At 34.8% G+C, this 57671-nt stretch carries 49 protein-coding genes and 1 tRNA gene (2 of these 50 only partly in view); 26 read left to right on the top strand and 24 right to left on the bottom strand.

Annotation, left to right across the window (positions count from 1 at the left end):
- Both FLV_RS10775 and leuB read left to right on the top strand, forming a co-directional pair.
- A protein-coding gene (locus tag FLV_RS10775; protein WP_243233769.1) for an alpha-isopropylmalate synthase regulatory domain-containing protein crosses the window boundary here: on the top strand, positions 1-1363 show its 3' portion. The gene continues 158 nt to the left of window position 1, outside the view; the window shows 1363 of its 1521 coding nt (coding positions 159-1521); the start codon falls outside the window, past its left edge; the stop codon is at positions 1361-1363.
- 150 nt (positions 1364-1513) lie between these two features.
- Positions 1514-2569, top strand: a complete 1056-nt coding sequence (gene leuB / locus FLV_RS10780; RefSeq protein WP_243233770.1) for a 3-isopropylmalate dehydrogenase — start codon at positions 1514-1516, stop codon at positions 2567-2569.
- 139 nt (positions 2570-2708) lie between these two features.
- Here leuB and FLV_RS10785 read toward each other — a convergent pair whose 3' ends face one another.
- The gene (locus FLV_RS10785; protein WP_068844832.1) at positions 2709-3059 is read right to left on the bottom strand and encodes an RNA recognition motif domain-containing protein; all 351 of its coding nucleotides are present in this window, start codon (positions 3057-3059) and stop codon (positions 2709-2711) included.
- Positions 3060-3301: 242 nt separating this feature from the next.
- Here FLV_RS10785 and FLV_RS10790 point away from each other — a divergent pair, with 242 nt between their 5' ends.
- The 7 genes from FLV_RS10790 (at position 3302) to FLV_RS10820 (ending at position 8858) form a co-directional block, all read left to right on the top strand.
- Entirely contained in the window at positions 3302-3868 is a 567-nt protein-coding gene (locus tag FLV_RS10790) for a 30S ribosomal protein S16 (RefSeq protein ID WP_243233771.1), read from the top strand.
- A gap of 15 nt (positions 3869-3883) precedes the next feature.
- Complete coding sequence (gene rimM, locus FLV_RS10795; RefSeq protein ID WP_243233772.1) at positions 3884-4408, top strand: ribosome maturation factor RimM; 525 nt, start codon at positions 3884-3886, stop codon at positions 4406-4408.
- Positions 4409-4611: 203 nt separating this feature from the next.
- Complete coding sequence (locus FLV_RS10800) at positions 4612-4836, top strand: four helix bundle protein (protein WP_243233773.1); 225 nt, start codon at positions 4612-4614, stop codon at positions 4834-4836.
- Between the two features lie 267 nt (positions 4837-5103).
- Complete coding sequence (locus FLV_RS10805; protein ID WP_243233774.1) at positions 5104-5811, top strand: tRNA1(Val) (adenine(37)-N6)-methyltransferase; 708 nt, start codon at positions 5104-5106, stop codon at positions 5809-5811.
- 160 nt (positions 5812-5971) lie between these two features.
- Positions 5972-7153, top strand: a complete 1182-nt coding sequence (locus FLV_RS10810) for an acyl-CoA dehydrogenase family protein (RefSeq protein ID WP_243233775.1) — start codon at positions 5972-5974, stop codon at positions 7151-7153.
- Positions 7154-7238: 85 nt separating this feature from the next.
- Positions 7239-8021, top strand: a complete 783-nt coding sequence (locus FLV_RS10815; RefSeq protein ID WP_243233776.1) for a DUF3050 domain-containing protein — start codon at positions 7239-7241, stop codon at positions 8019-8021.
- A gap of 60 nt (positions 8022-8081) precedes the next feature.
- Positions 8082-8858 carry an SGNH/GDSL hydrolase family protein gene (locus FLV_RS10820; protein WP_243233777.1) on the top strand — a complete coding sequence of 259 codons (777 nt, stop codon included), beginning with the start codon at positions 8082-8084 and terminating at the stop codon, positions 8856-8858.
- A gap of 513 nt (positions 8859-9371) precedes the next feature.
- Here the strand turns inward: FLV_RS10820 and FLV_RS10825 are convergent.
- The 8 genes from FLV_RS10825 to FLV_RS10860 form a co-directional block, all read right to left on the bottom strand.
- A complete protein-coding gene (locus FLV_RS10825) occupies positions 9372-10394 on the bottom strand; it encodes a hypothetical protein (RefSeq protein WP_243233778.1) in 1023 nt (340 codons plus the stop codon).
- Entirely contained in the window at positions 10372-12000 is a 1629-nt protein-coding gene (locus FLV_RS10830) for an NAD(P)/FAD-dependent oxidoreductase (protein WP_243233779.1), read from the bottom strand. The genes FLV_RS10825 and FLV_RS10830 overlap by 23 nt, the downstream gene beginning before the upstream one ends.
- On the bottom strand, positions 11975-13495 hold the full coding sequence (locus tag FLV_RS10835) for a polyamine aminopropyltransferase (RefSeq protein WP_243233780.1): 1521 nt from the start codon (positions 13493-13495) through the stop codon (positions 11975-11977). Before FLV_RS10835 ends, FLV_RS10830 begins: the two co-directional genes overlap by 26 nt.
- Positions 13488-13703 carry a DUF350 domain-containing protein gene (locus tag FLV_RS10840; RefSeq protein WP_243233781.1) on the bottom strand — a complete coding sequence of 72 codons (216 nt, stop codon included), beginning with the start codon at positions 13701-13703 and terminating at the stop codon, positions 13488-13490. The genes FLV_RS10835 and FLV_RS10840 overlap by 8 nt, the downstream gene beginning before the upstream one ends.
- 11 nt (positions 13704-13714) lie before the next feature.
- Entirely contained in the window at positions 13715-13894 is a 180-nt protein-coding gene (locus tag FLV_RS10845) for a hypothetical protein (protein ID WP_243233782.1), read from the bottom strand.
- Positions 13895-13990: 96 nt separating this feature from the next.
- Entirely contained in the window at positions 13991-15220 is a 1230-nt protein-coding gene (locus tag FLV_RS10850) for a DUF4178 domain-containing protein (RefSeq protein WP_243233783.1), read from the bottom strand.
- A 3-nt stretch (positions 15221-15223) separates the two neighbouring features.
- Positions 15224-15586, bottom strand: a complete 363-nt coding sequence (locus FLV_RS10855; RefSeq protein ID WP_243233784.1) for an S-adenosylmethionine decarboxylase family protein — start codon at positions 15584-15586, stop codon at positions 15224-15226.
- A gap of 358 nt (positions 15587-15944) precedes the next feature.
- Positions 15945-16397, bottom strand: a complete 453-nt coding sequence (locus FLV_RS10860; protein WP_243233785.1) for a hypothetical protein — start codon at positions 16395-16397, stop codon at positions 15945-15947.
- A gap of 370 nt (positions 16398-16767) precedes the next feature.
- On the opposite strand from FLV_RS10860, the gene FLV_RS10865 reads away from it, so the two are divergent.
- Genes FLV_RS10865 through FLV_RS10875 form a run of 3 tightly spaced genes read left to right on the top strand, consistent with a single transcriptional unit; the run spans position 16768 to position 20741 of the window.
- Entirely contained in the window at positions 16768-17289 is a 522-nt protein-coding gene (locus FLV_RS10865) for an RNA polymerase sigma factor (protein WP_243233786.1), read from the top strand.
- A gap of 23 nt (positions 17290-17312) precedes the next feature.
- A complete protein-coding gene (locus FLV_RS10870) occupies positions 17313-18209 on the top strand; it encodes a FecR family protein (RefSeq protein ID WP_243233787.1) in 897 nt (298 codons plus the stop codon).
- Positions 18210-18212: 3 nt separating this feature from the next.
- Positions 18213-20741, top strand: coding sequence for a carboxypeptidase-like regulatory domain-containing protein (locus tag FLV_RS10875; RefSeq protein WP_243233788.1), 2529 nt, complete (start codon positions 18213-18215; stop codon positions 20739-20741).
- Positions 20742-20788: 47 nt separating this feature from the next.
- Here the strand turns inward: FLV_RS10875 and FLV_RS10880 are convergent, their stop codons facing one another.
- The 8 genes from FLV_RS10880 to FLV_RS10915 all read right to left on the bottom strand — a co-directional run bounded on the left by FLV_RS10880 (position 20789) and on the right by FLV_RS10915 (position 29944).
- Positions 20789-22318 carry a Fic family protein gene (locus tag FLV_RS10880; RefSeq protein WP_243233789.1) on the bottom strand — a complete coding sequence of 510 codons (1530 nt, stop codon included), beginning with the start codon at positions 22316-22318 and terminating at the stop codon, positions 20789-20791.
- A gap of 1074 nt (positions 22319-23392) precedes the next feature.
- A tRNA-Ser gene (locus FLV_RS10885) sits at positions 23393-23479 on the bottom strand.
- 96 nt (positions 23480-23575) lie between these two features.
- Positions 23576-24613, bottom strand: coding sequence for an asparaginase (locus FLV_RS10890; RefSeq protein WP_243233790.1), 1038 nt, complete (start codon positions 24611-24613; stop codon positions 23576-23578).
- Positions 24603-25739 (bottom strand): 1-acyl-sn-glycerol-3-phosphate acyltransferase, encoded by a 1137-nt coding sequence (locus FLV_RS10895; protein ID WP_243233791.1) that lies wholly within the window; start codon positions 25737-25739, stop codon positions 24603-24605. The genes FLV_RS10890 and FLV_RS10895 overlap by 11 nt, the downstream gene beginning before the upstream one ends.
- Positions 25740-25802: 63 nt before the next feature.
- Entirely contained in the window at positions 25803-26591 is a 789-nt protein-coding gene (locus tag FLV_RS10900) for a TatD family hydrolase (protein ID WP_243233792.1), read from the bottom strand.
- Positions 26592-26801: 210 nt separating this feature from the next.
- Entirely contained in the window at positions 26802-28448 is a 1647-nt protein-coding gene (locus FLV_RS10905; protein ID WP_243233794.1) for a S41 family peptidase, read from the bottom strand.
- 183 nt (positions 28449-28631) lie between these two features.
- Positions 28632-29357 (bottom strand): tetratricopeptide repeat protein, encoded by a 726-nt coding sequence (locus FLV_RS10910; protein ID WP_243233795.1) that lies wholly within the window; start codon positions 29355-29357, stop codon positions 28632-28634.
- A gap of 2 nt (positions 29358-29359) precedes the next feature.
- The gene (locus FLV_RS10915; protein ID WP_243233797.1) at positions 29360-29944 is read right to left on the bottom strand and encodes an RNA polymerase sigma factor; all 585 of its coding nucleotides are present in this window, start codon (positions 29942-29944) and stop codon (positions 29360-29362) included.
- Between the two features lie 273 nt (positions 29945-30217).
- Here FLV_RS10915 and FLV_RS10920 point away from each other — a divergent pair, with 273 nt between their 5' ends.
- The 6 genes from FLV_RS10920 (at position 30218) to FLV_RS10945 (ending at position 38636) form a co-directional block, all read left to right on the top strand.
- Positions 30218-30517 carry a hypothetical protein gene (locus FLV_RS10920; RefSeq protein ID WP_243233798.1) on the top strand — a complete coding sequence of 100 codons (300 nt, stop codon included), beginning with the start codon at positions 30218-30220 and terminating at the stop codon, positions 30515-30517.
- 205 nt (positions 30518-30722) lie between these two features.
- Entirely contained in the window at positions 30723-31706 is a 984-nt protein-coding gene (locus tag FLV_RS10925) for a hypothetical protein (RefSeq protein ID WP_243233799.1), read from the top strand.
- A gap of 205 nt (positions 31707-31911) precedes the next feature.
- Positions 31912-33864: a PKD domain-containing protein gene (locus tag FLV_RS10930; RefSeq protein ID WP_243233801.1), complete on the top strand. Its 1953-nt coding sequence runs from the start codon at positions 31912-31914 to the stop codon at positions 33862-33864.
- A gap of 174 nt (positions 33865-34038) precedes the next feature.
- On the top strand, positions 34039-36669 hold the full coding sequence (locus tag FLV_RS10935; RefSeq protein WP_243233802.1) for a CHAT domain-containing protein: 2631 nt from the start codon (positions 34039-34041) through the stop codon (positions 36667-36669).
- Positions 36621-37058 carry a retropepsin-like aspartic protease gene (locus FLV_RS10940; protein WP_243233803.1) on the top strand — a complete coding sequence of 146 codons (438 nt, stop codon included), beginning with the start codon at positions 36621-36623 and terminating at the stop codon, positions 37056-37058. Before FLV_RS10935 ends, FLV_RS10940 begins: the two co-directional genes overlap by 49 nt.
- A 54-nt stretch (positions 37059-37112) precedes the next feature.
- Positions 37113-38636: a T9SS type A sorting domain-containing protein gene (locus FLV_RS10945; RefSeq protein WP_243233804.1), complete on the top strand. Its 1524-nt coding sequence runs from the start codon at positions 37113-37115 to the stop codon at positions 38634-38636.
- Positions 38637-38736: 100 nt separating this feature from the next.
- Here the strand turns inward: FLV_RS10945 and FLV_RS10950 are convergent, their stop codons facing one another.
- From FLV_RS10950 to FLV_RS10965, 4 genes are all read right to left on the bottom strand, one after another.
- Positions 38737-39963, bottom strand: a complete 1227-nt coding sequence (locus FLV_RS10950; RefSeq protein WP_243233805.1) for a TCR/Tet family MFS transporter — start codon at positions 39961-39963, stop codon at positions 38737-38739.
- Between the two features lie 84 nt (positions 39964-40047).
- A complete protein-coding gene (odhB, locus tag FLV_RS10955) occupies positions 40048-41289 on the bottom strand; it encodes a 2-oxoglutarate dehydrogenase complex dihydrolipoyllysine-residue succinyltransferase (protein WP_243233807.1) in 1242 nt (413 codons plus the stop codon).
- 80 nt (positions 41290-41369) lie between these two features.
- Entirely contained in the window at positions 41370-41942 is a 573-nt protein-coding gene (locus FLV_RS10960) for a DUF2846 domain-containing protein (RefSeq protein ID WP_243233808.1), read from the bottom strand.
- 5 nt (positions 41943-41947) lie between these two features.
- Complete coding sequence (locus tag FLV_RS10965) at positions 41948-44725, bottom strand: 2-oxoglutarate dehydrogenase E1 component (protein WP_243233814.1); 2778 nt, start codon at positions 44723-44725, stop codon at positions 41948-41950.
- A 118-nt stretch (positions 44726-44843) separates the two neighbouring features.
- On the opposite strand from FLV_RS10965, the gene FLV_RS10970 reads away from it, so the two are divergent.
- Together FLV_RS10970 and FLV_RS10975 are read left to right on the top strand one after the other, a co-directional pair.
- Positions 44844-45398: a hypothetical protein gene (locus tag FLV_RS10970; protein ID WP_243233816.1), complete on the top strand. Its 555-nt coding sequence runs from the start codon at positions 44844-44846 to the stop codon at positions 45396-45398.
- A gap of 55 nt (positions 45399-45453) precedes the next feature.
- Entirely contained in the window at positions 45454-46035 is a 582-nt protein-coding gene (locus FLV_RS10975; protein ID WP_243233817.1) for a hypothetical protein, read from the top strand.
- Between the two features lie 13 nt (positions 46036-46048).
- On the opposite strand, the gene FLV_RS10980 is transcribed toward FLV_RS10975, so the two are convergent.
- From FLV_RS10980 to FLV_RS10990, 3 genes are all read right to left on the bottom strand, one after another.
- The gene (locus FLV_RS10980; protein WP_243233995.1) at positions 46049-46402 is read right to left on the bottom strand and encodes a hypothetical protein; all 354 of its coding nucleotides are present in this window, start codon (positions 46400-46402) and stop codon (positions 46049-46051) included.
- Positions 46403-46533: 131 nt separating this feature from the next.
- Complete coding sequence (locus tag FLV_RS10985; RefSeq protein ID WP_243233818.1) at positions 46534-47280, bottom strand: hypothetical protein; 747 nt, start codon at positions 47278-47280, stop codon at positions 46534-46536.
- A gap of 10 nt (positions 47281-47290) precedes the next feature.
- Entirely contained in the window at positions 47291-48265 is a 975-nt protein-coding gene (locus FLV_RS10990; protein WP_243233820.1) for a polyprenyl synthetase family protein, read from the bottom strand.
- Between the two features lie 271 nt (positions 48266-48536).
- Between FLV_RS10990 and FLV_RS10995 the strand changes: the two genes are divergently transcribed.
- The 6 genes from FLV_RS10995 to FLV_RS11020 form a co-directional block, all read left to right on the top strand.
- Positions 48537-49058, top strand: a complete 522-nt coding sequence (locus FLV_RS10995) for a YceI family protein (RefSeq protein ID WP_243233821.1) — start codon at positions 48537-48539, stop codon at positions 49056-49058.
- Between the two features lie 106 nt (positions 49059-49164).
- Positions 49165-49764, top strand: a complete 600-nt coding sequence (locus FLV_RS11000; RefSeq protein ID WP_243233822.1) for a TetR/AcrR family transcriptional regulator — start codon at positions 49165-49167, stop codon at positions 49762-49764.
- A 12-nt stretch (positions 49765-49776) separates the two neighbouring features.
- The gene (locus FLV_RS11005; RefSeq protein WP_243233823.1) at positions 49777-51111 is read left to right on the top strand and encodes a TolC family protein; all 1335 of its coding nucleotides are present in this window, start codon (positions 49777-49779) and stop codon (positions 51109-51111) included.
- Positions 51112-51119: 8 nt separating this feature from the next.
- Entirely contained in the window at positions 51120-52187 is a 1068-nt protein-coding gene (locus FLV_RS11010) for an efflux RND transporter periplasmic adaptor subunit (protein ID WP_243233824.1), read from the top strand.
- A 92-nt stretch (positions 52188-52279) separates the two neighbouring features.
- A complete protein-coding gene (locus FLV_RS11015) occupies positions 52280-55456 on the top strand; it encodes an efflux RND transporter permease subunit (RefSeq protein WP_243233825.1) in 3177 nt (1058 codons plus the stop codon).
- A gap of 228 nt (positions 55457-55684) precedes the next feature.
- Positions 55685-57671, top strand: partial view of a TonB-dependent receptor gene (locus tag FLV_RS11020; protein ID WP_243233826.1) — the 5' portion only. The gene runs 476 nt beyond the window's last position; 1987 of the gene's 2463 nt are visible here — the first part of the coding sequence; it begins with the start codon at positions 55685-55687; its stop codon lies beyond the right edge, outside the window.

A 57671-nucleotide genomic window follows, 5' to 3' on the forward strand; every position in this document is an offset into this window, starting at 1 on the left:
CGAAGGCGAATTTCAGGCCGTAAAAGGCATCACTTCATGGGCTGAAGAAAAAGGATATATTAACAGAATTGAAGTTCTTTCTTTTGTAGACGGTGGTATTTCAATTGAATGGATGAAAAAAGCAGGAGCCAAAGTGCAGAATTTATTGACCAAAGGCTCAATGAATCACTTAACGCATCAACTAAAAAAAACTCCGGAACAGCATTTTTCTGAAATTGCCCAAATTATCGCTTTAGCAAAAGAGAACAATATTGAAACCAATGTTTACCTGGAAGACTGGAGTAACGGAATGCGAAATTCTCCTGAATATGTTTTTGATTTCCTTGATTTTTTAGCAACCCAGCCAATTAAAAGAATATTACTTCCGGATACTTTAGGCGTATTAATCCCGTCTTTAGCTTTTGAATTTATTTCTAAAATAAAAGCCAAATATCCACAGATTCATTTCGATTTTCATGCACATAACGATTACGACTTGAGCGTTGCCAATGTAATGGAAGCTATAAAAGCCGGTATTAACGGGCTTCACGTAACCGTAAACGGAATGGGAGAACGTGCCGGAAACGCTCCGCTTGAAAGTACTGTTGCAGTAATAAACGATTATTTACCAGAAGTAAAAATCAACATCAAAGAAACCTCTTTATATACAGTTAGTAAATTAGTAGAAACTTTTACAGGCTACAGGATTCCGGCAAACAAACCTATTGTTGGAGATAATGTTTTTACACAAACCGCCGGAATTCACGCTGACGGAGACAACAAAAACAATTTATATTTTAATGATTTACTTCCGGAACGATTTGGAAGAAAACGAAAATATGCGCTGGGAAAAACTTCCGGAAAAGCCAATATCGAAAAAAATCTTCAGGAATTAGGTTTAAAATTAAATCAGGAAGATTTAAAATTGGTTACCCAAAGAATCATCGAACTGGGTGACAAAAAAGAAACTGTAACAAAAGAAGATCTTCCATACATTATTTCGGATGTTTTGGACAGTCATACCTACGAGGAAAAAATCACCATCGAATCCTACATATTAGTCCATTCTAAAGGAATGCGTCCTTCAACTACCTTATGCCTAAAAATTGACGGAGAAGTTATTGAAGAGCATGCTCAGGGAGACGGTCAGTTTGACGCTTTTATGAATGCGTTAACCAAAATTTACAAAAGCAAAAAACTAACACTTCCGAAATTAATTGACTATGCGGTAAGAATCCCACCAGGAAGTAGTTCTGATGCTTTATGCGAAACTATTATTACCTGGGTAAACAACGGAAAAGAATTCAAAACCCGCGGATTAGATTCGGATCAGACTGTTGCAGCCATTATTGCGACCCAAAAAATGCTGAATGTGATTACTTAAGTTGCTAAGATTCTAAGCTACTAAGTTTTTTTGCTTTGAACTTAGAATCTCATCAACTCAAACCTTTAAAAATAAAAAACTAAGCCACTAAGAATGAAAAAACTTAGAACCTTAGCAACTCAGAATCTTAAAACCTTAAAAAAATATAGAATGAAATTAAACATAGCCCTTTTAGCCGGAGACGGAATCGGACCAGAAGTAATTGATCAGGCAGTAAAAGTATCAGATGCTGTTGCACAAAAATTTGGACATGAAATCACATGGAAACCAGCTTTAACCGGTGCTGCTGCAATTGATGCAGTAGGTGAGCCTTATCCGGATTCTACACATGAAGTTTGTAAAAATGCTGATGCCGTTCTTTTTGGAGCGATTGGACACCCTAAATACGACAACGATCCTTCTGCACCTGTAAGACCAGAACAAGGTTTGTTAAAAATGCGTAAAGCATTAGGTTTGTTCGCAAACGTAAGACCAACTTTTACATTCCCTTCTTTATTAGATAAATCTCCATTAAAAAGAGAAAGAATTGAAGGAACTGACTTAGTTTTCTTAAGAGAATTAACAGGCGGTATTTACTTTGGCGAAAAAGGAAGAAAAGACAACGGAGATACTGCTTTTGATAACTGCGTTTACACCAGAGCTGAAGTACAGCGTTTAGCAAAAAAAGGTTTCGAATTGGCCATGACACGTTCTAAAAAACTATGTTGTGTTGACAAAGCAAACGTTTTAGAAACTTCACGTTTATGGAGAGAAACAGTTCAGGCAATGGAAAAAGATTATCCGGAAGTTGAAGTAAGCTACGAGTTTGTTGACGCAGTTGCAATGCGTTTGGTACAATGGCCAAACTCTTATGATGTATTGATTACTGAAAATTTATTTGGAGATATCTTAACAGATGAAGCTTCTGTAATTTCGGGCTCAATGGGATTAATGCCTTCTGCCTCTATGGGAGCTGAAGTATCTTTATTTGAACCTATTCACGGTTCTTACCCACAAGCTACAGGATTAAACATTGCCAATCCAATGGCTACTGTTTTATCTGCTGCTATGATGTTCGAAAACTTCGGATTGATGGAAGAAGGAAAAGCAATGAGAGATGCTGTAAACAAAGCTTTAGAAGCCGGAGTAGTTACTGAAGACTTGGCTGATGGAGGAAAAGCATACGGCACTAAAGAAGTAGGCGACTGGTTAGCCGCAAATATATAATTATTTTTATCGTAGAGGCGCACAGCAGTGCGTCTCCTCGGTATGTTAGACGCACTGCAGTGCGCCTCTACAGAAAAATTACCACACAAAAAAAGGGATCAACTTTCGTTGATCCCTTTTATATATTTAGAAAAAAATATTAATATCCTCCTCTGTTTCCACCACGGTCATTTCCACCACGGTTGTTACCGTAACCTCCGCGAGAATCTCCTCCGCGGTTGTTATTGAAGCTTCTTCTTTCACCTTCAGGTTTTGGCTCAGATTTATTAACTACAATTGCACGTCCCTGAACAGTCGCTCCGTTCAATTCGTCAATTGCTTTTTGAGCTTCAGCATCGTTTGGCATCTCTACGAAACCAAAACCTTTGCTTCTTCCTGTAAATTTATCAGTAATGATTTTAACTGAATCTACTGCTCCGTAAGCCTCGAAAGACTCTCTTAAATCTGCTTCCTCAATACTGAATGGAAGGCTTCCAACAAAAATGTTCATATATACTTATTTATAATAATGCAACAAATGTAGTCTTATTTTTCTCTAATCTACTATATATTAGTTTATTTATGTTTTTATTTTGATTTCGAAACATTGAATTCGAAAAAAAAACAAAAAATCGTATGAATTTTATCTCTTACAGATTTAATATGCTTTTAAATGTACAATTCAGAAAAAAATTATATCTTTGCGCCCTTAATTAACAGAGGTCGAGTACCTCACAATTTAATCATACGATTATGTCAGTAAAAATTAGATTACAAAGACACGGTAAAAAAGGAAAACCTTTTTACTGGGTTGTAGCTGCAGATGCACGCTCAAAAAGAGATGGTAAATACTTAGAGAAAATCGGTACTTACAATCCAAACACTAACCCTGCAACTATCGATTTAAACCTTGATAGCGCTGTAAAATGGTTACACAATGGTGCACAGCCAACTGATACTGCAAGAGCTATCCTTTCTTACAAAGGAGCTTTATTGAAACACCACCTTGATGGAGGTATTCGTAAAGGAGCTTTAACTCAAGAGCAGGCTGACGCAAAATTAGCTGCCTGGTTAGAAGCTAAAGCTGGAAAAGTTGATGCTAAAAAAGACGGTTTGACAAAAGCACAAGCTGATGTTAAAGCTAAAGCATTAAAAGCAGAACAAGAAGTTAACGCTAAACGTTTAGCTGCTGCAGCTCAGGCTGAAGCTGACGCTATCGCTGCTGCATCTGCTGCTGAGGCTACTGAAGAAGTTGCTGAAGTTGAAGCATCTACTGAAGAAGCTGCTGCTGAAGAGAATAACGAAACAACTGAAGCATAATTTTAGGTAGCGATAATGCGTAAAGAAGAATGTTTTTATTTAGGTAAAATCGCTAAAAAATTTAGTTTCAAAGGTGAAGTTCTGATCTATTTAGACACAGATGAACCTGAGTTATACGAAAATCTGGAATCAGTGTTTGTTGAACACAACAAACACCTGGTTCCTTTTTTTATTGAAACAAGTTCTTTACATAAAAACGACTTTCTTAGAGTTCGTTTTGAAGATGTAAACACAGAAGAAGATGCAGATGCCTTAGTTGGCAATGCTGTCTATCTTCCTTTAACTATGTTGCCAAAACTTTCAGGCAACAAATTTTATTTCCACGAAGTTATTGGTTTTGAAATCGAAGACCAACGTTTAGGCGTTTTCGGAAAAATAACTTCGATTAATGATTCTTCTGCGCAGCCTCTTTTTGAAGTTTTAAACGGCAATGTAGAGATCTTAATTCCAATGATTGATCATTTCCTTGTAAAAATTGATCGTGAAAATAAAAAAGTCATCATGAACCTTCCTGAAGGATTGGTAGAGATGTACCTTTAAAATTAAATTCCAATTTTTTTAAATTCCAAATTCCAAACCTGAAAAGGTTAAATTCCAATACAAAGAAATTCCAAATTCCAAAACTGGAGAGAGAAATTTCATTATAAAAATTCTTTCAAAACAAACATGAAAGAAAAAACTTATTTTTTTTGGTTGATTTCATTATTTCTAAACCCCAACAATTGGAATTTGGGATTTATACCATGAACAAACCATACGATTTAGAGGAACGAACATTTTTGTTTGCAAAAGAATGCAGGAATTACATTAAAAGCTTATCAAAAACAACATCAAATATTGAAGATGGTAAACAATTAATTAGATCGTCTGGTTCAGTTGGAGCTAACTATATTGAAGCAAATGAAAACTTGGAGACAAAGATTTGGTTTTTAGGCTCAAAATATCCAGAAAAGAAGCTAAGGAATTAAATACCGGCTAAAATTACTTCACGATTTAAATCCAGATCAAAGATCCGTTTCAGATTTACTATTATTCGAAATAGAAGAATTAAGAAAAATTCTATCAGCCATAATCACAAAAATAACTAAGTAATTAATTGATATTTTAATCATACTTTTGTAACTCAAAACTATATAATTTTAATCCTTTTTACAATTAGAATTTGGAATTTCATTTTTAAAATTTTCATTTTCAGAATTGGAATTTGGAATTTAAAAAATTGGAATTTAATCTTTATGTTTTCATTCAAACAATTCTCTGTTCAACAAGACAAAACCGCCATGAAAGTTGGCACAGATGGCGTTTTACTTGGCGCATGGACTCCCATAAATCACAGTCCGTTTAGTGTTTTGGATATTGGTGCAGGAACCGGAATTATTGCTTTGATGCTGGCACAGCGGACTCATGCTGAACAAATTGACGCACTTGAAATTGATGAAGACGCTTACGAACAAGCCGTTGAAAATTTTGAAAATTCACCATGGGGCGATCGATTATTCTGTTTTCATGCCGGTTTAGACGAATTTATTGAAGAACCCGAAGACGAATACGACTTAATCGTTTCTAATCCACCTTTTTATTCAGAAGATTATAAAACCGAAAACGATCAGCGCGATTTAGCCCGATTTCAGGATGCTATGCCTTTTGAAGAATTAGTTGAAGCTGCCGATTTATTACTTTCTGAAAACGGAATATTTGCTTTAATCCTTCCATTCAAAGAAGAAGAAAACTTTATAGCTTTAGCCAAAGAAGCTGAATTATATCCAACTAAAATTACTCGTGTAAAAGGAAATTTGACTTCTCCTGTTAAACGTAGTTTATTGGCTTTTAGCAGAAATCAAATTCAAGATATAGAAATCGATGAATTAATTATCGAAATAGACAGACACGTTTATACACCTGAATATATTGAGCTCACGAAAGATTTTTATTTGAAAATGTGAAATATCACTATTTTCTGCTCCTCTTAAAAACCCTTTTATTTAAATCTTTACTTTCTATTTCTCCATTGAACTATGTTATTTTTATTTTAAAATATAACAATTTAGTTTCGTTTTGTTATATTTTTATTATGTAAATTTGTTTTTAGTAAAAACTATAAAAATGAAACCAGACCTATTTCAAGCACCCGATTATTACAATTTAGATGATTTATTGACAGAAGAACACAAACTGGTTCGAGAATCGGCTCGTGCATGGGTAAAACGTGAAGTTTCTCCTATCATAGAAGAATATGCTCAAAAAGCCGAATTCCCTAAACAAATTATAAAAGGACTTGGAGAAATTGGAGGATTTGGCCCTTACATTCCGGTTGAATATGGAGGAGCAGGCTTAGACCAAATTTCATACGGACTGATTATGCAGGAAATTGAACGCGGAGATTCAGGCGTACGATCTACCTCATCTGTTCAGTCTTCTTTAGTTATGTACCCTATCTGGAAATACGGAAACGAAGAACAGCGCATGAAATATTTACCAAAACTGGCGACCGGAGAATTCATGGGCTGTTTTGGTTTAACAGAGCCTGACCACGGTTCTGATCCCGGAAGTATGATTACCAATTTCAAGGATATGGGAGATCATTATCTTTTAAATGGTGCCAAAATGTGGATTTCGAATGCACCTTTTGCAGATGTAGCAGTCGTTTGGGCAAAAAATGAAGAAGGACGCATTCACGGATTAATCGTAGAACGCGGCATGGAAGGTTTTACAACTCCTGAAACACACAATAAATGGTCACTTCGTGCATCATCTACAGGTGAATTGATTTTTGATAACGTGAAAGTGCCTAAAGAAAACTTATTACCCAACAAATCAGGATTAGGCGCTCCGCTTGGCTGTTTAGATTCGGCACGCTACGGAATTGCCTGGGGAGCAATCGGAGCGGCAATGGACTGTTACGACACCGCTTTGCGTTATGCTAAAGAAAGAATTCAGTTTGGAAAACCAATTGGCGGAACACAATTACAACAAAAAAAACTGGCTGAAATGATTACTGAAATCACAAAAGCACAATTATTAACCTGGCGTTTGGGCGTTTTAAGAAACGAAGGAAAAGCAACAACAGCCCAAATCTCAATGGCGAAACGCAATAATGTCGACATGGCGATTCACATTGCACGCGAAGCCAGACAAATGCTGGGCGGAATGGGAATTACCGGCGAATATTCAATCATGCGCCACATGATGAATCTCGAAAGTGTCATTACGTATGAAGGCACACATGATATTCATTTATTGATAACCGGAATGGATGTAACTGGCATTCCAGCTTTTAAATCATAAACATCTATTAAAATATATTTAAAATCAATACTAAAAGCTTCTTCTAACCAAGAAGCTTTTTTATATTTACCAAAAAATACCACCTATGAATATTAGTACCATCAACAACAACATTCAGCCTCAAAAAGATTTGCTGTTACAGCATTCTTTGTACAACAAAATCCAAAGCCTGGAGGACCTGCACAGTTTTGTAGAAAATCATGTTTTTGCTGTTTGGGATTTTATGTCATTACTAAAAGCTTTACAGGCCAAACTTACCTGTACAACCACACCATGGTTTGCTACCAAAAATCCTGAAACCAGATATTTAATCAACGAAATTGTCCTTGCCGAAGAAACAGATCTTAGTATCGATGGCAGAAGACAAAGTCACTACGAAATGTATCTTGAAGCCATGGAAGATTGTGGCGCCGACACAACACCAATCAACAAGTTTTTATCTGAAGTACATTCTCTTCACAATATTTTTGTTGCCATTAAACAAAGCTCATTACACCCAGATGTAAAATCGTTTTTAGACTTTACTTTCAGAGTTATCGAACAGGGAAAACCACATGAAATTGCCGCTGCATTTACTTTTGGAAGAGAAGATTTGATTCCGGCGATGTTTACCGAAATTTTAAAAAACTTCCAAAAAAATCTTCCGGAAGTTGATTTAACAAAACTGCTTTATTATTTCGAAAGACATATCGAACTGGATGCCGATGAACACGGACCAATGGCCATGCAGATGATTACCGATTTATGCGGAGATGATGCCCAAAAATGGAAAGAAGTTGAAGAAATATCAATTCTTGCCCTTGAAAAACGAATCGGCCTTTGGAACGCTATCGAAGAAGAAATTTCTATGAAAGCTGAAATGGTTTAAAACCATAATTACTTTTTTAACGTAACTATTTGTTTAAACGTAACGTAAATTAAACAAATTATGAAACCCCAATTTAAACAAATAGTTACTGTTATCATCTCCATATTCCTTTTGAGCTGCAGTACTGAAGAAACCCCTTCAGAAACGGCAGTGGCACCTGAACCCGTTACTCCTCCAACAACAGTCCCGAATCCGGAAATCCCAACCGGACCCAAGGCTAAATCCATAAATTATTTAGCCTTGGGAGACAGCTATACGATTGGTCAAAGCGTTTGCGAAACCTGTCGATTTCCGGAACAGCTCAAAACGAGCTTAAAAATGTTTTATACAAAAACCAATTTTTCACTAAAAGTAATTGCCACAACCGGATGGACAACCACCAATTTAATTTCGGCCATAAACCAGCAAAAAACCGAATCCAATTATGATTTGGTAACATTGTTAATTGGTGTCAACAACCAATATCAGGGAAAAGATTTCTCTGTTTATGAAAAAGAATTTCCGGAACTGGCAAACAAAGCCATTATATTGGCAAAAGGCGATAAAAAAAATGTAATTGTAGTTTCTATTCCCGACTATGCTTATACTCCTTTTGCAAAAAATTTAAGCGACAGTCAAAAAGCAAAAATCTCCACTGAAATAAATCAGCACAATACCTTTGCCGAAAATTATTGCAAAGCAAATAACATCGTTTTTGTAAACATTACTGACATTACCAGACAAAGACTAAGCAATCCAAATTTGGTTGCTTCAGATGGTTTGCATCCTTCAGAATCTGCTTATGCGGCGTTTGTTGAGCGACTTTTACCCAAAGCCAAAATAGCATTACAGGATTAGTTTATTAATTTTAGGAAGCAGAAAATCTGTTTTCAATAAGACATTTAGTCCCGCTATACATTTTATCTTTTGTGGCGAACCCCGCCACAAAAGGATATCATTTCTATCGGGGCTAGATTAGAGATTTATATTTTTTTAAGAACCTGAGAGCACAGAACTTGTTTACAAATAAATTATATCAGTTAATGTTCCTGCAAACCTGAGTTCGATTAATCCAATACAAAATTATTTACAAATTAATGATGTTGATTAATATTCCTGCAAGGTCTTTTTCGAGACTTCCTAGATATTCGATCATTAGTATTGATACCTACAAGGTTAAAAAAAAACCTTGCAGGATAAGCAATACAAGGTGTTTTTTTGAATAATCGAGCTCAGGTTACAAGGTCCTTTTAAGAATCTTGCAGCCATCTTATAATCAGTATGCATACCCACAAGGTTGAAAAAACCTTGCAGGATATCTAATAAATAACAAATTATTGAATAATCGAACACAGGTTAAGAACTTAAAACCTATACTTTCTTAGACTTCCAAATAAAACCATCGAGCAAATAATGTGTAAACTGAGGTACACTCAACAGCGGAACCAGCACAAACTGCCAGCCCGAGAAATCAAAATTACTGACGGAAATATTTTCATTCCACACAAAAAACTCCCAAAGAAATTCTTCTGAAAAAGCAATTATCAATAAAATCAGTCCATAAATAAATACGGCATTGTAATTTTTTAAGAAACCAAAAACTCCTGAACCGTTATCAACTTTGCTTTCAACTTCTCTAAAATAAACCAACGCCATATACGGAATTCCATGTGAGACTACATTCAGCAAAGTAAAAACAAGGTCATCATTAAAATAGACTATTCCGAAATACCACGACAATGCTGTTCCCAAAATAATACTGTTTTTCGGAACATTAAAAAAGTTGTTTTTAACTGAAATAATCGCAGTTCGAGCCATATACAACAACAAAATACCAATGTAAATCCAAAACAGGATTTCTAATAAAGTCTGATTCTCAAAATGAAAAAACTCATCTTCAACAAACCAGTTAAATTTTCTGTTGGGAGATAAAAACCAAAATAGCATTGGGTAAACGGTTGCCGCATAAATTGCCAGATTATCGATTGTAACAGAAACCTTTGTTTTTTCTTCGTTACGGGCATACAACCGCATAAAACCGTATTGCTGTCTGATGAAATGAAAGACGGCAACATAAGCCAGAAAAGACCAAAAAACCAGACTTCCAAAAGAAAACAAAATCATGCTTATCACAAAACAAACAATCGGCAGGAGAATTAGTAATTTCTTCTTTTTCTGAAATTCATCTGCAACAAAATACGTTTTAAACAAAGTCGCATAAACATGAGCTACATCGATAAAAACAATTAGAAAAAGCCAGGTATAAAAAGAATAATCATTTTCGATTTCAGTCATGTAATCCTGAAACATAAAAATGATTGCCAGCACAAAAAATGACGGCCCAATGATAAACAGTACATCTGTTTTGGCTCTATGAATCCAGGGCTGCATCATTTAAAATTTGGTTTACAGCATTAATTCCCTGATGAAAAGCTTCTTCAAAAATAGAGATTCCGGACAGGTCGGTGTGCGCAAAAAAGATTCGGTTTTCGATGTTTTTTGCGGCATTCTCTTTGGCTTTGCCAAAAATAAAATCAGGCACAGGTGAAATCATTCCATGACCTAAAATAAAAACTTCCATTTCTTCAGTATATTCTTCGATATCCGGATGTGCAATTTTCAGATCATCAAAAACAACCTGTTTCCAGTATTCTTTGTCTTTTTTATAGATTTCTTTTCGGGTTTTCTTCAAATCACCTGATGAAAAACTATAATAATAGGTAATTACCTTTTTCTCCTGAACCTGATTCAGCGTTTGGTGCTGTGCATACACATAACCCAAGCCTTTCGCATCATAAATCACATTATCCCACGAAAGCGGAAAACTGAAATTGTCCGGCAAATCATTTACGGTTAAAGTCGCCAAAAGCCAGGGCGTATAATGAAATGCTTTTGTAAATTCTTTACGGTTTTTTATCAAATACTGATTGACAAACTGCGGTGTTGCCATAATAACTTTCTCTGCGATTATTTCTATCGAAACTTTTTTAACATCATCAAATGCTTTGGCAACCACTTTATTGTTTTCGACTTTTACCTCATAAACCAAATGGTTTTTCAGGGTTTTCTTCTCAGTATATTTTTTAAGATGACTGGCTAATCTGGCATTACCTTCCGGCCATGTTAAAACGCTTTCATTTTTATCGGTAACCGAATCCTGTTTTCTTCCGGCGAAATAATGAATCCCGGCCCAGGCAGAAACGAATTCAATTCCTAATCCAAAATCATCTTTGCAGCAATAATCGATATAATTGAATAAAGGTTTTGATCTGAAATTATTGTTTTCAAACCATTTTTTCATCGTAATTTTATCTAAATCCCTTGTGCTTTTATCTGCCGAAGAGAGGCGAATCGGAAGATCAAATAAGTATTTCAGGTCTACTCCTTTCGCTGTTCTGAATGCATCCATTTCTTTAAAGAATCGTATAAATTCCTTATCATCTTCAACCGAATTTCCTTCTTTTGGAACCACGCCATCCTGCCAGTTATTTTTGTAAAATAGTCTTTCGTCAGGCGCAAAAGTCAATTGTAGTTCGTCGAAAACCGGAAGCCCTTTTTCGTTATAACCAAGAATTATTTTTTCTTCTTCCAGAAAATGCAGCAGTTCTTTATCTTCAAAGTTGGGAAGAGGCAAATAATGTGCTCCCAATGGATATTTTGAATATTTATTTTGACCGTTTGAGGAATTTCCTCCCAGATGATCTGCCATTTCAAGGAGCAAAAAATCTGAAATCCCTTTTTTATGAAACTGGCGGGCTGCACTCAAACCCGAAATACCTCCTCCAATAATCAAATATGGAATCTGAATTTGCGCTGTCGGCTTAGGGAAATCCTTAATCCATAGCCGATGCCCCAAAAGATGGTTGGTCCCTGATAACCGAATCATCAGAATAGCTATTTTATCGGAACAAAACTGCAAAAACGGAATTAAAAGCAATGAAGCTCCAATTCCTTTTACGAAATTTCGTCTTCCCTTATTGCAGTTTTCCCCATTCTTCATCAAAATAGCGCACTAAAATCTGGTTATCCAAACGATTGATTTCTATTTGGTTTGAAATCATATCGTTGGTAAAATAATTGAATCGGTCGAACTGATAATTGTAGAATTTCAGACCCTGAACTTGTCTTTTTACATCGTTAAAAGTGGTTCCGAAGCCGTTTATGGCAATCGTATACCCCCATTCTCCAAACGATGGCACATAGGCATGATACGCATCAACCTGCGGAAAAACCTGCATTACGGTTTTATTGATACACCAAAATGACTTTGGCGCAAAATATGGCGAAGTAGTCTGAATTACAACTGCAGCATCAGGCTGTAAAATGGTTTTTATAGTTTGATAAAAGTTCAAAGAATACAATTTCCCTAAACTGTAATTCGAAGGATCCGGAAAATCGATAATGACAACATCAAACTTTTCTTTACAGCTTTTTGCCCAAATATATGCATCTGTATTGATTACGGTAACCTTCGGATTATTCAATGCGTTTTTATTGAATCCTTTTAATACCGTATTGGTTTTAAAAAGTTTTGTCATTCCTTCATCCAAATCGACCAGAATCACTTTTTGAACCTCTTTGTATTTCAATATTTCACGAACGGCCAAACCATCTCCACCGCCTAAAACCAAAACGTTTTTTATATTTTTGGCAATCGACATGGCGGGATGCACCAAAGCTTCATGATAACGGTATTCATCAGCAGAACTAAACTGCAGATTGTTGTTTAAATATAATCTGTAATCGCTTTTGTTATGCGTTAAAACAATTCGCTGATACGGAGTTGTATTCGTATAAATAATATTTTCTCCATACAATTTGCCTTCAGAATAAGCCAGAATCGAATCTGAAAAAACAAAAACGGTCAATAAAACCAGAAATGAAAATAGGGCTTTTACCCTTAAGAAATAAGGCTTTTTTAGTTCGTTCTTCAAAAGAAAACATAAAACAATGGCGATACTGACATTGATCATTCCGAAGAAAAGCGACGTTCCCATGATGCCTAATTTTGGTACTAAAACCAACGGAAACAATATCGATGCCAGCAAGGCTCCAATATAATCAAACGTAAAAACATTCGAAACCAGATCTTTGAATTCGACCCGATCTTTTAAAATATTCATTAAAAGCGGAATCTCCAATCCGACCAGAAAACCGGTTACAAAAACAAATAAATACAAGATAAACTGAAAAGATGCGACGCTTTCGAACAGTAAAAACAAAACTACCGAACTCAATCCGCCGATCAGTCCCACCAATATTTCGATCTCAACAAAAGTGTTGAGCAGATTTTTATGGAAAAACTTTGAAAAAAAGGAACCAATACCCATCGAAAACAGGTAAACTCCAATAATAAATGAAAATTGTTTTACGGAATCGCCCAATAAATAACTCGCCAGTGTTCCGGCAACCAATTCGTAAATTAGTCCGCAGGTGGCGATTATAAATACGGCAAACAGTAAAAGAAATTCAAACCTAAGAAACTTTTTACCCATGAATTGCGGCACTAATAATCATTGAAAGTCCAATGATAAAAGCTGCCAGAACAATCGCTACAGCAACATTATTTTTTTCCACAACTTCTTTCCATGTGCTTTCCGGAGTCAGTTTTTCGATGATAAAATATCCTATTAATAAAATAACTATTCCTAAAAAAGAATAAATGATCGAATTAATTATGGGTTGTGCGTGAATATATTCCATATTGTTAAATTTTACTTGTGATAAAAACGGTTATAAGATGTACGGCTTCCTGTTGACTTGTAACTTTCAGTAGATTCGCAGTCGCAAATTCGGTTTCCGGCGACAGCAAAATAAATATAAACTCCAAAACAAAAAAATCCAATTGCCAATGGAGCCCAGTTATTGGTAAAGAAATCCGAAATTCTTTTCATATATTGATATTTATTGTTTTTTATCGGTCATATGTAATTCGCATATCATCATTGGTTTTTGCGACCAATTTTCGGTCATGCTCATTTCATATTAACTTATTCGTATGTGGAGTACGAGCTGTCTGCCCATCTCTCTTTTTCAAATTGATTTTTAAAAAAACGTATAATAAAGTAAATAACAATCATCCCGATAACCACTAACCATACATTTCGGCTCGATGGTTCGTTCCAGATCACATTTACGTGCATTTCATTATTATTAACATCTTCAGGAGCCTTCATTGGCGTTATCAAAAGATGGTATTTTCCAGCTTTTACCCCGCAAATATTAAACTCTTCAGAACTACTTCCTTCTGTCCAGGATTCCCCATCAGAATAGCCGTGATAATACTCTATGTCTTTATTGGCATAAATTTCATCATTGGTATCTTCATTCACTAATGCAACATTGAGATTGGCCCATGAATTATCAACGCTTGTTGAAACTTTGATTGTTAACGGAGCCGAACCGCCCTTTAAAACAAAAGCATCACTTGTAACCTCTTTGTTGTCGAATTCACTAAATTTTATTGTTTTCGAAAAAACATGCTGCTGAAACTGATCTTTATAAATATACCAGTTAGAAGTAATAATCAGTAAAGCAAAAAGGCAGAAAATAACAGCTGTATTTCTAAGATCAAAACGATATGGCTGAATCATATTTACGCCAGACTGATACGGCATTATGATATTCTTAAACGCTTTTTTTATCTCACTTTTTTTGATGTATTCTCCATAAAAAGCTGTTTCTACTTTGTTCATTCTTTCAACAGAAATCATAAAAGGCGGCTTTATGTATTCTACCAAATGAATCAGCTGATTCACCGGAAGCTCAAAATCAAAAAATCCCTGTGCATTTATAATTTCGGCATCTGAATATTCATAAATATCGTAATCTTCATTTTCATGTTCCAGCGCCAAAGGATGAGATTTTACGCCAAATGTTTCTTCCATTTCAGTCAGTAAAATCCAATGGCCGTTCGAAAGCGATAAATAAAGGAACTCTTTGGCTTCATTTTGCAGAATAAACTCTGTCCATCTATAATTTGGATGAACGTTTTTAACCAAAATACCGGTCACCTTATATGCACTGCCTTTCAAAAAACCAACATCTCCAATCGCCAATGGAAAGTCATTTTCTGAAACTTTATATTTAGATTTTCTCCGAAAACTGCCTTCATTATCACTAACGTATAAACTCTGACATTTCGGGCAGACAAAATTGAGCACTTCAAAACCAACTTCTAATTCGGTTTCTGTATTACAATCGTAACAAGGAATCTTCATATATTATCGGTTAATTTCAAAATCCTTACTAATTTTCGCTTCAAAATAAGTAATATAATCGGCCACTACGCTGCGAACCTTATGCGAATTATCCTGAAGATAATTACACAAATAAACGTCCAAAGTAAGCTGATTGTATTCTGGCCAGGTGTGGATACAAATATGCGATTCTTTCAGGCAGAACGAAATTGTAAAGCTGTTGTTTTCAAAATCATGCACCACTACTCCAACCTTCTCCAAACCGTACTTCTCTAAAATTAAATTGGTCACAGCAACAAACCCCTCACTATCAGTTAGCTTTGAAATTTTATCGACATGTAAAGTAACCAGTTTGTGAAGTCCCGGCGAATAAGGAGGTAAATCCATTCAATTATTTATATAACTCAGGCGCCAAATATATAATAATTTCTCTAATAAAATAATGTGAAAATGTATTTTCGAAATCATTTATCGATTCACAAATCGGGGCTAATAATTGAGTTTTTTTGAATTTTCAGGCAGCAGAAATTTAGTTTTCAAAACACCTTTAGTCCCGCTATCCATTTTATCTTTTGTGGTCTCGTTAAAAAAAACGAGACCACAAAAGGATATCATTCCTATCGGGGCTGATTTAGAAATTCTATTCATTAATTTTCAACTAATTGTTTATACTTTTAATGATATACCAAAAAAAACTCCCATCATCGACGGGAGTTTTTAGAATTAAAAATGAAATCGTTTGTAATTAGTTTCTTTCAAATACTAAATAGTCTGATGGGCCATCATCATCTATATCAGCAACTTCAACCTTTGTATCACTAATACTAATAATATCCCAATCTTCGTTAAGAATTCTAAAACTTTGTGGGTTAGCAAAATAAAGATTCAGATCCAGATCAGTATCCGGCGGCGTATCACGCTCATCATCTGATGTAACCGACCATGATCCTGAATAGCTTTGGTCATTTCCGTTTACAGCTAATACATTTCCATTGCTAAAAGTAAAGTTATAACCGGCAAAATCGGCAGTTTTGTTAACTCCGCGATCTTCAAATTTTGTAACTCTCCAGGTACCAACTGAAAGAACAGAAGTTGCAGGCGTAGGATCTGTATTAAGTGATTTGTCATCGTCATTGTCACAAGAAGTGGTTAAAACACTTACGGCTAAAAGGGCTAATGCAAAAATTTTTTTTGTCATGATAAAATAATTTAAATTTAATATTCTGTTTTTTTTTTAAATTCACAAAGGCTGTTTCATTGCCTTTGCATGCTTCTGTATCTATAACCCCTGGCTTATTCGCATCCCTACCAAAAAATATTATTTTTTTTTCATCGGTAATAAAAATCGTTACGAAAGCCTTTTAAATAGTGGAAATCTCTTTAGACTTATCAGGCAAATTAATTATTGAATTCGTTTTATTAAACAAAGCTATTCAGCGTTCCCTTATCTTTGCAGCTCAATTTAACACCCAATTTATACCAGCATCCCGACCCAGAAATATTTATTTTATTTTTCAGGTAGGGATTTTATCAGACCAGGGGTTACACCTATATCTAAGGTTACATTTATGTCTAAAAAAGAAATTTACAATACCTGCAGCGAAAATCATTTTTCCCTATTTTTTAAAAGCCACGAAAAAGCGCTCCGTAATTTTCTATACTATAAATTTGGCAACGAAGAACAGGCGTATGATACTGCGCAGGAAGCTTTCATCAAATTATGGCAAAACTGCAGCAGTGTTCCATGGGAAAAGGCAAAATCTTATCTCTACACGGTAGCATTTAACAAATCGCTAAAAGTAGTCGCCCATCAAAAAGTTGTTCTTAACTATGTGCAGCAATCACAGCCTGTTACAGCTACAAATGAAAGCCCTGAATTTGTACTGGAAGAAGAGCAATTCAGACAAAAACTGTTAAAAGCAATTGATGATCTTAACGAAACACAAAAAGTAGCGTTTTTAATGCACCGTATTGATAAGATTCCTCAAAAAGAAATTGCAGCCGCATTAGGAATTAGCGTAAAAGCAGTAGAAAAAAGGCTTCATCTGGCTATGCTTGCCTTAAAGAAAAACATAGAAAATTTCAGGTAACTGAAAACAAAAAATAGTACGTTATGAAAGAGGATCATTATTTATCACGTTTGCTCAGCAATGATTTGTCTGAAGAAGAAAAACAGGCTTTGGGCAAAGATATTGACTGGCAAATGTTTGAAAAAATAAAAGAACATTCTGCTCAGTTGAATGTATCGCAAAAAGAAGCCGGCAATATGCTGCAGACCGTTTTAGCGGCGCCTAAAAAGAAATCATTGTTCCAAACGCATTCTTTTCAATGGATGTCAGCAGCGGCAATGCTATTATTATTCACCGGAATTGGATTTTTATTCTTAAAAGATTCCAAAACATCCATTTATGCAGCCAGAGGAACAGAGAAAGCATTTTTATTGCCCGACGGATCTCAGGTCAGCCTGAATTCTGATTCGGAAATCAATTTTGACAAATCAGACTGGGAAGAAAACCGTACGCTTAGTCTAACGGGGGAAGCCTATTTTAAAGTTATAAAAGGGAGTAAATTCAGTGTCATAACACCAAACGGAATGGTTCAGGTTTTAGGGACACAATTTAATGTGCGGTCACGCAGCCAGAGAATGGATGTAGCCTGTTACGAAGGGAGAGTAAGGGTTAGCGAAGAAAATAAGGAAGAAATAGTAACCCCTGGCAAAATAGTTACCATAAATAAAGGCAGCTGGCTTGTAAACAAAGTAAATGTAAGCCAGCCTGAATGGACAGCCAATCAAATTGTTTTTCGTGCTGATTTGTTCAATGAAGTTACTGCTGAATTAGAACGCAAATATAATGTTACAATTAAAGCAAATAAAGTGCACACCAACAAAGAATATACTGGAACTGTACCCGCAGATAATTTAGATATAGCCCTCCAGATTATTGAAGAGACCTTTAACCTTAAGAGAACCCAACTCGCAGATGGCAGTTATGAATTAATGAATAAGTAAAAATTGTCTAAAAAAGCTTTATTATTATGTGTCTTATTTTTAACCTGTTGGATATCAAATGCCCAGCAGGACAGGACTCGCATATCTTTACGCGAAGCTTTACAATCTATTGAGTCCAGATACCATATAAAGTTTAATTATATTGAGCACGATATTGCAAATGCAACGGTTACTGCTATCCCTCAGGGCAGTACACAGGAAATCATTGCCAAACTTGCCTTAGAAACAGGCCTTGTTTTTAATCGCATTTCTGATCATTATATTGTTATCAAACCGGCAAAGGTCAAATCTTCACAATTGTGCGGCCTTTTATTAGATGCCGATACAAAAGAACCCATTCCCTTTGCTACGATAGCATTAGGGCCGAAACAATCCACACAATCAGATGCAGAGGGTCGTTTTTGTTTCTTTAGTTCCAATGACAAAAACCTGCACATCTCGCATGTAGGTTACAATGATAAAACCGTAGCGATAAGCAACTTTGCAAAAGAAGGAACAACTACAATTGAACTGTCTGTTCATATCGCCCAGCTCTCTGAAGTACAGATTATGCATTTATTAACACGCGGTATTAAAAAAGATGGAGATGGAAGCTACAAAATCGAATCTAAAAATACCGGGATACTTCCGGGCATGACAGAACCGGATGTGTTTCAGACCATTCAGCAATTACCCGGTGCCGTAAGCCTTGACGAAACCGTTTCCAACATCAGTTTCCGCGGAGGCACACACGACCAGAACCTGTTTCTTTGGAATGGTATACGATTGTACCAGACAGGACATTTTTTTGGTCTAATCTCTGCCTTAAATCCGAATCTTTCGCAGTCCTTTACTGTCTATAAAAATGCAAGTCCTGCTCAATACGGACAGGCAGTATCCGGCACCGTAATTATAGAAACACTGCCTGAATCAGGCGATTTCTACGAAAGTTCCTTAGGTATCAATATGCTGAATATCGATTTCAATACTTCATTTAAAACTTCCGAAAAGGCAGACTGGCAATTTAGCGCCCGAAGATCCATAACCGATTATTTTGCTTCGCCCACATATAAGAGTTATTTTAAACGTATTTTCCAGAATACTAAAATCACCAACTTGTTTATTGATGAGGATATCGATTATAAAAGTTCCGAGGATTTCTATTTCTATGACATTACCGGTCAGTACAGGCAAAAAATAGGCAAGCGTTCCGAACTTCGGATAAATTCCATCCTAATCTCCAACGAACTTAACGTTAACCAAAGTATTGCAGACAATAATGGGCCTATCAATGAAAAAAGCAAACTGGACCAGCAGACAATAGCCGGAAATGCCAGTTTTTCTACCAAATGGGAATCGGGCGATGCAACTGAATTAACATTGCATTACACCAATTACAGCATTGATTCACGTGATATGTTTATAGAAAGCAACCGAATTCTTAAACAGGAGAATAGAATACTGGATAAAGGTCTCGGAATACATCACAGCATTGCAGGAAGCAAAAATTTCTCACTTCAGCTGGGCTATCAGCTTAATCACACCAATATTGACAACACCAATAACGATAATACTTTTAAACTTCAAAACAGTAAGGAACATCTCCTCTCCCACGCTGTTTATGCTCAGGCTGATACCAACTATAAGCAATTTTTCCTGACTGCCGGGATCCGACAAAATTATTTTCAAACCCTTAATACCTTTCGCACAGAACCCCGTTTTTTAATACGTTACAATCTTACTGAAGATTTTGCATTGGAATTACAGGGCGAAATGAAAAGCCAGACGACACAACAGATTGTTGATTTTCAGGAAAACTTCTTTGGTCTGGAAAAAAGAAGATGGACACTTTCTAACGGCGATAATCTTCCGGTTACCAAAAGTTCACAGCTCTCCTTTGCAGCACACTTCCAAAAACGTAAATGGCTGTTTACTGCAGAACCGTTTATTAAAAAAGTAAGCGGAATCAATAGCATAAGCCAGGGATTTCAGGGAGAGTTTGAGTTTGCCAATACTTTGGGAAAATATACCGTTTATGGACTCGAAACGCTGGTACAAAAACAATGGCGCAATTTTACCGGATGGGTAACCTACCAGTACAACAATAATGAATATGAATTTGACCGCCTGCATGATCAGGATTTTACAAGCAATCAGGAAGTTCCACATGCGGTTAGAAGTGGATTTATTTACGACAACAAACGCTGGCAATTTGCCTTAGGAGGAAGCTGGATGTCAGGCAGATTCTACACTCAGCCTGCTTCCCGTGTTCCGGAATTTGATGAAAACCAAAATCCAATGATTGTATACCGAAACCCAAACAGCAGCCAGCTCAATGACTATTTACAGCTCAATGCCTCAATAAGTTTCACCAGTAAACTATCCGATAAAATGAAATACAAAGCTGGAATTTCTGTACAAAACCTTCTTGATTCATCAGAAACTATAAACCGAAGCTACCGAATCAATTCACAAAACTCAACCATTGAAGAGGTAAATATCAATGCTCTGGAAAATACATTTAATGCTTTTGTACGGGTTTACTTTTTGTAGTTTCGATGATTGACAAATTGTTTCATCTTTAAAAGCTGTTTGAAATTTTAAGTCATTACTGATTTATAATTTCGCTCAATCTCTTTTATTTCTTCTTCAGTCAAAACTGAAAATTCTTTTTCAATCGCTCTTTTAGAAAGTTTTCCATCATTTTGTTCTAAAAACCGAATCAGTAATGCAACTGTATTATCAGGCATTTGAAAAACATCATCCAGATAATTTTTCATTTCGTCATACTTTTGAAGATACGTTACTTCCTGTGGAATCACATTTTCAATCGTATCATTTACACAATCGTATAAAAACTCCGCTTGCTTTGTGGCATCAAAATAACGGTAGAAATCGATTGTTTCATTTAAAACTTCAACATTGTTCGATTTTGTCTTTTCCCACTCTATAAAATCAAGCAAAGGGTGAGAATAGGATTCTAACACTTTACGATAATCATCAATATGATTTAAGATAGAAGCCGAAACAGGAAAAATAATACCCTGATGTGTAAACTTCATTTTAGATAAAATATGATGAATTAAATAGCGATGAATTCTTCCGTTTCCATCGACATAAGGATGAATAAACACAAAACCAAAGGCGATTACTGAAGCAGACAAAACGGGATCAAAATTAGCCTCTTCCAGTTTTTTATACGCAGCAATCAGTCCGTCAATAAGTTTTTCTATATCTTCCTTTTTGGCTGAAATATGCTCCGGAATAGGTTCACCGGTTGTACGTTCGTGCTCGCCTACAAAACCGCCTTCTTTTCTAAAACCCATTTCTATAAAACGGCTGTTTTCGATTACGATTTGCTGTAACCGAATAAGTTCTTCCTTGTCTAAAGATTTTGAACCTGCCTGACCAATGGCTTTTCCCCAACGTACAGCACGATTTGTTGTTGGATTTTCGCCTTCGATTGTAAAAGAGGCTTTTGAATCTTTCAGCAATAAAAAAGCCGAAGCCCTTTGCAAAACATCTTTATGAAAAGCTTTTAAATAAGTATCTTTTTTTTGAGAAAGGTTCTCTTCGATGTAATTTTTGAGTTTGTCTGTTTTAAATACTAATGGACAAAAATCAACCGTTCCGGGTAAATTATTTTTAATTCGATGACGACTGGAATTAACAGAAATTGATACCCCAAACTGAATATCCTCATCTATTAATGGAATAAAGTTTTTTATCGTCAGGTCTGGAATATCCAGCTGTTCCTGCATAAGCCATTCATACAAAAACCAAATTTTTCGACTGTATTGTCCCGTTGGTTCGCTTTGGATGATACTTGTTATTTCTTCTTTTGAAATTTTTTCAAACAATTTTTTAAAGAACAACAGGTTTATCCCTTCATATTTCAAAGCAAAAACCAGATGATGAAATAATGTTTCTTTTGGATGGTGTCTTGGTGTAAAGATTAACCAGTTTTCTGTACTGTATCGTTTATGTTTTTTACTAATGATCGCCAATTTATCAGGTATTGGTATACTTAACTGCAATGCATTTATTATGGCACCGTATCCTGCTAATGTAGCGGGTTCCGGGGTTATTTTGCCATTAAACACCGTTATATCTTTAGAAAAAACTACCATATTTGTACAAACATTTTATAAATAATTTCTTCAAATATATGAAAAATAGGTTGTTTATTCGAAAAATAGGTTCTTTTTATCTTAAAACATGAAATATAGGTTTTTATTTTTTTAGAATTTCTGAATAATAGGTTAAAACTATGAATAACGGGTTTTATTACTGTCTTTAAGAGAAAAACAGGTTTTCGAGGTTTTATAAAAACAAGACGTATTTCATAAAAAATAAACGCAAAATACCATTTTACAATAAAACCACACGCTTTTTCGCGTTTAGAAATTTAATCAAACACTAAATTATCTTCCTGATTATTTTTAAGAAGCAGAAAATCCGTTTTCAAAATACGCTTAGTCCCGCTATCCATTTTATCTTTTGTAGCTTCCGATAGCTATCGGGACCGCCACAAAAGGATATCATTTCTATCGGGGCTGGGTTAGAGGTTTTTCAATTTACAAAATGTATTTTTTCTGGTTTTGGAGGTGGTGGCGGAGGTATAAGATATCCTAAATCTCCAAAATCCACAGCTTTCTTTGTTGGGAGAAATTTCAAATTAGCTTTTATTTTCCCTAATGAATCTATAAATGTTTTGAGTTCTTTTGGAATTACATTACCATATAAAAAAATCCTTTTATGCTTGTCTTCTCTAGAAATATTCAAAAGATAACCTGTACCATCACACAAATTTTCTTGTGCATACTCATTATCAAACTTTGTAAAAATTTATTCCATTAAATAATTTACTAAGCTTTTCTCTTTCTGTTGACTTAAGGATTGCATAAGAGTTTTCAATTGGTTCAGGATATCTTTTCTGAAAATAAATGGTATCACTTTTTGTAAATTTCAGAGAATTGATATGATGCAAACCAGCAGAAGAAATAACGAAATTATCAAAAGGAAATGACTTCACCTCTTCTTTTTTAGAGCAGGAAATTAATATTAACAGAAAACTTAAAAGTATAATTTGGTTTTTCATCATATTAAATTATAAAAATAATACGTATTCATTTTTTATAGGTTATAAAATTAAAACAAAAATCCCCCAATCTCAATAAATGAAATTGCGGGATTTTATTTTGCAGAGAGGAAGGGATTCGAACCCTCGATACAGTTACCCATATACTAGCTTTCCAGGCTAGCTCCTTCAACCACTCGGACACCTCTCTATTTTGGTTTGCAAATAACATGAAAAAAAATGAGTTAGAAAAGCATTTTTTATAAAATCCTCTCAATACTTGCAGTATTTTGGCTAATTAAATTGGCTAAAGCGAAATTTCGCCACGTAAAGCCGTTTCAAAAATATTTTTAAATTCATTTTGCGGAATCGTAACCGTGTGCCCCAATAAATACATCAATTTGGTGATGGCCGCTTCAGTCGTAATATCTTTACCGGAAATCACGCCCAAAGACTTCAAAGCCGTACTGGTTTCATATTGTCCCATATTCACGCTTCCGCCGGAACATTGCGTTACATTAACGATATGCAAGCCATTTTGAATCGCTTTTTCAATCAAATTTAAAAACCAGTCTTCGGTAGGTGCATTTCCGGAGCCATAGGTTTCCAGAACGATTCCTTTTAAATCTTTAGTTGCTAAAATTGAAGCCAGAACAGTCTCACTCATTCCGGGAAACATTTTGATGATGGCTACATGATTGTTCAGGTTTTTATGCACAATCAGTTTTGCATCTGTTTTTATAGGAAGAAATAAATGCCGGTTTAATTTAAGATGCACTCCTGATTCTACTAATTCCGGATAATTGGGTGCTGTAAAAGCCCTGAAATGTTCTGCATTTACTTTTGAAGTTCGGTTTCCTCGGTATAATTTGTATTCGAAATACAAACAAACTTCGTTGATTACCGGTTTTCCGTTTTCCTGAAGCGACGCAATCTGAATGGCCGTAATCAGGTTTTCTTTGGCATCAGTACGCAAATCCCCAATTGGCAATTGCGAGCCCGTAAACACAACAGGTTTGGCTAAATTTTCGAGCATGAAACTCAATGCCGACGCAGAATACGACATGGTATCTGAACCGTGAAGGACAACAAATCCGTCAAAAGCGTTATAATTTTCCTCGATAATAGTGGCAATTTTGGCCCACATTTGAGGATTCATATTCGAAGAATCAATTGGATGTTCAAACGAAACCGTTTCGATTTCGCAATCCAGCTGTTTTATTTCGGGGATATTTTTAAGCAGTTTTCCAAAATCAAAAGCTTTAAGCGCTCCTGTTTCAAAATCTTTGCTCATTCCGATGGTTCCACCGGTATAAATTAAAAGTATTTTAGCTTTAGATGACATTTTGGTATTTTAATTTACTCACCACAGGATTGGCATACATTGCTAAAAACCCTTGTCTGGCTACACCGTTGTCAGTTCCTATACGCATTTCTAAACGGCGCTCAAAAAGCTGTTTTTCACTTTCTTTGTACAAATGAGCATATTGACTGGTTTCATTTAAAATGTCGTAGGCAATAAAATTAGTTGGCCATAATTGGTAATTCTGCAAAATAGAATCATCAATCGTTTGTGCCAAAGCCTGAATCTGTTTGTTCGAATTATCGTTTTCCGCAACAATCTGATCAATTTCAGTATCTAAAACATCTCCTACCGAAATGTGTATTCTTTTTTTCGTTCCCATGATACCGCTTAAAATGGTCATGAAATCCTCATTTTTATCTTTTACGTAAACCTCGTTGTTAGCTTCAGCCATTAATTGTGGCATTTTTAAAACATCCGTCGGGTCGTATTCGTATGAAATGGATACCGGAACAATTTTTAATTTCTTAAAATAATCCATTAAATTGGCTTCATCAGAGCCCATTCCAATCATTTTTAAAACTCCCGGATTGGTTTCATCATTTCCGTCTTTGGTACGGCCTTCTCTTTGTGCAATCCAAACCGAACGGTTTTCGCGAAGCAGTAATTGCCCCATATATTCTGCCAGTAATTTAGAACTTTGCAGCATTTCTCTTGGCGTTAAGCCTCTCAAAACTAAAAAATTTCGATTCAGTTTTGCCAATGTATTCAAAAATGCTTTTTTAACCAGATTATCACCAATTGCGGATGCCGTCATAACCAAACCATGTTCGAAAAGACAAACATTCAGTAAAGTCGTATCCAGCAAAATATCACGGTGATTGGATATAAATAAATAAGGAGTATTTTTTTCTAACTTTTCAAAACCCGAAGTAGTAAGTCCTTCTGAACTTTTATCGAGTACTTTTTGAATAGTCTGATAAATAAAATTGCATTGAAAATCACGAATAGAGTGTGTTTTCTTTAATTGTTCTTTCCAAACTTCATCATTTAATTCCGGAAAAGTAAAATTCATCATGGTTTTCATCATGGGATGATTGGCAACTCCATGAAGAGCTTCATTTACTTCAGAATCATAAAATGGTCGAATAGCGTCAAATTTCTGCATTATAAATATCAATTTAGGTGGGCAAAAGAACAAAAAAAAAATTAAAGTATCGTAATCGGCATATTAAATCCCGAAAACGTCTTTGGAGTTTTGTGTTGTTACTTCTGCAATTTCTGCATTTGAAAGGTCGTAAATTTCGGCCAGTTTTGCAATTACATTCGTTAAATAACTGCTTTCGTTGCGTTTACCTCTATATGGAATTGGTGCCAGATAAGGTGAATCGGTTTCCAGAACAATGTGTTTTAAATCAATTTGGTGTAAGAATTGGTCGATTTTTCCGTTTTTAAAAGTCACTACTCCTCCGATTCCCAACTTCATATTATACGAAATCGCCTGAAGCGCCTGTTCGTACGTTCCGGTAAAACAATGAAAAATTCCGAACAAATCTGCTGATTTTTCTTCTTCCAGAATTTCAAAAATTTCATCAAAAGCTTCACGGCAATGGATTACGATAGGCAGTTTGTATTGCTTTGCCAGCTGAATTTGTCTCCTAAAAGCAATTTGCTGTTCCTTTAAATGTGTTTTATCCCAGTACAAATCGATTCCGATTTCTCCAACGGCATAAAATTTTCGTTTTGAAAGCTCATTTTCAACATGTTGCAACTCGTCCAGATAGTTATCTTTCACGTAAGTGGGATGAAGCCCCATCATCAGAAAAACATAATCCGGATAATTTTGTTCCAGATCGTACATAGATTGTGTGGCAGCAGCGTCAATAGCAGGAATAAAAAAACGTGTTACTCCGGCATTTATCGCTCTTTGCATCATTTCGTCACGATCCTGATCAAATTCTTCAGAATATAAATGGGTGTGTGTATCGGTGATAATGGGTGTTGAATTCAAGTGTATCATTTTAAAGGTGTCAAAATTACGACAATATTAAAAGAATAACAATTGTGTGGAATTGGAATGCAGATTTTACAGATCAAACGGATTTTTTTCATCATTCTTGTCATTTCGACCGAAGGGAGAAATCACACTAGAAACTCCATAAAGTATGGCTCCAATCTTTGTCGAATCCCGAGTGTGATTTCTCCCTTCGGTCGAAATGACAAACAGATACTACTTCCCCGTTTCAATAAAAGCTAAAGCTCTTTCTAAAACCTCATCTCTGCCTTCCTGAATTCCTTTACTGGTTGGTTTTACTTCAATATCAGGAACAATTCCGATTCTTTGGGTTTTGCGACGATCCGGATAATAAACCCCAATTCCTGAAAAACCGGTATGAAATCGTTTAAAATCAAATTCGAATACATTTCCATCTGCTCCCGCTGTCTGACTGCCAATAATGGTTGTATTTCCTGCCGTTTGAAAACACATAGCTGTCCATTCTGACTGACTTACAGAATCTTCGTTAAGCAATACAATCACTTTTCCTTTGTAATTATTTTTATTATGAAATCCCGCATTTGTTCCATTTGCCCAGAAATATTTTCCGGGATAATTCAAATAGGGATACGTATAAATGGCAAATTTCTTTTCTTCAGGATTTAAAAAATCTGAAATCTCTTTCCATGTATTTTGCGGATAATTTCTCATGTCAAAAACAATTGCCTTTGTTGATTTTAAAGCTTCAATCATATCCGGAATATTTTTTGGCTTGATAACTCCCATATTGACGTAGCCAATATTATTATCCAGAAGTTTGAATTTATCTTTCTTTTTCATAGCTCCCTTTTTATATTCATTTCGATGAGAATCATGATAGTTAAACCAAACCATTTCTTTTCTTTCTGATTTTCCATCTTTTAGAAACTCTACTTTTACATTTTCAAAATCAGAAGTAAGGATTGGATTTATAACTTTATTTAAAAGCGAAGCTTCATTTGAGGCACTTATTAAATCTCTATTTTCATCAATATATTCCTTAATCGTTTTGTTATTTATTTTAGTAATAACATCTCCTTTTTTAATGTTATAAGCTTCTGCAAGACTATCCCCTAAGATCTCGGTAACAACCAATTTATTATCAATTATTTTACCCGTAGCCGGAAAATAAACCGGATTTTTTACTGTGCCTTTTGCTGGATAGATATGAAACATAACATGGCCGTCATTTAGATTAGTTGACATTTTTTTCATTACTGATAAAAATTCAATATCATCTTTAGCCTCTAAAACAAGTGGCAAGGTTTGTTCTAAAATCCTATCCCATTTTTGATCCATTACATATTTATACGGAAAATAATATTCAATTACATTCCAATAAGCGAACAACATTAGGGTTCTCAAATCTCTATTATTGTAATCCAGATCGTAGTAATTTTTCAGATTTTTAAACCCATCAAAATTAGGATCAAATTCCTCATCACTTTGAAATCTGTTTTGCTCAATAAATTTCAGTTTCTTCGAAAGTTTTTTTGAAAACAGCTTATTATTAAACCAGTTTAAATCGAAATTCTTATCAAAAAATTCAATGTCTTTTGGTACAGCAATCGGAGCAACTTCTTTTACCGGTCCAAGTTCATCAATCCAGTTTTCTAAGATCAGGGAAAACTCTTCTTTGGTTTGTGCTCTTTCAATTTTAGGCAGTTTTTCCAAAAGCTGATTGTCCCAATTCAATTCTCCCCCGGCAACTTTCGGATGATAATATTTTAAAAATCCCCAGACTTTGCAGGTCGCAGACAGTTTTTCGGTTTCAGTAATTTTGGCATAGCTGAAGGTAATTTGTAAAAATATAACAAGAAGAATTAAAGTAGTTTTCTGCATTTAATGGAGGTTAAGGTTATAGATGGTTTCTGGTTAAATTTATAAAAATAAAAATCGAATATAGAACTAAAAATCCAAATTAGTTTTTATCTAACCTTTTTAGAAACAAAAAAAGATTCACAAAGTATTTTAAAAACTTTGCGAATCTCTGTGTAAAATTCTCCGTGTATCTCAGTGAAATATCTAATCTAAAGCATGCAAAAGCTCCTGAACCTCATCATAATCTTCATAATCCTGAGAAATAGTCTCCAGGATTTCTTTACAGCCATTATAATCTTTTTGTTTTAATTTTAGTAAAGCAAGATTCCAAAGTGCTTTTTCTTTGTAAACAGAACTTCCTGATTTCAACTCATTAAAAACCGCTTCTGATTCTTTATCTTGACCGGTTTGCAATAAAGAAACACCATAATAATATTGAATTTCCGAGGTTTTATTTTCTTTCAAAACTGCCTCCAAAAACGGAATCGCTTCTTTGAACTTTCTTTCATTAAACGTTTTTTCAGCCTGTATCAGGCTTTCATTTGTATTACTTCTTTCTGTAAAATGAGCTTGTCCGGGATGGTTATAATCATTAAAAGACGGATTTTGATTGTAGTCAAAAAAGAACAATCCGAATAAAATAGCCACTGATGCCGCCGCTGCATAATACCAAGGGCGCATCAATACCACTTTTGGCCTGTCTTTATTGAAATGTTTATCTGCAATATCGGATAGATTTTCTATAAACGCTTCTCTTTCCTGCTCATGCCCGAATTTATTCTCCAATTGTACCTGAACATTTTTGAATGTTATGAATTCAGCGGCAAATTCAGGATTTTCTGAAACCTCTTTTTCAAAGCTGTTTCTTTCCTCAACAGTCATTTCTCCCTGAAGATATTGATCAAATAATATGTAACGTTCTTCGTTCATGGCTAATTATTTTTAAGAGATTTAAAATTTTTTGCTTCCTGAATCCACTGAGTTAGCTGACCAACACATAACGATTTCTTTTTACGGACATATCCATAAGTCACGTTTAGTTTTTCTGCAACCTCCTCCATCGATTTAATGCTGAAACTCAGTTTTAAAACCTCCTGACATTTATCTCCTAATTTTTGGAACATCGTATCAAAAAGCTGCTGTTTTTCATCAAACTGTTCAGCTTCCTGAACCAATTCGAGAGCAGATTCATTTATAGATGCAAAATCTTCATTAATTGTTACCCCGTTATTCGAAGTTTTTTTCAATTCGTTAAGCCATTTCCTTTTACACAACAAAAAAAAGTAAGCATCAAACGGGCAAGTCAATAGCAATGTATTGGCTTTTGCCTGATTAAAAAGCAAAATCATGATTTCCTGGACCACATCCTGAGCCTGATCCTTGTCTCCGGAATTGTTCATGATATAAAATACCACTTTTGGAACAGAATTTTTATAAATAGACCGGATTATTGCCGAATCATTAGCAGCAATTCCTTCGATATATTTTTGGTCGGGATGAATTTTACTTTTTTCCATAATTTAAAATTATTAGCTAAAACCCGTTGTCCGTAATTAATTACATGTATTATTTCTATAAAACTTAATGTCATCCTGAGCGGAGTCGAAGGCTTATGAAACTTAAAGGGCTTCGACTCCGCTCAGGATGACACTTAAACTTTAATTACGCTCAACTGGTTAGCTAAAGTAAAAAAAAGAATCTGAAAAAAATTGCAGAAACAGGGGTAACAATCCTAAAAACAAAATGATATAGAGCAATAGAAGGTTATTTAGAATTAAAATCACATAAAAATGGGAAGCTATCAATTTACAACCGAGAAAGATTTTATCAAGTTCCAACAGATACTGTCGAACAAAATTCGCAACGGATTTGTCGTAGTTGAAAAAAACGATAAACTTCCCTATGTGGTTTTATACAAAGAAAAAAAACAAATCGATTCTTCTCTTCAGCTGATTTTGGTTTTTGTCACATTTGGGCTTTGGTCAATTGTCTGGTTGTATTTAATTATTCGTCTTTCAAAGAAAAAAGAAATACTGGTTGCTGTGGATGAAGACGGAAATGTTTTTGAAGAAAAATGCCTCTCTAAATAATTTTTCAAAAAAAATAAAAAACAGGGGTAACAATTTTTAAACCCCGTTGATATACTCATATAAAACGAATTAAAAAATAAATTTTGAAAACAAGGGTAACAATATCAAACCCGAATTGATATAAGAATATAAAAATTAAAATTAACAACCGAAATCTGAAAACCAACTGACAACGATCAGCTCAGATTTATAAAAATTAGAAATCATGAACACAAATTTTAAAAAAATCGGATTATTATTTTTAGCGTTAGCAACATTTGTAAGCTGTGATGACAGCAACAATGAAGATGAAAAAATTATACCGCCATCAGCAGCAGAATTTGCAGCGGTAAGAGATGAAGCCTTGGCAGGAAAAACACAACATTTTACCGCAACAGCAGGAGCAGGAGCAATTACGCTGACTTCTGCAAAAGGTGTAAAAATCACCATCAACGGAAACTGTCTTACTAAAGCAGGAAACGCAGTAACCGGAGCCATTAACATTGATTTTGTTGAGCTTTTTGACAAAGGAGACATGCTGGTAACCAACAAACCCACCATGGGCTTAATGGCTGACGGAAAGAAAAACTTATTAATTTCAGGAGGTGAATTTTTCATCAAAGCAACACAAGGCGGTGTAGATCTGGCAACTTCTTGTTCCATAAATCTGGTGGTACCCACTAATTTAACCGGAGGTTTAGACAACGTAATGACCCTTTGGATTGGAAATACCAATGATGAAGAAAATTTAGTGTGGAAAGAAGCGAGAGACGGTGCTGACGGAACTGGTGGAAAAGGCGGAGTTCAGGGTGAAGCAAACAACTATTATGTAACTTTTGGAAACTTCGGATGGACAAATGTTGATAAATTCTACAGCGACCCAAGACCTAAAACCACTATTTTGGTAGATGCTCCGGAAGGCTACGACAATGACAATTGTGCGATTTATTTATCTTATGATGGAGAAGGGCAAAATGCATTGGCTAAATTAGACACCTACACAGCTGCCGGATTATTCAGCGAACACTACGGACAAATTCCTGTTGGTTTAGCCTGTCACATCATTTTTGCAACGGAAGATAACGGTCAATGGCGTTATGCAATAAAAGGTGTAACAATTACTGCAAACCAAACTTACACTTTTACTTTAGCCGAAACAACAGTAGGCTCAGAAGCGCAACTGGTAGCAGCAATCAATGCTATTCAGTAACTTACAAAATACTTTTTTAAGAAAAAGTGATGATTTGCTCATCACTTTTTTTTACATTTAATGCTGTTTTAAACTAATTCTGATGATTTTCAGAAGCTAATCCTGCTGTCCGCTGTATTCCCGACAACAAAAACTACGGCTAAAAAGCCTTGTTTTTCTAAATCGGGAGATGCCGCTCCCATCAGGGCTAAAAACCTCCTCGACCATGAAAAAACTTTTATGCTGTTTCATTTTTCTGTCATCAGTAATGGTGTTGGCGCAAACCAAAGTAAAAGACACCATCACCCGAAGAGCCAATATTGTTTTTATACAAAACGGAAACGCTGTTACCTATAAACCCGAAACACCGCCTTTAATTCCGATTGCAGGTGCACCAAAACCTAGCTATTCCTATTTATGGGAAATGGGTGACGGTCATTACAGCAAACAGGCAGAACCCAAACACGTTTATAAAAATAAAGGTAATTATACTGCCCGATTAGCTGTTACCAACAATTACGATAATGGAAAACCTCCTGCTACACGTCCAAAAAAAGTTGCCGTAAATGAAATAGCAGATGATCCATATCAGGATATCGCCTCGATTGCTGACCAAAACGGATTCGCTATTCAAAAAAACTGTGATCCAATCCCTGACCAGGAAATGGTAGTCGTGGTCAGTTATCAAAATCTGGAGAATTATGTGGCCAATGGCAAGCTCTATCTTTTTTACAACGAAAAACAATTTAAAAACAATAATTTCGAACTGGTTGATTTCAGGACTTATGCAGGCGAGCATGAAGTAAAAGAAAACACAGTGGCTTCTGTTCATGATCTTGACGATACAAAATCATATCTGGCTTCTGCCGAAAAAATTGTGAAATTCAAAAAATATAAAAATACCACAACCGAAGAAGATTTGGATGCGAGTTTAAAAGAAGCAAACACACTCTATCATAATGTTTCGATTCTGGAATTTGACGATGCCAATCCAAGTGAAACCCGAAATGTTTTTTATACCTTCAAAACCACTCCCGAAATGATCAAAGATACCAGCGCAACGGTTACCATGCGAGGGATTTTTGTACCAAACCGCAGCTTTAAAAACCATAAAGTAAAAAACCTCGAAATGGAAATCGTAACCTCTCACGACCCGAATAAAATGGGTTCGAATGGAAGTTTTATGAATTACAGACTCGTCCGGTTTAAAAGAGTAAAATTCAAAACCCGTTTTCAAAACAACGGTGAAGGTCCGGCAAGAAAAATTCGCTTAGAAACCGATATTCCGGATATGTTCGACAAAAAAACATTCCAGATCGAAAGTATGTATCCTGAATGCCCGATTTGCCCAAAAGACGAAGAACCAACCGTGAGTTGTCTTGATACTATCATTACAAAAAAACAAATTATTTTTACTTTTAAAAACATTTATCTTCCGGGAACTGAGCAAAAAAACGTGAAGGAAAAAGACAGTACCAAAGGTTTTGTCCGTTATTCGATGAAATTCAGTGAAGACTTCCATAAAGTAAAAACAAGAAGCCGAACCTCTATTATTTTTGACAAAAACGAGCCAATTATAACCAACTACGCCGTAACCAGATTCCTGCCTGGAATTTCAATTGGAGCCAAAGCAGGGTACAACATTTACCCGGATCTTGAAAAATCGACCAGTTATTTTGTGGGAGCTACTATTTCGCCTTTCAAAGCTTATCGTTTTTACTGGCAGGCAGAATGGGTAAATGCCTTAAACCAATACAACAGCGCAGTAAATATTACAACCGCATTCGACACGAATGCAAACGGAACGAGGCGATTAATACGAACTACTACTACAACTGAAAATAAAAATGTCAACTGGGAAGTTCCAATTTTGATTCGGTATAACCTTAATAATTATATCGGAATCGGGGCCGGAATTCAGGCCAATATCAATGTTTTATCAGAACAGCATCAGGATATAAAAACAGAAATTTTTGAAAATGAGAAAGAAAATATCTTAATCGGTACAAAAACAGTAAACAACACGGTTAAAAACTCCTTTACTGATTTTAAAACGGGACTTTTATTTGATTTAACAGCAGGTTTCGCCAGAATCGGACCGAATTTAGGGGCACGTTATGTAATGAATTTTGAACAGGATTTTAATTATTTTCAGGTGTATGGGATTTGGAGGTTTTAAATATTTCCACCATATAAGTGATATAAGTAAATTTAAGTTTTAAAATTCAAGTGTCAGGCTGAGCGGAGTCGAAGCCTTTTCGGGTAAAAAGCCTTCGACTAAGTTTATCCTGAGCGAAGCCGAATGGACTCAGGGTGACATCATTTCTTGTAAAAAAAATACGCAACACATTATATGAACTTATACCGCTTATATAGTTTAATTTTCTTCTTCCTGAATCTAACTGTATTTGGGCAAACCCCCGAAGACAAAATTTACAATGCCATTGATATTTTTGTTGCCCAACCTTCTGCGAAAGCGCTTCAAAATTTAACCAATACTGAAACTGCTTTCTGGAAAAATCCAAAACCTAAAACCAAAGACGAATTATTGTCAATTGTAGTTTTAAACTGCAATAAAGCCTATTACCAGAATCAGTTTGGGCAGACACACCATGCAGTTTCAAGCTATGAAAAAGCGTGGCAAATCTATCAGAAACATAAACTCAACAATTACGATATCATCGAATATTGCCTGAAACCTTTGGGTAATTTATATACTGTTTTGGGCGATTATGACAGCGCCGAAAATATGATAAAGCAGTATTATTATTTAGCAGATACAGAAAAAAACGAATCGCAAAAGATAGCGGCAATTCTGAATTTATCGAATGTTTATCAAAACACCGGCAGAGTTACTGAAGCTATAGATTTAATTGAAAAAACCATTCAAACTGAAAAACCAACCACAACTCAAAAAGGTCTTTTATACAATAATTTAGGCGCAAATTATCTTTTTAGATCGATAAATGAAGATTCTTTTAATGCTGAAATGGCTTTTTTAAAAGCAATTCCCGCATTAAAAAAAGACAAATCCCAAACGGAATCTTTATACAATACCTATATCAATTTATACAAAATTTATACGGATTACAGAACAGAAAAGGCTTTGATCTATTTTGAAAAAGCCAAAAAAATATTTGAAAGTTCATCATCTACAGAACCCAGAAAGCGAGCCAAATTTTATTTGGAGTACATTCCTTTATTACTAAAAAAAGGAAGCTTAACAGAAGCCCAATCTATTTTGAAAAATATTTTTAAAATTTTAATCCCTAACTATAACAACCCAAAAAACATTTTACCAAAAGCAAATTCTCTTTATGCCGAAACAGCTTTACTAGATGCCTTAGACTTCCAGGCTGACATATTCACATTACAAAATCAGCCCCAAAAAGCACTTGAAAGTTACTCACTTTCTTTTTATATCGAAGAGTTGTTCCAATCCCTTATTTTGTATGAAAACTCTAAAATTATTACACAGATCAGAAATAGGAAACGCACTGAAAAATGCATTGACATTTATCAGTCACTTTTTAAAAAAGAAGGAAAATCCATTTACATCAAAAAAGCTTTTCTGCTTACCGAAAAATCTAAATCTGTTGTCTTAAAAGAACAATTAATTAAAAATAAATCAGGAAAGGAAAAAAGCATTCTGGAAGAACTACAAAAATGTAATACATTAATAATTAAAGAACAACAAAAAGAAGAACAGGCAGATATCATTAAAATAAATGAAGCTATAAAAAAGCAGAACGAATTAATGCTGCTCTTAAAAAAAATACAATCTGACACCAAAATACGATACAATTCAGCTATTAATTTTAATGAGTTATGCACAAAATTAGAAAAAGACAATGCAATTTTGACTGCTTATTTTTGGGGCACAAATACGGTCTACGTATTTACGATACAAAACAACCAAATCCTCATGAAATTCTTTTGTACAGGTCAAATGTGCGGAGAGCCAATACCTAGATTTGTTAGTCTTTTTCATAAAGCCAATACGATTACAAACGATATTGCTCACTATAAAAAAACAGCGTATCTAGCGTATAAAAATCTTCTGTTACCTGCTAAATCAAATTACAAAAATCTCATTATCATTCCCGATGGAATATTAAATTTATTGCCTTTTGAAGCTTTGATTACCAAAGAATCCAAAACTTCCAATTTTGCTAAAATGCATTATTTATTAAATGATTTTAAGATTGCGTACAACAATTCTGCTGCATTCTACCTAAAAGAAATACCTCATTCCAACAGCAAAAGAAATGTACTGGGAATTTTTCCAATATTCGAAAAAACCCCTTATGAATTGAAATTTTCTAAAGACGAAATGCAAGCGATAAAAAACAATTTTGACGGAAAGTTTTTCGAAAATAAAACTGCCTCTTACGATAATTTTAGAAAAAATGCCTCTAATTATTCCATTTTGCATTTGAGCACACATGCTTCTTCAGGAGATATCGAAACACCCGCGAGTATCAAATTTTATGATGAAGAAATATTGTATTCTCAATTGTATAATCTTCAATTAAATCCTGATTTAGTAGTCTTAAGTGCCTGTGAAACCGGAATCGGAAAATGGTATAAAGGCGAAGGTGCCATGAGTGTCGCAAGAGGTTTTCAATTTGCAGGAGCGCAAAATCTGTTATTTTCGTTATGGAAAGTAAATGACTATACGACTTCGGTTTTTATGTCTGACTTCTATGAAAACATCAAAAACAATCAAACTTATTTTGAAGCCAACACCAACGCTAAAATTGACTTTTTGAATAATTCTGAAATTTCAAACGATAAAAAATCACCTTACTATTGGAGCTCGTTTGTCTATTACGGTTCGATTTCTACAGAAACAAATTCAGCTAACTATATCTGGTACATCATTAGTTTATTGACTGTAATTGGTTTATTTTTGGTTTTCAATCATTATCGAAAATGGAAAATCTTCACGAGGTTCTCAAAAAAGAGAAATACAAAAAAATAAAATTCAAAGTTACCAAAACCCAGCATCTTGCCATTAAAGCAAAAATCAATGGCATTTCAGGGAATTTCATTTTAGACACCGGTGCATCCAATTCGTGTGTGGGTTTCGAAAGTATTGAAAAATTTGAATTAACTACAAAAAAATCCAAAACCAAAGCTGCAGGAGCCGGCGGAACCGGAATGAAAACGCAAATTTCGAAACACAATGCGCTTCAGTTGGGTTCCTGGAAAAATACTGATTTTAGTCTGGTAATTTTTGACCTATCGCACGTTAATGAAGCTTTACAGCAATACAAAGCAAAACCTGTTCATGGCATCATTGGTGCTGATGTTTTACTGGAAGGAAAAGGGATTATTGATTATTATAATCATTATTTGTATTTGAAATAAAAAGTAAGTTTTTTAGCTATATTTGCCATGCCTATTTTTAACAAATCTATACGTATGAAAAAAACGCTACTCAGTTTACTTTTTTTATTTACAAATTTCTTTTATGCTCAGGTTAGCGATATTGAGCAATGTTCAGGGAATACTTTTGACCTGACTTCAAAAAAAACACTTTTGATTGGCAATTTAAATCCTGCTGAAACAATTGTCACTTATCATTTAAGTCTTGAGGACGCAACAAATAATACGAATGCTATCTCAAACCCAACTAACTATTCAAGCAATTCAGATTCTAAAACTATCTATGCCCGAATTGATAATAAGGGAGCAATTACTACAAATTATTTTAATTTGATTTTAAAAAAAAGTTCACCTTTCATTTTAGTAGCTGATATCACACCTACGTCTTGTATGAATAATAAAGGTACTATTACTGTTCAAGGTAATGGCGGTAAAGCACCTTATATTTATTCAATTAATGGTGGAACATTTTCTACTAATAATGTCTTTAAAGATTTAGTTCCTGGAATTCACACAATATACGCCAAAGATGCTTCAGGATGTAGTATAAGTACAGTTTCTGTGAGTATAACAGCATATACTCCTATAAAAATTATTCCATTAACCGTATCTCCTAATTGTAATGGCGATTCTACTGGTCAAATACATCTACCAAACACAACTGGCGGAAATGCTCCTTACACTTACACCCTTAGAAATTATACTACCGGAGAACTTACCAAAAATCCATTTTATGGAAATATTTTTTATAACGTAGCTGCGGGTCGTTACATTGTAGAAGCTACTGATGCAACCGGATGTAAAGAAATTACCTTTGTAGAAATGACACAACCAGCTCCTTTATTTGCTGCTGTAGCTATAGAAAATACAAATTCAGTAAAAATAACAGCTACAGGTGGTAGTGGTTCTTACACTTATGCTATTTCTCCCAAATTGAATCAATTCTTTTCGTATGGCACATTTACAAATTTAGAACCAGGATATTACACATCCATTATTCAAGACCTTACCGGCTGTTTTTTATATTATGCATTTGTAATAAACCCACCATCACCACTAATAAACGGTAAAAACGCAATAAACTTTGATTTCACTCCAGGACAAACCTTAGAAGATATTGTTGTTGATGGTCAAAATATAAAATGGTACAGTTCTCAAAATTCAACAAGAAAAACAAGTAAAGCTGCTGAGACAACTTTGCCTTTAATAACAGTTTTGGTTGATGGTGTTACTTATTATGCCTCTCAAACCATTAACAATGTTGAAAGTACCCAGCGCCTTGCAGTTACTGCAAAATCAAACGGAGCACTTTCAAATGAGGATTTTGTTTTACCAAATTTTAAATTTTACCCAAATCCTGTAAAAAACAAATTAGCACTAAGCAACACTGCTAATATTGATGAAGTCGAACTATTAGCCGTTTCAGGAAAGTCTGTTTTAGTTAAAAAAATAAACGACATTCATTCTGAAATTGATTTATCAAATATCTCAACAGGTATATATTTCCTAAAAGTAAAATCTGAAGAAAAAACCAAAACCATCAAAATTGTAAAAGAATAAAGGGTTGAAATTCCAAATCTGAAATTCCAAATTCCAAAATTTAATTTTGGTAAAAATAAAAATCCCAAACTCCTTAACTGGAATTTGGGATTTTCAACATTTATAGATTATTATTCGAATGTTTTTTCAATGAAAGGTAAGAAACAATACCACTACTCATCATCAATATTCCTCCAAGTATAAAAGGCATTCCCGGAAACTCAAATGGTGCGTCCTGATGTGTGAAATAATAAAAAAGACCCGACATTACCGGCGGACCGATAATCGTTGCTGCACTCATTAAACTCGCAATGGTTCCCTGAATTTCTCCTTGTTCTGTTGGTAAAACACGCCCGGCAATTATAGCGCGCAATGAAGGCCCTGCTATTCCCGCAAGACAATACGGAATCAAAAAGAGAAACATCATCCAGCTTTCTGAAACAAAGGCAAACAAAAACATCGCAAGGGTATATAAAGACATTCCAATATAGATACTTTTTTTGTTTCCTAATTTTTTACTTGTCCATCGTATCAAACCACCCTGAACGAGACTTACTAAAACTCCGACAACGCCAAGCGAAATTCCGACCATCTTTTCGTTCCAGTTAAATTTATACATCGTAAAATAACTCCAGTTACTTTCCACGGCATGTGCCGCTATGTAAATCAAAAATAAGGCAATCAGCAATCCATAAAGCGAAGGATATTTCCTTAAGTTCAAAAAGGCACCAATTGGATTGGCTCTTTTTAAATTAACCTGTCTTCTGTTTTCTTTTGATAAGGATTCCGGCAGAATAAAATAACCGTACAGAAAATTCAGCATGCACAAAACTGCTGCTGCATAAAACGGAATTCTCGATCCGTAATGTCCTAAAATACCACCGAGCACAGGTCCAATTATAAATCCGAGTCCAAAAGCGACTCCGATCATTCCGAAATTTTTGGCTCTGTTTTCAGGTGTACTCACATCGGCAATATAAGCAGAAGCGGTTGAAATACTGGCCCCTGTTAATCCGGCAATTATTCTCCCAATAAAAAGCCATGTAATCGTTGGTGCAAATGCCAGTAAAATATAATCCAGCGCAAAAGCAAAAAGGGAAATTAAAATTATAGGTCTTCTCCCAAATTTATCACTCAGATTACCAATCAAAGGAGCAAACAAAAATTGCGTCATCGCATAAGCAAATGTCAGCCAGCCGCCATATTTAGCTGCTTCACTCACATCACCGTGTATTAATTCTTTAATCAGCTTTGGAATAACCGGAATAATGATTCCCCATCCGGTAATATCGATTAACATGGTGATGAAAATAAAACCTATTGCAGCTTGTTTTTTGTTGGAAGACATAAATAAGTGATTAGTTAGACAAATAAACAAAAAATCCGTTTAGAGCTTCTAAACGGATTTTTTTATTTCTCAGAATTTATTTGATTACAACTCCAATGCTCTTTTAGCATCTCCGTTCATCAATAATTCTAACGGGTTTTCCAAAGCTTCTTTAACGGCAACCAAGAAACCAACAGATTCACGTCCGTCGATGATTCTGTGATCGTAAGAAAGTGCTACGTACATCATTGGGTGAATTTCAACTTTACCGTTTACAGCGATTGGACGCTCGATAATGTTGTGCATTCCTAAGATTCCTGACTGAGGAGGGTTGATGATTGGCGTAGATAACATACTTCCGAAAACACCACCGTTAGTGATTGTGAAAGTTCCTCCAGTCATATCATCAACTGTAATTTGCCCGTCACGTGCTCTTAAAGCTAATCTTTTGATTTCAGCTTCGATTCCACGGAAAGTTAAAAGTTCAGCGTTACGAACTACAGGAACCATTAATCCTTTTGGTCCTGAAACTGCGATAGAGATATCAGCAAAATCATAAGCTATTTTATAATCACCATCCATCATTGAGTTCACATCCGGATATAATTGCAAAGCTCTTGTAACTGCTTTTGTAAAGAATGACATGAATCCTAAACCAAGACCACCATGTTTTGCTTTGAAAGCATCTTTGTATTCGTTACGAATTTGATTGATTGGCGTCATGTTTACTTCGTTAAAAGTAGTAAGCATAGCTGTTTCGTTCTTAGCCGAAACTAATCTTTCTGCTACTTTACGACGTAACATTGATAATTTTGTGCGCTCAGTTCCACGGCTTCCACCAGTTGGAGTTCCCATAGAAGGCACTGCATTTACAGCATCATCTTTAGTGATTCTTCCACCTTTACCAGTTCCTGAAACTGTTGCCGGAGCGATATTTTTCTCATCTAATATTTTTCTTGCTGCAGGAGATGGAGTTCCGGCTGCATAACTTGTTGCTGCAGGAGCCTGAACCGGAGCTGCTTTTGGAGCCTCAGCTTTTACTTCTGCTTTTGGAGCTTCAGCCTTAGGAGCCTCTGCCGCTGGTGCAGCTGCTGAACCTGCTGGTTTTGCTGCATCAGTATCAATTAAACAAACTACAGCACCTACTGCTACTGTATCACCTTCTTCAGCTTTTAGTGTAATTACACCGCTCATTTCAGCAGGCAATTCAAGAGTAGCTTTGTCTGAATCAACTTCAGCAATTGCCTGATCTTTTTCTACATAATCTCCGTCTTTTACTAACCAAGTTGCAATTTCAACTTCTTTTATTGATTCCCCTGGTGATGGGACTTTCATTTCTAAAATCATCTTTGTTTTTGTTTAAGGTTTTTATGGTTTCAAGTTTCAAGTTGTTAAACCTGAAACTTGAAACTTGAAACATTTTTTATCTAATTGTTGTATGACATTTCAGGAAGTACTTTTGCAAATTCTTCACTTTTTTCTTTTAATTTATTATATTTTTCTGTAGATTTTTTAATGATACTTGCATATTCTTCAGCACCTTCTTTTAAATCTGAATCAGTTGCAACATATTCTTTATTTTCTGAAATCGATTTCAAAATAGCTGCTTTCTTTTTTTCAAATTTCTTAGGCGTTTTATAGCTTTCCGGATTAGGATTAAAAGGAACTAATTCTACACCAGCTTTTATAGCACCCATTTGCGCTTCAGAATCAACTATATAAATTTTTCCAGCTTCAAGATCCGCCTCAATAAAATCGGTATTTTCTGATCGGGACCAAAAAACATGTTTACCTGGCTCACATTCATAAACTAAATATTTACCATAATTGAATTTACCTAAATACTTTTCTCCATCAAAATATTTAAAATTTATTAAAGCGCCCATTCCTGAAGATCTCACAAAATAAACTATAGCTTTTCCTTCACTTGGTTTTCTTAATTCCTGAGAATAACCTACAATTGATAATATTGCAAAAGCAAGAATAAGTATCTTTTTCATAAATTTTATCTGAATAAATTTTTATCAAATACCATTCTGATTGCATCGGCGTGACGACGTTTTGCACGTGTGTAGCTTCCTGCAGCCGGAGCAGAATATGCTTTTAATGAAGCCAGTCTCCATTTTACAAGATCAAAGTTCATTAACATAAAACTGTAAGCTCCCATGTTTTTAGGCTCTTCCTGTGCCCAAACATAATCATCAGCATTTGGATATTGTGCGATGATTTCTTTGATTTGCTCAACCGGCAAAGGGAATAATTGCTCAATACGAACAACTGCAACATCATTTCTTCCGTTGTTTTCTCTTTCCGCAACAATATCATAATAGAATTTACCAGTTACAAAGACCAAAGTTTTTACACCTTTTTTATCTACTGTAGTATCGTCGATAGTTTCCTGGAAAGTTCCTGTTGCTAATTCTTCAACTGAAGACACACATCTTGGATCACGCAATAAACTTTTTGGAGAGAAAACTACTAAAGGTTTACGGAAATCCGTTTTCATTTGTCTTCTTAACAAGTGAAAGAAGTTCGCCGGCGTTGTACAATCAGCTACATACATATTGTGTCTTGCGCAAAGCTGTAAGTAACGCTCCATTCTTGCTGAAGAGTGCTCAGCTCCCTGACCTTCATATCCGTGTGGCAATAATAAAACAATACCGTTTTGGTTGTTCCATTTATCTTCACCACAAGAAATATACTGGTCAATCATAATTTGTGCACCATTAGAGAAATCTCCAAATTGTGCTTCCCAGATCGTTAAAGCATTTGGATTTGCCAATGCATAACCATAATCAAATCCTAAAACTCCGTACTCTGATAAAAGCGAATTGAATACGCCAAAGTTTCCTTTTTTGTTTTCGATGTTGTTCAGTAAGATTACTTCCTCTTCAGAATCTTCCACTTTAACTACCGCATGACGGTGAGAGAAAGTTCCGCGCTCTACATCCTGACCAGAAATTCTAATATCAAATCCTTCTGTTAAAAGCGAACCGTAAGCTAAAGCCTCAGCAGTTCCCCAATCTAACGTATTATTGTTGTATCCGGTTTTTCTGTCTGATACAATTTTGGTGATTTTATTGATGAATTTCTTATCTGATGGTAAAGTTGAAATTGTATTGATAATAGAATCCAATCCTTCTTTTGAAAAAGTTGTATCTACTTTTTTCAGCATCACATCATCAGAAACCTGCTGGAATCCTTTCCACTCATTTTGCATGAATGGGGTGATGATTGTCAACGCTTTTTTACGGGATGCTTCTAAGTTTTCTTCTAAACCTGTTTTGTATTCCTTTTCAAGACCATTTACATAAGAGGCATCAATTACGCCTTCAGATAATAATTTCTCTGCATAAATATCTCTTGGATTTTTATGTTTTGCAATGATTTTATATAAAACCGGCTGTGTAAAACGAGGCTCATCACCTTCGTTGTGACCGTATTTTCTGTACCCTAATAAATCTATAAATACGTCACGTCCAAACTGCATTCTGTAGTCTAATGCAAAAGATACTGCGTGTACAACAGCTTCAGCATCATCAGCATTTACGTGTAATACCGGTGAAAGTGTCACCTTTGCAACGTCTGTACAATAAGTTGATGAACGGGCGTCTAAATAGTTTGTTGTAAATCCAACCTGGTTGTTGATTACGATATGAATGGTACCTCCGGTTTTGTAACCATCTAATTGTGCCATTTGAATGATTTCATAAAGCAACCCCTGCCCTGCAATTGCAGCATCTCCGTGAACGGCGATTGGTAATACTTTTGAGAAATCGTTAGGGAAATATTTATCTTGTTTTGCTCTTGTAATTCCTTCAATTACTGCTCCAACCGTTTCTAAGTGTGAAGGGTTTGGTGCCAAATTGATATTGATGCTTTTTCCTGATCTTGTTTTTTTATCGGCAGTAAGACCTAAGTGGTATTTTACGTCACCGTCAAAATATTCCTGATCGTAATCTTTACCGTCAAATTCGCTAAAGATATCCTGAGTTGATTTTCCGAAGATGTTTGCCAAAACGTTCAAACGGCCACGGTGTGCCATTCCCATTACGAATTGCTCAACACCTTTTTCTGCAGCCTGCTCGATCAAAGCATCAAGAGCCGGGATGATCGATTCTCCACCTTCTAATGAAAATCGTTTTTGACCTACATATTTAGTATGCAAAAAGTTTTCGAAAGAAACAGCTTCATTTAATTTAGTAAGGATCGTTTGTTTTTCTTCTTTAGAAAAATCAGGCTGATTGTTATTTACACCTAATTTGTCCTGAATCCATTTTACAACACCAGGGTTTCTGATGTACATATATTCAACCCCAATATGCTGACAGTAAATTGCTTTAAGACGGGTGATAATATCCTGCAAAGTAGAAGGAGGAACACCGATAACCTGAGCAGCATCAAAAACTGTAGAAAGATCTGCAGTTGTTAATCCGAAGTTTTCAATATCCAAAGTTGGCGATGACGTTCTGCGATCACGAACCGGATTTGTTTTAGTGAATAAATGACCACGTGTACGGTAGCCATCAATTAATTTTAAAACGTTAAATTCTTTTTGTAATTTTTCAGAAACTTTACTGTAATCTGTGTTGTCGCCAGTCGTTACATACTCAACGATAGTTTGCACAGGATTTTCATCATTATAAGTTGTTTGTCCAAAGTCAAAGCCCTGAAAAAAACTTCTCCAGCTTGGCTCAACGCTGTCTGGATTTACTAAATATTGATCGTATAATTGTGCAAAAAACTCGGTATGCGCTGCATTTAAAAATGAAAACCTATCCATAATATTTGAGTGAATATACTTTTTGTTATATAGAATGGCAAAAGTACAACAATCGATATTATTTAAATGATTTTTTTACGTACTTTTACGTAAAAATTTGTTAAAAATAGCCTAAACTATGAAGAAAATTCATCTTTCAATCGTTTTCAAATCATTTTTTGTGATTTTGACATGCCTGTTTTCAAATCTTATAATTGCACAGGATCAAAACAATGTAATCGATAACAATTCCCAATTTTGGGAAAAAGTTCAATTTGGAGGCGGATTAGGTCTCGGAATTGGTTCCGGTTATACTGATATTTCAGTAATGCCAAGTGCTATTTATAATGTAAACGAAATTGTAGCTGTTGGTCTTGGACTGCAATTTGGTTATTTATCTTCTAAAAACCTTTACCATTCTTACGTATATGGCGGAAGCCTTATTGGATTAGTAAATCCGATTCCGGAAATTCAGCTATCTGCCGAACTCGAACAGGTTCGTGTAAATACAGAATATGAACGTACAAATAACTTCCCCGGCTATACTGATAATTTCTGGAATACTGCTTTGTACCTTGGTGCCGGTTACAGAACCGGAAGCGTGACGATTGGTGCCCGCTACGATGTTTTGTTTGATGAGGACAAAAGTCGTTATGGATCTGCATTTATGCCTTTTGTGAGGGTTTATTTCTAAAAAGTTGCTAAGGTTCTGAGATGCTAAGATTCTAAGTTTATTTAAACCTGAAGATTTGAAAAAATATATCTTTATAATTACAGCTATAATCATTTCAAGTTGTAATAATTCTAAAAAGGAAAATGCTAATAATGAAAAGGTTGTAAAGAAAGAATTACGACCTTTTTTTGATTCTGATGAAATCAATCATTATTTTGGAAATTATACTCTTGAAAGTGTAATTGATTTTACAGGAAAAAGTAAAAGATCAAAAAAACAACAAGAGCTTGAAGGTTTGTTTGTTGGATATTTTCCTGATAGTATTCCTAAAAAAGATTTTGAGGAAATTTTGCTAAGTCATAATTATACGAAATCTGATCTTACAATTAAACAGGAAAAGGAAATTGAAAATATATTCAGTGAAAAAGACTCTTTACAAACGAGTGCATATGCGTGCGTTCCGGAGTATCGCGATATTTTCATTTTTAAAAAGAAAGAAAAGATTATTGGAATAGCAAAAATTTGTTTTAAATGTAATCGTTTCCAAATTATTGAAAGTAAAATTGACACACAGTATTTTGGGCTCGGGACTGAATTAGATAAATTGCACAATATCGTTCGTCCTAATGAAGAAAAACTTAGCAGCTTAGAACCTTAGTAACTTAGAACCTTTATTTGTAGAAATTCCTAAACCAAACCTTCTGCCATTCTCTTTTTAAAATCAAAAAAGAAACCTGTTCTGCGAGAATAACCAGATCTGATCCGTCGAGTTGTTTTATTTCGATTTCAGAAACATCAATTATATAGAGCAGATTGAGATATTCAGCAAATTTGTACTGAATCATTCTGTAGATTTTTTCGTGAAGCTGGATTTTTAATTCTTCCGGAGTGATGCTCAGCGGAAAATCAATTCCTTCATTTGCGAGATTAAAATCTTTGTTGAGCTGCTCAATCAAGTTCAGATATAAAGAATCTTTTTGAGCTTCTTCAAATAATAAATCGGTATTTAAGGGAGAAACGTACATAGGTTTTTCAATTTCAAAATTCAATTTCAATGGCAATGGCAAAAATCAAATTCAATTTCAATTTCAATGGCAATTTCAATGACAATAGTTACCTCAAAAATCAAATTCAATCACAATGGCAACTTCAAAAATCAATGCAAATCAAAACTCTTGCTTGTTCTTTTAAATTTCCAATAATCTACAATTTTAGACAAAAGCACATCTCCTCCTGCGTAGAAAAAAACTGCGCCCATTGGCGGATTGGCTGCCGGAATTAATCCGAAAGTTTTCGGCACCCATTTCCAGCATTGAAAATAAGTTCCGCCAAGCTCAATAAATATAACACAAAGGGCAATGAAATAATATAAATTCTGCCATTTTTTTCTCTTTAAAACCCAAAAGAACAGCAGTCCGAAAATCAGTGAAAAAATATCTTTCAGCAAAATTCCAACAGACAAAAACAACACTGCAAATCCAACTGCAAAATATTTCCTTAAGCCAGTGTCGTTTTTAGCAGCCCATTCAGTATGTGCAAAAACATAACCTGAAGCATACACAATCGCATGACCAAAAGGAACATACAGCGGAATAACGGATGTTCTATAATTATACATTCCGAGTAAAGTACAAAAAAGCACTTCTCCTATATAAGACAAAAAAACCATTACAAACATCAGTTTTCTCAAATAAGAGCCGGAAACCCAAAAGAAAAAAGAGAAATAAATTATGGCTAAAACATTCGTAATTTGTCGCCCGTCAAAATAATACTGATTAAACGCAACACTATCAATTCCTAAAGCAAAAAGGGTAAAAAAAGGGAAACATGCCGCAAAAAATAACTGCATTCTCGCATTACTATTTCTGTCAGCAAAAAAAAGACTATTTACTATGGTCTCCATAAATCTTATATTAAACCTTTCTACCCATTAGATTTTCGCCAAAAGTTCTCAGGATATTTTTCTTTTCTGCGTGGATATTCATTTTTTCAAGCGTTTCAAAAGCCTTAAAAGTGTACATTTCTATAGCTTTCTGAGTAGCTTCTGATGCACCGGATTCGTTAAAAATTCCCTTTGCTTTTTCTATTTTATCTGTGTTATCTTCTAATTGTTGGCTAAATAATTTTTGCAGTTCAGAAGATTTTTCAGGTGTAGAAAATTCCATTGCTTTTAAGTACAAATACGTTTTTTTATTTTCGATAATATCTCCTCCAACTTGTTTTCCAAAAGTCTCGGGATCTCCAAAAGCATCTAAATAATCATCCTGAAGCTGAAAAGCCAATCCCAAATTAAGTCCGAAATCGTAAATTAAATCAGCTTCTTTTTCAGAAGTTTTTGCTACAATTGCCCCCATTTTCATGGCTGCAGCAACTAAAACAGCTGTTTTGTATTCAATCATTTTCAGGTATTCAGGAATCGTAACATCTGTACGGGATTCAAAATCAACATCCCATTGTTGTCCTTCGCAGACTTCAAGAGCTGTTTTACTGAAAAGTTTTGCTAAATCCCTAAAAACTACCGGTTCGTATTGTTCAAAATACTGGTATGCCAAAATAAGCATTGCATCTCCCGAAAGAATCCCGGTATTTAAATCCCATTTTTCATGTACCGTAACTTGCCCTCTTCTTAAAGGCGCATCATCCATAATATCATCATGAACTAAAGAGAAATTATGAAAAACCTCTACCGCCATTGCAGCCGGAAGCGCAATTTTATAATCAGCATCAAAAACTTCTGCCGCCATTAAGGTTAGTACCGGACGCATCCTTTTTCCGCCAAGTCCTAAAATATACTCAATAGGTTCGTAAAGATTTTTAGGTTCTTTGCTTATGTTTTGGCTTTTTAAATAATCAATAAAAAAATCCTGGTACTGGCTAATATCGTGCATAAAATGAAAATCTGATTAACGAGGTCCAAAGATACAATTCAAATATGAATTAAAGTTTCTAAAATTTAAAAAGGAATCGAGTTTCCTCTAAAAAGATTTTAAAGCTGTTGCGCTATTAATTCTGCTAAATTATTTTTTAAAAAAACTTGGAAACTTTTTTGGTTCTTAAAGTTTCCTGTTTATATTTGCATCCTCAATCGGAAACTTTAGAAACTACAAAAGTTTCCAAAGCATTTAAAACAACAATTAACCTCGACAAAACCAAACATTTATGAAAACTACTTGGACTATAGATTCTAGCCAATCAGATGTTTTAATAAAAATGAGACATTCTATAATTGCCTATTTGGGAGGAACCGCAAACAAATTTGACGGTTATGTAAATATTGAGGATAATGAAATCGAAGATGCTTCGGTTGAGTTTTCATTAGACATGAATAATAAGGCTGATAATTTTCAGCAGATTGATACGCACTTACAATTAAATGATTTGTTTAATGTAAATGAATATCCGATTATTAGTTTCAAATCGACTTCATTTCAAAAAGTAAACAACAATATTAATTTTTTTAAAGGTGATTTAACAATAAAAGATATTACCAGAGTTGTTGAACTTGATGCGGAATTTATAGGAGTTAACACCTATAATGGAGAAAAAAAAGTAGCTTTTGAAATCAAAGGTGATATCAAACGTCAGGATTTTGGCCTGGATTATAATTCATTTAATCACAACGGAGGCTTAGCCCTTGGAAGAGATATTAAGCTTATTGCTAATTTAGAGTTCAGCATATAAACAGAACAAAATGAATAAGTTAATATAAAATTATTACAATAATAGGGAACTTTTTCGTTAACTTTAGTTACTCCCAATATATTCTGTAATAGAATTTAGAATTAAAATGAAAGAGAAAATCATACAAAAAGCAAGTGATTTATTTTTAAAACTCGGTTTTAAGAGTGTTACAATGGATGACATTGCAGGAGAAATGTGTATTTCTAAAAAAACGATTTATAAATATTTTTGCAATAAAGAAGTTTTAATTGAAGAAAGCACCTCGCTGGTTCACAAACAAGTTCATAATATTATCGACACCATTGTCGCTAAAAATCACAATGCAATTCATGAAAATTTTGAGATCCGTGAAATGTTTTGCGAAATGTTTACAAACAGTTTGGATTCGTCACCAATCTATCAGCTAAAAAAACATTATCCTGAAATCTACCATAAACTCATGACTACCGAAATAGATCAATGCAGCCAATGGTTTAGAGAAAATATTGAAAAAGGAATTCGTGAAAAATTGTATAGAGCGGATCTGAATATTGATGTTTATGTAAGGTTTTATTACACTTTAATTTTTCACATTAATGAAACAACAGTATCAGACAAAGAATCTCAAAAATTAGAATTAGAAGCCTTAGAATATCACACCAGAGCAATGTCGACTCCTTTAGGAATTGTAGAATTAGAAAAACAACTTAAAAAAATTACTATTTAATCATCAATCTATATGAAAAGAATCATTCTTATATTTTTGTGTTCAATTGGTTTGTCTGCCAACGCACAAGTCAAAAATTTAACCTTAAAAGATGCACTTACGTATGCGCTACAAAACAAAGCCGATGCAAAGAAATCGAAATTACAGGTTGAAAACAGTGAGTATCAAATTCAGGAAGTACGTTCAAGAGCGCTGCCTCAAATTTCTGCAAACGGAAACTTAACACACAACCCTATTATACAAACTACAGTTATTGACGGAGCAGGATTCAATGCTCCGGGAACTACAATTCAGGCGGCATTTGGACAAAAATGGACATCGACTGCCGGAGTTTCTTTAACTCAGGCTCTTTTTGACCAATCTGTTTTTACCGGATTGAGAGCGGCAAAATCTACACGCGAATTTTACCAAATAAACGACCAGTTAACCGAAGAACAAGTTATTGAAAGAGTTGCAAATAACTATTATTCCGTTTATGTGCAAAAAGAAAGACTGGTATTATTAGACAGCAATTACGTAAATACTACAAAAGTTCGTGATATCGTAAAAGGACAATTTGATAACGGTTTAGCAAAAAAAATAGACTTAGATCGTATAGTCGTAAAAATGTCAAACATTGATACAGAACGTCAACAAATAAAAAATCAAATTACTTTACAGGAAAATGCTTTGAAGTTTTATATGGGAATGCCTATTGAAACTCAAATTGATATGCCAAAAGAAGAATTTGAAGTTGTCCCTGCAGCACTAACAGAACAGCCAACTGTTGAAAACAGAACAGAATACCTGCTTTTGAAAAAACAAGAAGAACTTTTAGTCTATAACAAAAAAGCTGTTGAAGCAGGATACTATCCAACACTTTCATTAACAGCAGGTTACAACTATATTGGTCAGGGTCCTGAATTACCTTGGTTTGCAAAACCAAAAGACGGAGTTTACTGGTCTGATTTTTCTGCAATTGGATTAAACTTACACATACCAATCTTTACCGGTTTTGGAACCCGTGCAAAAGTAAGACAAGCTGATGTTCAAATCAGATCGCTTCAGGAAGATATAAAAGACACCAAACTTTCGCTCGATTTAGATTACAGAAATGCAATCGCTCAGATTGAGAACAATCTTGTAACTATAGAGAATCAAAAAGAAAACATGCGTCTGGCAACAGAAATTTTAAGCAATACCAAAAACAATTACCTTCAGGGATTAGCATCTTTAACGGATTTATTAGATGCTGAAAATGCATCTCTTGAGGCACAAAACAATTATACCAGAGCTATCTTAAATTACAAAATTGCAGAGGTAGCACTAATCAAATCAAAAGGCGAACTAAAATCACTTATTAAATAACTAACAAAATGAAGAGAATAATTACAACAATCGTAATCATAGCCGTAGCTTTTTTTGGGATTAGCTATATCTTAAATAAAAACAAATCAGAAAACGAAGCTAAAACAGCAATCGTGGCAGAAAAAAATGCTGCCGTTTCTGTAAAAGTGGCAACAGTAAAAACAGAAGATGTTAATCTTGGTTTTGCTGTTAACGGAAATTTTGTGCCAATTCAGGAATTAACTTTCTCTGCTGAAAAATCCGGGAAAGTAATTAGTGTTTTAGCTAAAGAAGGTGATTATGTAAGAGTAGGTCAAACCTTATTGACCGTAAGAGGTGATGTCATTAATGTTAGTGCACAGCAAGCTCAGGCTGCTTACCAAAACGCAAAATCGGATTACAGCAGATACGAAAATGCTTTTAAAACCGGCGGTGTTACAAAACAACAATTAGATCAGGCAAAATTAGCTTTAACAAATGCTGAATCTAACCTGAAACAAGCTAACATTAATGTTGGTGATACTAAAGTAAAAGCGCCAATTAACGGTTACATCAATAAAAAATATATTGAACCGGGATCTATTTTAACCGGTATGCCTGCAACTGCTTTGTTTGATATTGTAAATGTTTCTAAATTAAAATTAACAGTTACAGTAAACGAAAGTCAGGTAGCAAGTTTAAAATTAGGAAACACAGTAAACATTACAGCAAGTGTTTATCCTGACAAAACATTCTCCGGAAAAATTACTTTTATCGCTGCAAAAGCAGATGCTTCATTAAACTTTCCTGTAGAAATTGAAATTACAAACAATGCTAATAATGACTTAAAAGCAGGTATGTACGGAACAGCAAACTTTGGCTCAAACAACCAAAAACAAAACCTTAAAGTGGTTCCCAGAAATGCATTTGTTGGAAGTGTGAGCAGTAACGAAATCTTTGTAGTTGAAAACAATACAGCAAAATTGAAAAAAGTAGTTGCTGGAAGAATCTTAGGAGATAAAGTTGAAATCATCAATGGTTTAAATGACGGAGAAATAGTAATTATTACAGGCCAGATCAACTTACAAGACGGAAATACAGTAGAAATTATTAAATAATTATTTGGCTATAAGCATTAAGCTATAGGCTATAAGCTACTTCAAAAGCTTAAAGCCTACAGCATAAAGCATAAAGCATAAAGAAAAAATATATGAAATTAGCCGAAATATCCATAAAACGTCCCTCGTTAGTAATTGTATTGTTTACAATTCTGATCTTAGGTGGATTGTTCAGCTACAGCCAGTTAGGCTACGAGCTGATTCCAAAATTCGAAACCAATGTTATTACGGTTTCAACTGTTTATCCGGGAGCTTCTCCAAGTGAGATTGAAAATACCGTTACCAAGAAAATAGAGGATGCGATTGCGTCTCTTGAAAATATCAAGAAAATTGACTCTAAATCTTATGAGAGTTTATCCATAGTATCAATTACATTAACATCAAATGCGAATGTTGATATTTCGATGAATGATGCACAGCGAAAAATCAATGCAATCCTGAGTGATTTACCAGATGATGCTGATCCGCCATCGTTAACTAAATTCTCTTTGAGTGATTTACCAATTATGACATTGGGTGCGAATGGTAAAATGGACGAAGCCGCTTTTTATGATTTGATCGATAAAAAGATTGCGCCAGTTTTATCTCGTGTACAAGGGGTTGCTCAGGTAAATATTATTGGTGGTCAGGAACGTGAGATTCAGGTAAATCTTGACGCAGTAAAAATGCAGGGTTACGGCCTTTCTGTTCCTCAGGTACAACAGACTATTTTAACTTCGAATCTGGATTTCCCAACGGGTAACATCCAAACTCGTAATCAAAAAATATTAATTCGTTTAGCGGGTAAATATAAAAACGTTGAAGAATTAAGAAACTTAGTGGTTTCTTCTCAAAACGGAATTCAGGTTCGTTTAGGAGATATTGCTGATGTTCAGGATACACAAAAAATTGCAGAGAAAATTGCCCGTGTAGATCAAAAAAGTGCCATTGTACTTCAAATTGTAAAACAATCAGATGCTAATGCCGTTGCGGTAAGTGAGCAATTGGTTAAAACAATCAAAACATTAGAGGCTGATTATAAATCGGCTCAATTAAAATTGGATGTTGCAAAAGACAGTACAATATTTACACTTGAAGCAGCAGATTCTGTTGTACATGACTTGTTAATTGCGGTTATTCTGGTGGCCTTTGTAATGTTGTTCTTCTTACACAGTATCAGAAACTCATTAATTGTAATGGTATCTATTCCTGCGTCGTTGATTGCTACATTTATCGGAATTTATTTATTAGGTTATACACTTAACTTAATGTCTTTACTTGGTTTATCTCTTGTGGTTGGTATTCTTGTCGATGATGCGATTGTGGTATTAGAGAATATTTACCGACACATGGAAATGGGTAAAAGCCGAATTCGTGCTTCTTATGACGGAACTGCCGAAATTGGAGGTACTGTAACTTCGATTACATTAGTAATTGTAGTCGTGTTTTTACCAATTGCAATGAGTACCGGACTGGTATCTAATATTATTACACAATTTTGTGTTACGGTAATTATATCAACGATGTTCTCATTATTGGCTTCATTTACTATTATTCCGTGGTTGTCTTCACGTTTTGGAAAATTAGAGCATATTGAAGGTAAAAATCTTTTCGGAAAAGTTATCCTTGGATTTGAAAGCTACTTAACTCGTTTTACTGACTGGATTTCAAACTTGCTAAACTGGTGTTTAGATCATTACATCAAAACCATGGCAGTTATTGCAGTTATGTTCTTTGGATCTATCATCTGGTTGATGGGAGGCGGATATATTGGAGGTGAGTTCTTCGCATCATCTGATAGTGGTGAGTTCTTAGTTCAGATTGAGATGCCAAAAGATGCTTCATTGGAACAGACTAACTTTATGACGCAAAAAGCAGAAGCGTTCTTAAAAGGAGAGAAATATGTTTTCAGTCAAATTACAACTGTAGGACAAACCAGTGAAGGCTTAGGTGCTTCTCAGGCAACTGCTTACAAAGCCGAGATCGATGTTAAAATGATCGAGCAAAAAGACCGTACAGATGATGCCAATGTTTACGCAGCTAAAACAAAACGTAAATTAGAGAAAATATTAGTTGGTGCAAAAGTTAAAACGGTTCCTGTAGGTATCTTAGGAACGGCTGAAGATGCAACTTTAGGTTTGATCGTAACGGGTCCAAACGTAGAAAGTGCCATGAAGTTTGCTAAATTGGCCGAAGCCGAATTACGCACCATTCCCGGAACAACTGAGATTAAATTAACCGTTGAAGATGGGAATCCGGAAATCAACGTTCAGGTTGACCGTGATAAAATGGCTGCTTTAGGATTAACACTTCAAACAGTTGGTCTAACCATGCAGACAGCTTATAGCGGTAATACTGACGGTAAATTTAGAGCTGGTGAATACGAATACGACATCAACATCAAATACAACGAATTTGATAGAAAAAATATTACCGATGTTAGTAATTTAATTTTCATAAACAGTGCCGGTCAGCAAATTAAATTAAACCAATTTGCAACTATTACCGAAGGTTCCGGACCAAGTAAACTGGAGCGTAGAGACAAAACCGCTTCTGTAACTGTACAAGGTCAGAACGTGGGTGTACCAGCCGGAACAATTGTAACGCAGTGGCAGGAAAAACTAGATAAATTACAAAAACCAGTTGGAGTTAATTACATCTGGGGTGGTGACCAGGAAAACCAGTCAGAAGGTTTTGGTACTTTAGGGATCGCTTTATTAGCCGCTATTATTTTAGTTTACCTTGTAATGGTAGGTTTATATGACAGTTTTGTTCACCCGTTTGTGGTATTATTTGCCATTCCGCTTTCGTTCATTGGAGTTCTATTTGCACTGGCATTAACAAACAATACCTTAAACATCTTTACCATTTTAGGAATCATCATGTTGATTGGTCTGGTGTGTAAAAATGCGATCATGCTTGTCGATTATACAAACCAAAGGCGAGCAGCAGGAGAATCTATCAGAACTGCCTTAATTCAGGCAAACCACGCTCGTTTGCGTCCAATTTTGATGACAACAATTGCGATGGTATTTGGTATGTTCCCAATTGCATTGGCTTCTGGTGCAGGAGCTGAGTGGAAAAATGGTTTAGCCTGGGTAATTATTGGAGGTTTGATTTCATCATTATTCCTTACTTTGATTGTAGTACCGGTTATCTATGATATTATGGAGAAAATTATTCAAAAATTCTCTAAAGGAGATAAAATCGACTACGAAGCTGAAATGGTTGCCGATTATGAGCACACAGAATTAAGCGAAGATGGTTTTAATCCTAAACATACGCATTAATTAATTGTTGATTTGATTTAAATTGAAAAACCTGTTCATTAATTTGAGCAGGTTTTTTTGTTTGTAAAAAGATTAATATTTACTTAAAATTAGATTAAGATGTTAATTTTTTAAACAAATTTAAATTTCACCTCTCAATAAATGTTTTATTTAGAATAAATAAGAATAGCTTGTGTAGTTAATATTCAAAACTTAAATTTGCGCTATCAAAAACAATTCTAAATTAAGATGAAAATAAAATTTACAATACCACTATTAGGCTTATTCTTTATTTTGCTGATTAGTACTACAAATACTTTCGCTCAGGAAAAAGCAACCATAAAAGGCAAAATAACGCTAAACAATAATGAATCTCCTGAAAAAATTTCTGTTGTTTTAAAAGGAACACGTTTAGGTACAGTTACAGATGAAATTGGAAATTATAAAATAAAAAACGTAAAACCTGGATCTTATACCATAAAAGTATCTGGTGTTGGATATTCTGCTAAAGAAAAAAATATAGTTATCAATGAAGGTCAGGAACTTATTGAAAACTTCAATATAACCGCAAACTCTGAAGAATTAACAGAAGTTGTAGTTAATGGTGGCAAAACGAATCATTTTGCCCGTAAAGAAAATCAACAAGTATCAAGATTGCCTCTTAAAAACCTTGAAAACCCACAAGTATATACAACTATTACAGGTGAAGTTTTAAAAGAACAAGTTGTAACCAATTTTGATGACGCTTTAAAAAATGCTCCGGGTGTAACGCAGCTGTGGGCTTCAACAGGCCGTGGCGGCGATGGCGGAGGTTATTATGCTTTAAGAGGTTTTCCTGTTCAGCCTACAATGGTTAACGGATTACCTGGTCTAACAAACGGAAGTTTAGACCCTGCAAATGTTGACAAAATCGAAATCATCAGAGGACCATCCGGAACCTTATTTGGAAGCAGCTTAATCTCATACGGAGGATTAATCAATACTACTACAAAAAAACCATACAAAACATTTGGAGGGGAAATAAATTACACTGTTGGAAGTTATGGGTTAAACCGTGCTACTGTTGATCTAAACACACCTTTAAACGACAAAAAAACTTTAAATTTCAGAGTAAACTCAGCATACAATAAACAAAATAGTTTTCAGGATGCAGGTTTTAGAGAATCGTTTTTTATTGCTCCATCATTATCTTACGAAGTAAATGATAAATTATCATTCTTAGTACAAACTGAATTCATGAGTAATGAATCTACAAATCCCACCATGTTATTTTTAGATAGAGGAGCTCCCTTAAGAGTTCATAATATTGAGGAACTAAAATATGATAACAACCGCTCTTATACCAGTGATGAACTAACAATTAAAACACCTTCATTTAATATTCAGGCTCAGATGAATTACAAACTTTCTGACCAGTGGACATCACAAACCGTTTTCTCAAATAGTACAGCAAAATCAGATGGAAATTATGCCTATTTGTATGAAGTAACCAATTCAAAAAATCCTTCTTTAATTCCACTGGTATCTCAAATAAATGATGGAATTGTTCTGTATCGTCAATTTAGTTACCAGGACAATGAAAATAAAAGTACTGATGTACAGCAAAACTTTATTGGTGATTTCAAAATAGGAAGTTTGAGAAACAGACTTGTTGTTGGTTTAGATTATTATAAAAGAACAGCTGCGGACTATAGTTCGGGTTATTTTGGAAATGGATTCATTTATATAGGAGATGATTTGGCTTCTTTCAATGCTGTTTTTGGGCCTTCAAACGGAGATACAGGTGATTTGACTAAAGAAGGGTCTGATGCAATTGTAGGGAATAGCCAAAGAAATAATAGTAAAACTAAGCAAGAAGTTTACAGTGCCTATTTTTCAGATGTATTAAACATTCTTCCAAATTTATCAGCAATGGTTAGTTTACGTGCAGATCGTTTTATGAATGCTGATAATGACGCCTACAATCAAACCGCTTTTTCTCCAAAATTCGGAATTGTATTTCAGCCCATTTTAGATCAGGTATCACTTTTTGCTAATTACATGAACGGATTTTCTAACGTGAGCCCTTCTGCTGATGTCAATGGTTCTGTTACAACACTAAGAACATTTGGCCCTGAGCATGCAAATCAATTCGAAGTAGGAACAAAACTGAATCTCTTCAAAGACAAATTTTATGCTACTGTTAGTTACTACGACATTAAGGTAACAGACAAAGTTTATGGTGTTAGACCTAATG

It is taken from the genome of Flavobacterium pectinovorum, assembly GCF_022802975.1.
Classification (GTDB): domain Bacteria; phylum Bacteroidota; class Bacteroidia; order Flavobacteriales; family Flavobacteriaceae; genus Flavobacterium; species Flavobacterium pectinovorum_B.

Coding starts and splice junctions, on each gene's coding strand:
- FLV_RS10930 (WP_243233801.1), top strand. CDS start 31,912: ATGAAAAAACTTTTATGCTGTTTCATTTTTCTGTCATCAGTAATGGTG.
- FLV_RS10830 (WP_243233779.1), bottom strand. CDS start 12,000: ATGAAGAATGGGGAAAACTGCAATAAGGGAAGACGAAATTTCGTAAAA.
- FLV_RS10990 (WP_243233820.1), bottom strand. CDS start 48,265: ATGCACGATATTAGCCAGTACCAGGATTTTTTTATTGATTATTTAAAA.
- FLV_RS10960 (WP_243233808.1), bottom strand. CDS start 41,942: ATGAAAAAGATACTTATTCTTGCTTTTGCAATATTATCAATTGTAGGT.
- leuB (WP_243233770.1), top strand. CDS start 1,514: ATGAAATTAAACATAGCCCTTTTAGCCGGAGACGGAATCGGACCAGAA.
- FLV_RS10805 (WP_243233774.1), top strand. CDS start 5,104: ATGTTTTCATTCAAACAATTCTCTGTTCAACAAGACAAAACCGCCATG.
- FLV_RS11010 (WP_243233824.1), top strand. CDS start 51,120: ATGAAGAGAATAATTACAACAATCGTAATCATAGCCGTAGCTTTTTTT.
- odhB (WP_243233807.1), bottom strand. CDS start 41,289: ATGATTTTAGAAATGAAAGTCCCATCACCAGGGGAATCAATAAAAGAA.
- FLV_RS10925 (WP_243233799.1), top strand. CDS start 30,723: ATGAACACAAATTTTAAAAAAATCGGATTATTATTTTTAGCGTTAGCA.
- FLV_RS10790 (WP_243233771.1), top strand. CDS start 3,302: ATGTCAGTAAAAATTAGATTACAAAGACACGGTAAAAAAGGAAAACCT.
- FLV_RS10860 (WP_243233785.1), bottom strand. CDS start 16,397: ATGACAAAAAAAATTTTTGCATTAGCCCTTTTAGCCGTAAGTGTTTTA.
- FLV_RS10900 (WP_243233792.1), bottom strand. CDS start 26,591: ATGATACACTTGAATTCAACACCCATTATCACCGATACACACACCCAT.
- FLV_RS10845 (WP_243233782.1), bottom strand. CDS start 13,894: ATGAAAAGAATTTCGGATTTCTTTACCAATAACTGGGCTCCATTGGCA.
- FLV_RS10815 (WP_243233776.1), top strand. CDS start 7,239: ATGAATATTAGTACCATCAACAACAACATTCAGCCTCAAAAAGATTTG.
- FLV_RS10835 (WP_243233780.1), bottom strand. CDS start 13,495: ATGGGTAAAAAGTTTCTTAGGTTTGAATTTCTTTTACTGTTTGCCGTA.
- FLV_RS10870 (WP_243233787.1), top strand. CDS start 17,313: ATGAAAGAGGATCATTATTTATCACGTTTGCTCAGCAATGATTTGTCT.
- FLV_RS10995 (WP_243233821.1), top strand. CDS start 48,537: ATGAAAACTACTTGGACTATAGATTCTAGCCAATCAGATGTTTTAATA.
- FLV_RS10855 (WP_243233784.1), bottom strand. CDS start 15,586: ATGGATTTACCTCCTTATTCGCCGGGACTTCACAAACTGGTTACTTTA.
- FLV_RS10880 (WP_243233789.1), bottom strand. CDS start 22,318: ATGGTAGTTTTTTCTAAAGATATAACGGTGTTTAATGGCAAAATAACC.
- FLV_RS10950 (WP_243233805.1), bottom strand. CDS start 39,963: ATGTCTTCCAACAAAAAACAAGCTGCAATAGGTTTTATTTTCATCACC.
- FLV_RS11005 (WP_243233823.1), top strand. CDS start 49,777: ATGAAAAGAATCATTCTTATATTTTTGTGTTCAATTGGTTTGTCTGCC.
- FLV_RS10785 (WP_068844832.1), bottom strand. CDS start 3,059: ATGAACATTTTTGTTGGAAGCCTTCCATTCAGTATTGAGGAAGCAGAT.
- FLV_RS10985 (WP_243233818.1), bottom strand. CDS start 47,280: ATGGAGACCATAGTAAATAGTCTTTTTTTTGCTGACAGAAATAGTAAT.
- FLV_RS10980 (WP_243233995.1), bottom strand. CDS start 46,402: ATGTACGTTTCTCCCTTAAATACCGATTTATTATTTGAAGAAGCTCAA.
- FLV_RS10850 (WP_243233783.1), bottom strand. CDS start 15,220: ATGAAGATTCCTTGTTACGATTGTAATACAGAAACCGAATTAGAAGTT.
- FLV_RS10940 (WP_243233803.1), top strand. CDS start 36,621: ATGGAAAATCTTCACGAGGTTCTCAAAAAAGAGAAATACAAAAAAATA.
- FLV_RS11015 (WP_243233825.1), top strand. CDS start 52,280: ATGAAATTAGCCGAAATATCCATAAAACGTCCCTCGTTAGTAATTGTA.
- FLV_RS10935 (WP_243233802.1), top strand. CDS start 34,039: ATGAACTTATACCGCTTATATAGTTTAATTTTCTTCTTCCTGAATCTA.
- FLV_RS10825 (WP_243233778.1), bottom strand. CDS start 10,394: ATGATGCAGCCCTGGATTCATAGAGCCAAAACAGATGTACTGTTTATC.
- FLV_RS10965 (WP_243233814.1), bottom strand. CDS start 44,725: ATGGATAGGTTTTCATTTTTAAATGCAGCGCATACCGAGTTTTTTGCA.
- FLV_RS10895 (WP_243233791.1), bottom strand. CDS start 25,739: ATGCAGAAATTTGACGCTATTCGACCATTTTATGATTCTGAAGTAAAT.
- FLV_RS10800 (WP_243233773.1), top strand. CDS start 4,612: ATGAACAAACCATACGATTTAGAGGAACGAACATTTTTGTTTGCAAAA.
- FLV_RS10970 (WP_243233816.1), top strand. CDS start 44,844: ATGAAGAAAATTCATCTTTCAATCGTTTTCAAATCATTTTTTGTGATT.
- FLV_RS10910 (WP_243233795.1), bottom strand. CDS start 29,357: ATGAACGAAGAACGTTACATATTATTTGATCAATATCTTCAGGGAGAA.
- FLV_RS10945 (WP_243233804.1), top strand. CDS start 37,113: ATGAAAAAAACGCTACTCAGTTTACTTTTTTTATTTACAAATTTCTTT.
- FLV_RS10905 (WP_243233794.1), bottom strand. CDS start 28,448: ATGCAGAAAACTACTTTAATTCTTCTTGTTATATTTTTACAAATTACC.
- FLV_RS10890 (WP_243233790.1), bottom strand. CDS start 24,613: ATGTCATCTAAAGCTAAAATACTTTTAATTTATACCGGTGGAACCATC.
- FLV_RS10920 (WP_243233798.1), top strand. CDS start 30,218: ATGGGAAGCTATCAATTTACAACCGAGAAAGATTTTATCAAGTTCCAA.
- FLV_RS10810 (WP_243233775.1), top strand. CDS start 5,972: ATGAAACCAGACCTATTTCAAGCACCCGATTATTACAATTTAGATGAT.
- FLV_RS10865 (WP_243233786.1), top strand. CDS start 16,768: ATGTCTAAAAAAGAAATTTACAATACCTGCAGCGAAAATCATTTTTCC.
- rimM (WP_243233772.1), top strand. CDS start 3,884: ATGCGTAAAGAAGAATGTTTTTATTTAGGTAAAATCGCTAAAAAATTT.
- FLV_RS10915 (WP_243233797.1), bottom strand. CDS start 29,944: ATGGAAAAAAGTAAAATTCATCCCGACCAAAAATATATCGAAGGAATT.
- FLV_RS10820 (WP_243233777.1), top strand. CDS start 8,082: ATGAAACCCCAATTTAAACAAATAGTTACTGTTATCATCTCCATATTC.
- FLV_RS11000 (WP_243233822.1), top strand. CDS start 49,165: ATGAAAGAGAAAATCATACAAAAAGCAAGTGATTTATTTTTAAAACTC.
- FLV_RS10840 (WP_243233781.1), bottom strand. CDS start 13,703: ATGGAATATATTCACGCACAACCCATAATTAATTCGATCATTTATTCT.